The 57,358-nt window shown below is 69.9% G+C and carries 49 protein-coding genes and 5 pseudogenes (2 of these 54 cut by a window edge); 32 read left to right on the forward strand and 22 right to left on the reverse strand.

The window, feature by feature from the left end; genetic code table 11:
- Window positions 1–160: the 5' portion of a hypothetical protein gene (locus AB0I79_RS40265; RefSeq protein WP_357885034.1), read on the reverse strand. It extends 11 nt beyond the left edge of the window; the window shows 160 of its 171 coding nt (coding positions 1–160); its start codon is at window positions 158–160; its stop codon lies beyond the left edge, outside the window.
- A gap of 15 nt (window positions 161–175) precedes the next feature.
- Window positions 176–1,579, reverse strand: coding sequence for a HAMP domain-containing sensor histidine kinase (locus AB0I79_RS40270; protein ID WP_357885036.1), 1,404 nt, complete (start codon window positions 1,577–1,579; stop codon window positions 176–178).
- Window positions 1,580–1,779: 200 nt separating this feature from the next.
- Between AB0I79_RS40270 and AB0I79_RS40275 the strand changes: the two genes are divergently transcribed.
- The 6 genes and pseudogenes from AB0I79_RS40275 to AB0I79_RS40300 form a co-directional block, all read left to right on the forward strand.
- Complete coding sequence (locus AB0I79_RS40275) at window positions 1,780–2,169, forward strand: transposase (RefSeq protein WP_357885038.1); 390 nt, start codon at window positions 1,780–1,782, stop codon at window positions 2,167–2,169.
- Between the two features lie 63 nt (window positions 2,170–2,232).
- Window positions 2,233–3,066, forward strand: a complete 834-nt coding sequence (locus AB0I79_RS40280; protein WP_357885194.1) for an SDR family NAD(P)-dependent oxidoreductase — start codon at window positions 2,233–2,235, stop codon at window positions 3,064–3,066.
- Between the two features lie 358 nt (window positions 3,067–3,424).
- A complete protein-coding gene (locus AB0I79_RS40285) occupies window positions 3,425–3,604 on the forward strand; it encodes a hypothetical protein (RefSeq protein ID WP_357885040.1) in 180 nt (59 codons plus the stop codon).
- A 77-nt stretch (window positions 3,605–3,681) separates the two neighbouring features.
- Window positions 3,682–3,876: pseudogene (locus AB0I79_RS40290) on the forward strand (alpha/beta hydrolase fold domain-containing protein); the annotation flags it as partial.
- Window positions 3,877–3,901: 25 nt separating this feature from the next.
- A pseudogene (locus AB0I79_RS40295) lies at window positions 3,902–4,081 on the forward strand (IS21 family transposase); the annotation flags it as partial.
- Window positions 4,082–4,119: 38 nt separating this feature from the next.
- A pseudogene (locus AB0I79_RS40300) lies at window positions 4,120–4,668 on the forward strand (ATP-binding protein); the annotation flags it as partial.
- 105 nt (window positions 4,669–4,773) lie between these two features.
- Here the strand turns inward: AB0I79_RS40300 and AB0I79_RS40305 are convergent.
- Window positions 4,774–5,076: a hypothetical protein gene (locus AB0I79_RS40305; RefSeq protein ID WP_357885042.1), complete on the reverse strand. Its 303-nt coding sequence runs from the start codon at window positions 5,074–5,076 to the stop codon at window positions 4,774–4,776.
- A 1,291-nt stretch (window positions 5,077–6,367) separates the two neighbouring features.
- Complete coding sequence (locus AB0I79_RS40310) at window positions 6,368–7,219, reverse strand: helix-turn-helix domain-containing protein (protein WP_357885044.1); 852 nt, start codon at window positions 7,217–7,219, stop codon at window positions 6,368–6,370.
- Here AB0I79_RS40310 and AB0I79_RS40315 point away from each other — a divergent pair.
- Window positions 7,160–7,531, forward strand: a complete 372-nt coding sequence (locus tag AB0I79_RS40315) for a hypothetical protein (protein ID WP_357885046.1) — start codon at window positions 7,160–7,162, stop codon at window positions 7,529–7,531. The genes AB0I79_RS40310 and AB0I79_RS40315 overlap by 60 nt on opposite strands.
- A gap of 147 nt (window positions 7,532–7,678) precedes the next feature.
- On the opposite strand, the gene AB0I79_RS40320 is transcribed toward AB0I79_RS40315, so the two are convergent.
- Both AB0I79_RS40320 and AB0I79_RS40325 read right to left on the reverse strand, forming a co-directional pair.
- Window positions 7,679–8,095: a Tn3 family transposase gene (locus AB0I79_RS40320; protein WP_357885048.1), complete on the reverse strand. Its 417-nt coding sequence runs from the start codon at window positions 8,093–8,095 to the stop codon at window positions 7,679–7,681.
- A gap of 55 nt (window positions 8,096–8,150) precedes the next feature.
- Entirely contained in the window at window positions 8,151–8,414 is a 264-nt protein-coding gene (locus tag AB0I79_RS40325; protein ID WP_357885050.1) for a hypothetical protein, read from the reverse strand.
- A 270-nt stretch (window positions 8,415–8,684) separates the two neighbouring features.
- On the opposite strand from AB0I79_RS40325, the gene AB0I79_RS40330 reads away from it, so the two are divergent.
- The gene (locus AB0I79_RS40330) at window positions 8,685–8,810 is read left to right on the forward strand and encodes a hypothetical protein (protein WP_357885052.1); all 126 of its coding nucleotides are present in this window, start codon (window positions 8,685–8,687) and stop codon (window positions 8,808–8,810) included.
- Window positions 8,811–8,856: 46 nt separating this feature from the next.
- Here AB0I79_RS40330 and AB0I79_RS40335 read toward each other — a convergent pair whose 3' ends face one another.
- From AB0I79_RS40335 to AB0I79_RS40350, 4 genes are all read right to left on the reverse strand, one after another.
- A complete protein-coding gene (locus AB0I79_RS40335; RefSeq protein ID WP_357885054.1) occupies window positions 8,857–10,311 on the reverse strand; it encodes a lanthionine synthetase C family protein in 1,455 nt (484 codons plus the stop codon).
- Window positions 10,308–13,412, reverse strand: coding sequence for a lantibiotic dehydratase (locus AB0I79_RS40340; protein WP_357885056.1), 3,105 nt, complete (start codon window positions 13,410–13,412; stop codon window positions 10,308–10,310). The genes AB0I79_RS40335 and AB0I79_RS40340 overlap by 4 nt, the downstream gene beginning before the upstream one ends.
- A 103-nt stretch (window positions 13,413–13,515) precedes the next feature.
- Window positions 13,516–14,766 (reverse strand): lanthionine synthetase C family protein, encoded by a 1,251-nt coding sequence (locus tag AB0I79_RS40345; protein ID WP_357885058.1) that lies wholly within the window; start codon window positions 14,764–14,766, stop codon window positions 13,516–13,518.
- A 19-nt stretch (window positions 14,767–14,785) separates the two neighbouring features.
- Complete coding sequence (locus AB0I79_RS40350) at window positions 14,786–14,977, reverse strand: hypothetical protein (RefSeq protein WP_357885060.1); 192 nt, start codon at window positions 14,975–14,977, stop codon at window positions 14,786–14,788.
- A 225-nt stretch (window positions 14,978–15,202) separates the two neighbouring features.
- Here AB0I79_RS40350 and AB0I79_RS40355 point away from each other — a divergent pair, with 225 nt between their 5' ends.
- The 3 genes from AB0I79_RS40355 (at window position 15,203) to AB0I79_RS40365 (ending at window position 17,780) form a co-directional block, all read left to right on the forward strand.
- Complete coding sequence (locus tag AB0I79_RS40355) at window positions 15,203–15,343, forward strand: hypothetical protein (RefSeq protein WP_357885062.1); 141 nt, start codon at window positions 15,203–15,205, stop codon at window positions 15,341–15,343.
- Window positions 15,344–15,429: 86 nt separating this feature from the next.
- Entirely contained in the window at window positions 15,430–17,292 is a 1,863-nt protein-coding gene (locus tag AB0I79_RS40360) for a RiPP maturation radical SAM C-methyltransferase (RefSeq protein WP_357885064.1), read from the forward strand.
- Window positions 17,289–17,780, forward strand: coding sequence for a DUF5825 family protein (locus tag AB0I79_RS40365; RefSeq protein ID WP_357885066.1), 492 nt, complete (start codon window positions 17,289–17,291; stop codon window positions 17,778–17,780). The genes AB0I79_RS40360 and AB0I79_RS40365 overlap by 4 nt, the downstream gene beginning before the upstream one ends.
- A 54-nt stretch (window positions 17,781–17,834) precedes the next feature.
- Here AB0I79_RS40365 and AB0I79_RS40370 read toward each other — a convergent pair whose 3' ends face one another.
- Window positions 17,835–19,718, reverse strand: a complete 1,884-nt coding sequence (locus tag AB0I79_RS40370; protein ID WP_357885068.1) for an ABC transporter ATP-binding protein — start codon at window positions 19,716–19,718, stop codon at window positions 17,835–17,837.
- Complete coding sequence (locus AB0I79_RS40375) at window positions 19,715–20,212, reverse strand: helix-turn-helix transcriptional regulator (RefSeq protein ID WP_357885070.1); 498 nt, start codon at window positions 20,210–20,212, stop codon at window positions 19,715–19,717. Before AB0I79_RS40375 ends, AB0I79_RS40370 begins: the two co-directional genes overlap by 4 nt.
- A gap of 345 nt (window positions 20,213–20,557) precedes the next feature.
- Between AB0I79_RS40375 and AB0I79_RS40380 the strand changes: the two genes are divergently transcribed.
- The 4 genes from AB0I79_RS40380 (at window position 20,558) to AB0I79_RS40395 (ending at window position 23,254) form a co-directional block, all read left to right on the forward strand.
- Complete coding sequence (locus AB0I79_RS40380; RefSeq protein ID WP_357885072.1) at window positions 20,558–21,583, forward strand: winged helix-turn-helix domain-containing protein; 1,026 nt, start codon at window positions 20,558–20,560, stop codon at window positions 21,581–21,583.
- Between the two features lie 264 nt (window positions 21,584–21,847).
- Window positions 21,848–22,210, forward strand: coding sequence for a hypothetical protein (locus tag AB0I79_RS40385; RefSeq protein WP_357885074.1), 363 nt, complete (start codon window positions 21,848–21,850; stop codon window positions 22,208–22,210).
- A gap of 87 nt (window positions 22,211–22,297) precedes the next feature.
- The gene (locus tag AB0I79_RS40390) at window positions 22,298–22,462 is read left to right on the forward strand and encodes a hypothetical protein (RefSeq protein ID WP_357885076.1); all 165 of its coding nucleotides are present in this window, start codon (window positions 22,298–22,300) and stop codon (window positions 22,460–22,462) included.
- A 324-nt stretch (window positions 22,463–22,786) separates the two neighbouring features.
- Complete coding sequence (locus AB0I79_RS40395) at window positions 22,787–23,254, forward strand: hemerythrin domain-containing protein (RefSeq protein ID WP_357885078.1); 468 nt, start codon at window positions 22,787–22,789, stop codon at window positions 23,252–23,254.
- Window positions 23,255–23,391: 137 nt separating this feature from the next.
- On the opposite strand, the gene AB0I79_RS40400 is transcribed toward AB0I79_RS40395, so the two are convergent.
- Both AB0I79_RS40400 and AB0I79_RS40405 read right to left on the reverse strand, forming a co-directional pair.
- Window positions 23,392–23,697 (reverse strand): hypothetical protein, encoded by a 306-nt coding sequence (locus tag AB0I79_RS40400; RefSeq protein WP_357885080.1) that lies wholly within the window; start codon window positions 23,695–23,697, stop codon window positions 23,392–23,394.
- A 1,033-nt stretch (window positions 23,698–24,730) separates the two neighbouring features.
- On the reverse strand, window positions 24,731–26,749 hold the full coding sequence (locus AB0I79_RS40405) for an ATP-binding protein (RefSeq protein ID WP_357885082.1): 2,019 nt from the start codon (window positions 26,747–26,749) through the stop codon (window positions 24,731–24,733).
- Window positions 26,750–27,067: 318 nt separating this feature from the next.
- Between AB0I79_RS40405 and AB0I79_RS40410 the strand changes: the two genes are divergently transcribed.
- Window positions 27,068–27,247 (forward strand): hypothetical protein, encoded by a 180-nt coding sequence (locus tag AB0I79_RS40410; protein WP_357885084.1) that lies wholly within the window; start codon window positions 27,068–27,070, stop codon window positions 27,245–27,247.
- 80 nt (window positions 27,248–27,327) lie between these two features.
- On the opposite strand, the gene AB0I79_RS40415 is transcribed toward AB0I79_RS40410, so the two are convergent.
- On the reverse strand, window positions 27,328–27,933 hold the full coding sequence (locus AB0I79_RS40415) for a helix-turn-helix domain-containing protein (RefSeq protein WP_357885086.1): 606 nt from the start codon (window positions 27,931–27,933) through the stop codon (window positions 27,328–27,330).
- A gap of 185 nt (window positions 27,934–28,118) precedes the next feature.
- Here AB0I79_RS40415 and AB0I79_RS40420 point away from each other — a divergent pair, with 185 nt between their 5' ends.
- The 4 genes from AB0I79_RS40420 (at window position 28,119) to AB0I79_RS40435 (ending at window position 29,939) form a co-directional block, all read left to right on the forward strand.
- Entirely contained in the window at window positions 28,119–28,817 is a 699-nt protein-coding gene (locus AB0I79_RS40420; RefSeq protein WP_357885196.1) for an alcohol dehydrogenase catalytic domain-containing protein, read from the forward strand.
- Window positions 28,808–29,125, forward strand: a complete 318-nt coding sequence (locus AB0I79_RS40425) for a zinc-binding dehydrogenase (RefSeq protein WP_357885088.1) — start codon at window positions 28,808–28,810, stop codon at window positions 29,123–29,125. Before AB0I79_RS40420 ends, AB0I79_RS40425 begins: the two co-directional genes overlap by 10 nt.
- A gap of 11 nt (window positions 29,126–29,136) precedes the next feature.
- Window positions 29,137–29,541, forward strand: a complete 405-nt coding sequence (locus AB0I79_RS40430) for a DUF4440 domain-containing protein (protein WP_357885090.1) — start codon at window positions 29,137–29,139, stop codon at window positions 29,539–29,541.
- A 239-nt stretch (window positions 29,542–29,780) separates the two neighbouring features.
- Window positions 29,781–29,939 carry a hypothetical protein gene (locus tag AB0I79_RS40435; protein WP_357885198.1) on the forward strand — a complete coding sequence of 53 codons (159 nt, stop codon included), beginning with the start codon at window positions 29,781–29,783 and terminating at the stop codon, window positions 29,937–29,939.
- 10 nt (window positions 29,940–29,949) lie between these two features.
- Here AB0I79_RS40435 and AB0I79_RS40440 read toward each other — a convergent pair whose 3' ends face one another.
- The gene (locus AB0I79_RS40440; RefSeq protein ID WP_357885092.1) at window positions 29,950–30,735 is read right to left on the reverse strand and encodes a LuxR C-terminal-related transcriptional regulator; all 786 of its coding nucleotides are present in this window, start codon (window positions 30,733–30,735) and stop codon (window positions 29,950–29,952) included.
- On the opposite strand from AB0I79_RS40440, the gene AB0I79_RS40445 reads away from it, so the two are divergent.
- Window positions 30,644–30,991, forward strand: a complete 348-nt coding sequence (locus AB0I79_RS40445) for an SAM-dependent methyltransferase (protein WP_357885094.1) — start codon at window positions 30,644–30,646, stop codon at window positions 30,989–30,991. The two genes, AB0I79_RS40440 and AB0I79_RS40445, sit on opposite strands and share 92 nt — an antisense overlap.
- 340 nt (window positions 30,992–31,331) lie before the next feature.
- On the opposite strand, the gene AB0I79_RS40450 is transcribed toward AB0I79_RS40445, so the two are convergent.
- Window positions 31,332–32,072 (reverse strand): SDR family oxidoreductase, encoded by a 741-nt coding sequence (locus AB0I79_RS40450; protein ID WP_357885096.1) that lies wholly within the window; start codon window positions 32,070–32,072, stop codon window positions 31,332–31,334.
- Window positions 32,073–32,171: 99 nt separating this feature from the next.
- Here AB0I79_RS40450 and AB0I79_RS40455 point away from each other — a divergent pair, with 99 nt between their 5' ends.
- Window positions 32,172–32,723, forward strand: a complete 552-nt coding sequence (locus AB0I79_RS40455) for a TetR/AcrR family transcriptional regulator (protein WP_357885098.1) — start codon at window positions 32,172–32,174, stop codon at window positions 32,721–32,723.
- A 58-nt stretch (window positions 32,724–32,781) separates the two neighbouring features.
- Here AB0I79_RS40455 and AB0I79_RS40460 read toward each other — a convergent pair whose 3' ends face one another.
- Complete coding sequence (locus tag AB0I79_RS40460; protein WP_357885200.1) at window positions 32,782–33,678, reverse strand: aldehyde dehydrogenase family protein; 897 nt, start codon at window positions 33,676–33,678, stop codon at window positions 32,782–32,784.
- A gap of 24 nt (window positions 33,679–33,702) precedes the next feature.
- Between AB0I79_RS40460 and AB0I79_RS40465 the strand changes: the two genes are divergently transcribed.
- The 6 genes from AB0I79_RS40465 (at window position 33,703) to AB0I79_RS40490 (ending at window position 47,562) form a co-directional block, all read left to right on the forward strand.
- Window positions 33,703–36,456 carry a LuxR C-terminal-related transcriptional regulator gene (locus AB0I79_RS40465; protein ID WP_357885100.1) on the forward strand — a complete coding sequence of 918 codons (2,754 nt, stop codon included), beginning with the start codon at window positions 33,703–33,705 and terminating at the stop codon, window positions 36,454–36,456.
- Window positions 36,457–36,653: 197 nt separating this feature from the next.
- On the forward strand, window positions 36,654–37,673 hold the full coding sequence (locus AB0I79_RS40470) for an alcohol dehydrogenase catalytic domain-containing protein (protein WP_357885102.1): 1,020 nt from the start codon (window positions 36,654–36,656) through the stop codon (window positions 37,671–37,673).
- Window positions 37,674–37,966: 293 nt separating this feature from the next.
- Window positions 37,967–39,082 carry a chlorophyllase gene (locus AB0I79_RS40475; protein ID WP_357885104.1) on the forward strand — a complete coding sequence of 372 codons (1,116 nt, stop codon included), beginning with the start codon at window positions 37,967–37,969 and terminating at the stop codon, window positions 39,080–39,082.
- 516 nt (window positions 39,083–39,598) lie between these two features.
- Complete coding sequence (locus AB0I79_RS40480; protein WP_357885106.1) at window positions 39,599–46,249, forward strand: DNRLRE domain-containing protein; 6,651 nt, start codon at window positions 39,599–39,601, stop codon at window positions 46,247–46,249.
- A 90-nt stretch (window positions 46,250–46,339) separates the two neighbouring features.
- A complete protein-coding gene (locus AB0I79_RS40485) occupies window positions 46,340–46,885 on the forward strand; it encodes a hypothetical protein (RefSeq protein ID WP_357885108.1) in 546 nt (181 codons plus the stop codon).
- A gap of 92 nt (window positions 46,886–46,977) precedes the next feature.
- Complete coding sequence (locus AB0I79_RS40490) at window positions 46,978–47,562, forward strand: MFS transporter (RefSeq protein WP_357885110.1); 585 nt, start codon at window positions 46,978–46,980, stop codon at window positions 47,560–47,562.
- Here the strand turns inward: AB0I79_RS40490 and AB0I79_RS40495 are convergent.
- On the reverse strand, window positions 47,552–47,890 hold the full coding sequence (locus AB0I79_RS40495) for a hypothetical protein (protein WP_357885112.1): 339 nt from the start codon (window positions 47,888–47,890) through the stop codon (window positions 47,552–47,554). The genes AB0I79_RS40490 and AB0I79_RS40495 overlap by 11 nt on opposite strands.
- A 407-nt stretch (window positions 47,891–48,297) precedes the next feature.
- Here AB0I79_RS40495 and AB0I79_RS40500 point away from each other — a divergent pair, with 407 nt between their 5' ends.
- Complete coding sequence (locus AB0I79_RS40500; RefSeq protein ID WP_357885114.1) at window positions 48,298–50,232, forward strand: glycoside hydrolase family 3 N-terminal domain-containing protein; 1,935 nt, start codon at window positions 48,298–48,300, stop codon at window positions 50,230–50,232.
- Between the two features lie 71 nt (window positions 50,233–50,303).
- A complete protein-coding gene (locus tag AB0I79_RS40505; protein WP_357885116.1) occupies window positions 50,304–51,086 on the forward strand; it encodes a nucleotidyltransferase domain-containing protein in 783 nt (260 codons plus the stop codon).
- Between the two features lie 137 nt (window positions 51,087–51,223).
- Here AB0I79_RS40505 and AB0I79_RS40510 read toward each other — a convergent pair whose 3' ends face one another.
- Window positions 51,224–52,171, reverse strand: coding sequence for a LacI family DNA-binding transcriptional regulator (locus AB0I79_RS40510; protein ID WP_357885118.1), 948 nt, complete (start codon window positions 52,169–52,171; stop codon window positions 51,224–51,226).
- Window positions 52,172–52,280: 109 nt separating this feature from the next.
- On the opposite strand from AB0I79_RS40510, the gene AB0I79_RS40515 reads away from it, so the two are divergent.
- Window positions 52,281–54,737 carry a glycoside hydrolase family 2 TIM barrel-domain containing protein gene (locus AB0I79_RS40515; protein WP_357885120.1) on the forward strand — a complete coding sequence of 819 codons (2,457 nt, stop codon included), beginning with the start codon at window positions 52,281–52,283 and terminating at the stop codon, window positions 54,735–54,737.
- 29 nt (window positions 54,738–54,766) lie between these two features.
- Window positions 54,767–55,342: pseudogene (locus AB0I79_RS40520) on the forward strand (alpha-L-rhamnosidase N-terminal domain-containing protein); the annotation flags it as partial.
- Window positions 55,343–55,558: 216 nt separating this feature from the next.
- Here the strand turns inward: AB0I79_RS40520 and AB0I79_RS40525 are convergent.
- A pseudogene (locus AB0I79_RS40525) lies at window positions 55,559–56,398 on the reverse strand (tyrosine-type recombinase/integrase); the annotation flags it as partial.
- Window positions 56,399–56,613: 215 nt separating this feature from the next.
- On the reverse strand, window positions 56,614–57,358 hold the 3' portion of the coding sequence (locus AB0I79_RS40530; protein WP_357885122.1) for an MFS transporter. 734 nt of this gene lie beyond the right edge of the window; the window shows 745 of its 1,479 coding nt (coding positions 735–1,479); its start codon lies off the right edge, out of view; the stop codon is at window positions 56,614–56,616.

The following is a 57,358-nucleotide window of genomic DNA, read 5'->3' on the forward strand; positions in this document are numbered from 1 at the left end:
GGGGTGGCGGAGATCGGCGTGCCGTGGGATCGGCGGTCCGCGTCTTGCCGTCGTCGGACTCGTAGCCGGTGATGGTATCGCCCGACCTGGTCAGCCGCTGCCACGGCGCGCTGTTGTGCGGGCCGCCGGCCACATCGTGGATGTAGTTGTGCACGTCCATCTGGCTGCTTGTCGGTCATCCGGCAGTGGGCGAGGTTCCGGGGGCATCCCGCGAGTTGCGTGGGAGCCGAAGCACGAAGCGGGCGCCCCGGTCGCTGTCCTCGATCCGCAGAGTGCCCCCGGCTTCCTCGGCGATCTGCCGGGCGATCGGCAGGCCAAGGCCACTGCCTCCGGTGTCCTTGTTCCGGGCGGGGTCCAGCCGGGTGAAGCGCCCGAACACCTGCTCACGCTTGTCCGGATCGATGCCCGGGCCGTCATCCAGCACCTCCAGCACCGCAACTCCGCCCGGGTGGCGCTCATCGTCCTCAAGCTGCACCTTGATCGTGATCGTGCTTGCTGCGTGCCTGTCGGCATTGTCGAGAAGATTGGTGAGCAGGCGGCCCAGGTGCTGCCGGTCAGCACGTACCGTCACGCCGGGTTCCACGTGGCAGAGCAGACGCTTGGTCGTGTGAAGACGGGTGCGCATCTGACACGCCTCGTCCACCAGTTCGGCCAGGTCGAACAGGGTGGGCGCGGTGGGAGCGCCCGCGTCGAGTTTGGTGAGCGTCAGCAGGTCGACGACGATCGACTCCAGCCGTTTCAGGCTGACCAGAAGGGTGTTGCACAATCTGGTCAGCGTGGTCGTCTCGGGCGCCAGCAGGGCGTCCTCCACTTCCGCGCGCATCGCGGCGATGGGGGTTCTCAGGTCGTGGGAGGCGTCGGAGGCGAACTGGCGCTGCTGGGTCATCGCGGTGTCGAGGCGGGCCAGGGTGTGGTTGATGCTGTCGGCCAGGTCGCTGATCTCGTCGCGGTTGGGCGGCATCGGCACCCGGCGGGAGGGGCAGGTGGCGTTGATCTCGTCCAGCTCGCTGCGGATGGCACTCACCGGACGCAGCGACGCGGTGACGATCCGGTTGCCGAGGCCGGTGATGGCAGCCGACAGCACAACCGCGGAGCCGATCACCAGGGAGGCCAGCCAGGGCTCGACCCACCAGGGCACCACCGGGGAGGAGGCGTAGACCGTCCAGTTCCCCTCCGGCCGGTCGGCCGACTGGGCGATCACGATGTCGCACCGGCCATGCCCGAAGACGCCGCCGCACACCACATCTTCCCTGGTGTTCTCGCCGTCCGGGATGAACGTCGCCATCGGCGGTTTGCCACGCAGCGCCGCGGTCGACTCAACGACGCGCCCCTGGTTATCGACCACCTGGACGTTGCGGCCCGGGTACTGCGCAAGGGGGCCGCCCACCCTGCCCAGATCTTCCACGGTGATGGCGACACGGCCGCCGGCCGCGCGAATCTCCTCGCTGAGCGCGCCGGTGGCGTAGTGATGGATGGCGATCATCAGGACGACGGCCAGCAGCGTGCACAGCAAGGCCGATACCACGCCGGTGAATGCGGTGATGCGCCCGGTGATCGAGATGTTGCTGTGTACGGTCATCCTCTGCCCCCTCGGCTGGTTCGCACCGTGCTCTTGTGATGTGTGGGGGAGATTCTGATCTGGGCCCGGGGATGAACGGGAACGACGAGTGACCCCGATCGCGACACTATTGATCATATCTACAAGCCAGAAATGGCACACGGGGCGTTGCCAGCGGGGGCGGGCACGGTGATCGTGGACGTCAGGGCCGAGAGGACACCGTGCTGCTAGGGCGATCAAAGCTGTTCTGCCACGTCTACGGCCGGGCCAAGAGTGCCTCGCCGTTCATTCCGGGCTGGCCGTACTCGTTCGCCGTGGCGTTGGAGACGGGGCGCAGTTCGTGGACGGCGCCGCTGGATGTGGTGCGGCTGGGGCCGGTCGACGACGCCACCGCCGTCACCGCCGCCCAGCTGCGCGCCGTGATCGAGCGGCTGATCGCCGCAGGCCAGTGGCGCAGCGGAGACCCGGACGTGCTCATCGTGGCTGACGCCGGCTACAACATCACCCGCCTGGCGGTGGCGCTTACCAGCCGCATGCCGCTTGACCTGCACAGATGGAATTATCGGCAGGCGCGGCGCTACGCCCTTCCGCTGAGCACGGTTTCGTCGTGATCATCGTAATGAACGTTCATTTGACAATGCCGGCCTGCACCGCAATGCTGCGGCAACAGCGGCATCGGCCTGGAAACCGCCCGCGTCCTCGCCGGTCATGGCGCCCGGGTCATCCTGGCCGGCCGCAGTCAGACCAAGCTCGATGAGGCCTTCGCCGATCTGCGCGCCGACCGGCCCGACGCGCGACTGGACACGCTGGTGCTGGACCTCGGGTCGCTGGCCTCGATCGCCGCGGCGGCCTCCCGGCTGGCGGCTACCGAGACGATCGACCTGTTGTTCAACAACGCCGGTGTGATGAACGTGCCCGACCGCCATACCACCGCGGACGGGTTCGAGCTGACCGTCGGCACCAACCATCTTGGGCACTTCGCACTCACCGCGGGCCTGCTGCCCGCGCTGCGTCGTGCGGAGGCCGCGCGGGTTGTCACGGTCAGCGCGATCGCGGCGACGTGGCGCGGCGGGCGGCTGGACGACCTGATGAGCGAGCAGCGCTACGGCGCGATGAGCGCCTACGCCAAGTCCAAGCGCGCCAGCGTCGTGTTCACCCAAGAGCTCGCCCGACGGCTGGCGGGCACCACCATCACCGCTGTGGTCGTGCACCCCGGCTCGGCGCTGACCAACCTGCAACGGCACAGCCAGGGCCTGATGGCCCGGATCGTGATCGCGATGACCCGGAACATCGTCATGGGCTCACCGGAAGGCGCGGCGTGGCCCTCGCTCTACGCGGCGACCAGCCGCGACGTGGCCAGCGGTGGCTTCTACGGTCCGGCCGGACGCGACCAGACCTCCGGTACCCCGAAATCGGTGGCGCTGCCGCGCGGAGCCGACGATCCCGCCACGGGGGTTCGCCTGTGGACGGAGAGCGAGCGGCTGACCGGCGTCCGGTTCGCGATCTGACCGCCCACCGACCTCATCCACGAACAGGAGCAGTGCACCAACCACGTCCACCCGATCATTCGCAGGGAAGATCGCCCTCGCGACTGGCACTGGCGCCGGGATCGGCCGCGCCATCGCCGAGCAGCCCGCCCGCGAAGGACCACCGTCCTCCTCGTCGGACGCCGCGTCCGCTGTCCCGGACCGACCCGGCCGCGACAGCGGAAGCGAAAGTCCCGATGGCGCGGCCGGGCCGCCTCGCCGAGACCGCCGAGGCCATCTGCTTCCTGCTCTTCGACCGCGCTTCCTGCATCACCGGAGCCCGCCTCGCCGTCAACGACGGCTTCCTCAGCCGACCCACACCGAAAGGACAGGGTCCATCATGACCACCTACCCGGCCCTCGACCTCCGCGTCCGGGACATCGACCCCGCCGTTCTCGATGCGCAGCGCACCGTCAACGCCGCGATCGCGCAGATGCCGCACCCGGACGTCCGCACCGCCGACGGGCTCGCTGTGCTGCGCGCGCGGGCACCGCGAACAATCCCGGCGCCCCGCGACTGACCCCGACCGAGCGCGTCGTCGACGGGCCCGGCGGCCCGATCCGGCTGCGCGTGTTGACCCCGGACCAGCCGCGCGCGGTGCTGTACCGCATCCACGGCGGTGGTTGGGCCGCGGGCACCCCGGAGGACGACGACACACTCAACGACCGCATCGCACGCGCCGCCGGCGTAGTCGTGGCCAGCCCGGACTACCGGCTGGTCCCCGAAGTCACGGTCGTCGACCAGATCCAGGACACCGTGGCCGTGGCCCGCTGGCTCGCACGGCAGGCTGGCCGGCGACCTGACCGAGCTGGCCGCGCTGCAAGCCGCGCACGGCGCGCAGGCGCTCATCGCGGCGCTGGAGCGGGCGGTGAGTTCCCGCCGCCGGCGGGCCGAGGACGTGCGCTCGATCCTGGCCGCCGGGGCCGGGACGCCGCAGCCGGCACCGGCCGGCGAGGCGCTGGTGCTGGAGTTGCCACCGGTCCCGACCCGGTCGCTGACGGAGTACACCCTGGACAAGATCGGATGCTCAAGACCATCGAGGAGTTCGACGTCGCCGCCTCCTCCATCCCGAAGACAACCTTCGACTACCTCGCCTCGCTGGAGTGGGTGCGGGCGGCGGAGAACTACTGCGCGGTCGGACCGGCCGGCACCGGCAAGTCCCACAGCCTCATCGCGCTGGGCGTCGCCGCCATCCAGGCCGGGCACAAGGTTCGCTACTTCACCGCCGCCGAACTGGTCGAAACGCTCTATCGAGGGCTGGCCGACAACTCCGTCGGCCGGGTGATCGAGAACCTGCTGCGCGCCGACCTGATCATCATCGACGAAGTAGGGTTCGCCCCGCTCGATGACACCGGCGCCCAGTTGCTGTTCCGCCTCGTCGCCGCCGCTTACGAACGCCGCGCGCTCGGCATCGGCTCGCACTGGCCCTTCGACCAGTGGGGACGCTTCCTGCCCGAACACACCACCGCCGTCAGCCTGCTGGACCGGCTTCTGCACCACAGCATCGTCGTGGTCACCGAGGGCGAGTCCTTCCTGATGAAACAGGCACGAACCAGGACACCAGCACGCCTGATCAAGAAGTAGTCAACTACGAAGAGGTGGGGACTTCTACATAGCCACCAGCGGCGACACGCACTTGGCCGTTGACAAGGCGTCATGGCGTCAACTATTCCGGTCTGCTGAACTTGATTAGTCGACGCACATCGCCTCGTGGGTGGACTGGAAGACCCATGTACCGCCACCCGGAGAGGTGTAGATGCCGGAAGTGTGATAGGTCCCAGGGGTGCAGTCGTGGCCGACCGCGAGGACGGCCTGCCGGGCCCGCCGTTCGGCCGCCGCCACCCCCTCCGCGTAGGTGTTGCCTGCCCCCACGACGGTGGCGTTGCGAGGAGTGTCGTAGCCGTCGGCGTGCGCGGCCGCGGGCATGGTTGCCAGGCCGGCCGCCACCGCTGAGACGAGGCCGAACCGGCGGAGCCAAGTGACTTTTCGCATGATTCTCCTTACAGGGACGGGCATTCGATCGATCAATGTGAATTCAGCGCAGAACGATATGGCGGTGGCGTTGACCACTTGGTCACAAGAATCTGGCGGCCGTTGTCCTCATGGTGGAGAACATGGCTGAGGGCACTCAGGGCATTACTCATTCAGTTGATTTTCGAGTTGTCGGGTCGTGCGCTTCACCCTCGCCCGCCGGTCACCGCCCGCCTCCACTCCGCCTCGGGGTCAGCCGGCCCGAATACCGGCGGTCCGGTCATGCGACCGTGCTGCCGAGTCGCCCCCGAGTGTCGCTTCGAGATCTACAAACATGCATACTTTGATCGCTGCCAGGGCCACTGTCAACGGTTGGGACGAAGCCCTTTCCGCTGCGAGTTTTCGGGCTCGGGGGAGGTAGAGTTCGTTCTGGCCCATATTCAGAACGCTGCGCCCGAGTCAGAGCTGAAACGCCATTGTCGCCGTATCCCTGCTTGGCGAACTTGTGCGCGCCATGCTGCACCTTTTCGGTCGCATGTGCGGGTTCTGAGACGGCCGGTTCGGCCACTTCGCACCGGCATTGATGAAAGTTTCATCAGCGTACGGTCGTGCCGCCTTGTCGGCGACCGGCCAGAGCACACCGCCGTATCCCCCAGCTGACCGATATCGGGCATGAGCCCGTGCGCCGCCCCTGACAATCTCTCTTAGTCACCTCTTCACGAAGGCACGGCTTCGCATCTCTGCAAATACTGGGCATTCCGGCTGGATGGCCCTTTGCCCCCGGCGAAGGATGCGAATGCGCAAACGACCAAGGCCGGCCGGGTTCGGCCTCCTGTAAAAAAGGAGGCCATGGCTCGTGGTGACCTGACGGATGGCGAGTGGGAGCTGATCAAGCCGTTCTTGCCACTGGCAGAGACGGGACCGATCCCGGGGGCGAGGACGCGGGGACAGCCATGAGCGGTACGGGCTGTTCGAGCGGGTCAGGGCGGTGCCCTACCAACAGCGTTGAGTCAGTTTTCGGCCCATGGCGGAATGGTCCGGCGAGATAACACATGATCTTGAGCGTTTCCGCAGGTTGCGGTGACCATCTGCACCATGAGCCATCTCACCGCCAATGGCTGTCCCCGCGTTTCCTCGCCCCCGATCTTCTCCAACAGCGTCTCCAGTCCCATCGGGCCCGGGTCGGCCTTCAACTGGGCCGGCAGTCGTGGCTGGGCCGGCAGTTCCTCCCAGCCGGCCGCACGCCATCGGTCCGAGCCGATGCGTGATCTCCTCGGCGAAGGACTGCCAGGCCTCCTGCGTTCCCCGCTGGCTACTTCGGCCCTTCGCCGGAGCTTCGGGAGTCCTGGGCTGTCACCGAGCATCGTATGGAGGCCGGCGTGCGCCCCATGAGGTCGCGCGCGGTACGGGTGAGGTGAGCCTGGTCGGCGAAGCCCGCGGTGGCGGCGGCCATGGCCACCGTCGTAGCCGGGAGGTCAGCGATCGCGGCGCGAAGCCGCCCCCATTGGCGTAGGCGGGTGAGCGGAATGCCCACGCCCTGCCGGACGAGCGCGCGCAGCCGCGGGGCCGACAGACCGACCTCAGCGGCGACGGAGGCGACGGAACCGGCTGGATCGGGATACGAACACAGCCGGACGGCATGGGCCACTCTCGGGTCGAGGGCCGGCGGGGCCCCGGTGAGAGCGCGCAGCTCGATGTATCCGGCGGCCAGGTCCGCGGCAGTACTGGGGCCATCGGAGTCGCCTGCGCCGAGTGCGGAGAGCAGACGACGGACCTCGGTGGCGTCGAGCCGGGTCGGTTCGCTGCCGGGGGGCAGCAGCCACGAGTCGATGAACAGGGCGACATAGGACGAGGTCGCCGCGCAGGTGTGGGCGAGCTGGGGCGGGACGATCAGCCCGGCCGCCGTCATCATGGGCCGCCCCGGCTGGAGGAGTTCGGCCTGGCCGCCGACCGGCAGCACGACCTTCCACACGGGCAACCGATGCTGGGCGACGCCGAACGCGTGAGACTCGGCGAACATCGTCGCCTTGGCGCCGGAGGCGTAGACGAGCCGGCGATCGTTTTGTTCAAGCGCCCAGGCATGGAGTGGCTGAATCATCGCGCCATGCACACTATCGCTGCCGTCGGTCTGGCGGTTTTCCTGGTCGTCACGGGGGTCGCGCATTTTGTGATCCCTGGATACTTTCGCACGCTGGTGCCCGCGTGGCTCGGCCGGGCGCGTCTGCTGGTGGCCGCCAGCGGAGCGGCAGAGATCGTGGTAGGTGCGCTGGTGCTGCTTCCACCCAGCAGGTCTGCCGGGAGCTGGGCCGCCGCCGCCCTCATCACCGGCTACCTGGTGTCCCACGTGGACGCGCTGTGGCACGCGCGGGCGGACCGCCCACGGATGCTGGAGCGGCCGGTCGGCGCGGTGGCGCGGCTGGTGGTGAATGTCGTGTACATCACCTGGGCGGTCACGGTGGCCCGGTATGCGGCCTGATCTGGAACGCGTGGCGGTCGTCCCCCCGAGGCGGCGCCGGAGCTTGCCCGTAACCGCAGAGGAGCCGTGTCATGAGTCATCGCCTCGTCGTGGTGGGCGCCGGTTACGCCGGTCTGCTGGCGGCCCAAGCTGGCCGCGCGGTGGTTGTCAGTCAGACGGCTCCCACGCTGACGGGCCCGCGCCCTGCTCGGGCGGGCGGGCCGTCAGAACGGGTCGCCGGTGTGGAAGGGCCGCAGCCCGTCTCCGGCTTCGGCGCGGGTGAAGGCCGTAGCGGCCCAGGAAGTTGATGTGGTCGTAGGCGATCGGCGACAGCCGGGCGCACGTCTCGTCGGTGACAGGGAAGCCCTGCCGGCGCAACCGGGTGACGGCGGCGTCGAGGGAGTGGCGGCTTTCCTGGAGGTTGCGGATGTCCTTGATGTCGCGGCGGTAGGTCTCGTCGACGTCGATGAACTGGAGGATGTCCTCCCAGTTGCGGCGGATCTTCTGAAGGTCGATTTTGCCGAATAAGGGAGCGGTGCGCCCCGCCCGGCGGGGACGGGAGCCCGCACCCGACGCCGATCGCACCGAGAGCAACACCCGCACAGGCGGGCGCGGGTGGGATCGGCGTGCCGGGGGCCGCTCAGTTCCTCGGGCTGAAGTCGAAGTACCACCACGGATAGGGAGAGGTGTAGCAGTCGCCGACGTGGTAGTAGCGCACGTAGTCACCGCGCTCGCCCAGGCAGGATTCCTCACTCCTGAACGGGCCTGCGGTATTCCAGTACGCCGCACCGAGCCCGTCCGGCGCGGTCGTCGCGGCCGAGACCGGCTGGGTGGCGGCTCCGATCGACAGAGCCATGGCCGTCGCCGCCAGGGCGCCCATCAGTTTCCGGGGGGCGATTCTCATCAGGACTCCTTTCTCCTAACAGATGAACAAGGGCACAGAAAACGGCCTTCTCGCGGCCGGGGGCGTAAGCCCGTTGTCGCCGGATTTCGGCTGACAATTCGACGTTATCGCTTCCTGGCCGGCTGCGACCATAACTCGGAAGTGGAAATGCAGTGGGCCGGAAATCTTCTACTTTCGAGTTATGGCCGTTCCGGGACAAGGCTCGGAGAATTGCCGTGAAAGCACCATGCAGGTTAGCGGAAAGGGCGTACCATGAATAATCTTCGGCGTTTGAGCGCCAGGGTCGTCGTCGCGGCCGTGCTGGCGGCCGCGGCTGCCATCGGGGGCCTCGCGCTCGCCGGCTCCGCTTCGGCGGACCCGATGGAGCACCAGTCGGTTCCCGCGGCGACCCGCTGACGCGCCGGAAAGAGCCTCTCCCTGCCAGGGAGGGGCTCTTTCCGTGTCAGGCGATCAGCAGGGCGGCGTCCCAGCCGGTACGGGGCGCCTGGCCGGTGGCATAACCGTGCAGGGCCAGCGCGACGCCGGCGGCCCCCTCCAGAAGGCCGGGCCCTTCCTGAAGGACGCCGGAGATCGGGAACCGGTAGCCGAAGGCCGCGCCGGAGTCGAAGAAGCGCAGCGTGCGTTCGGCCGCCAGCTCCGCGACCCGGGCGGCGGGACCCCCGCGGTCAGGGCTGTCGGCGTCGATGCGCATCGCCACCTGCAGCAGGCCCGCCCATCCGTGGCACAGCGCGGCCGAGCGCAGTTGCAGTTGCCTGGCGGGGCGGCCCAGGAGCGAGGCCATGGCCTGGTCCGCGACCCGGGTCCAGTCGGGCCGGTCGAGGGCGACCCCGGCGAGCTGGATCGCGCGGCCGATACCGGGCAGGCCATAGCACCAGCTCGCCACAGTGCCCGCATGCCCCGGGTGGCCGGCGTGGCCCGCGGCGCGATCCCGGTGCTGGTCCATGGTCACCGTCGTCGGCCAGCGGATGCCGTGCTCGTCGCTGCTCGACCAGCCGAGCAGCCACTCCACGATGCCTTCCATCGCCTCGCGCTGGCCCGGGACGGTCAGCCCGGCCTTCCAGGACAGCGCCAGCAGGGCGAGCGGGCCGGGGATGCCGTGGGAGATGCCCAGGTTGCCGTGCCCGTGCCGGTACCTCTCGGCGGTGTCCTCGGACATGCTCGTCCAGGGGAGAGCCATGACCCACCACCCGGGCACCTCGGTTCCCTCGACCTCGACGGGGTCGGTCAGCGCGACGAGGTGACGCAGGATCGCCCGCATGGCATCGGGTGGGGTGGCCGGGCTCATGAGCAGGTAGCGGCCCAGTCCGGCGAGCCCGGTGATGACGTCGTGGCGCCAGTCGCGCACGTTCGAGGGGGCCGACAGCAGGCGGGCGGCCTCGGAAAGGTGATCGTCGAGCTGGCCGAGCAGCGTGCCGTAGTCGCCGGCGTCACGGGCGTTGGCACGGGCGGCGAAGGCGAGAGAGGCCAGCCCGGAGTGCAGCGACACGTCGCCGTCCCCGGGCTCCTTGACCGCCCGCTCGAGCATGGTGTGGGCGGTGTGGCGGTGGCCCGGGTCCGTCGTGCCCAGCTCCGCGAAGAGCAGCGCCACCGAAGGGAAGCCGTTGGCCAGCGAGGCGGCGTGGTTGGTGCGCGGATCGCGGGCCATGACGGCGGCGACGGTCTCGGGATCCGACAGGCGCTCGGCGACGGTGGCGACGATCCCGGCGGCGCGCGAGCGGCGGGCGGCCTCGTCGGCGTGGGCTCTCGTCTCGGCGGCGTGCACGCCCGTCTCCTCGGCGTGCACGCCCGTCTCCTCGGCGCGGGCGCCCGTCTCGGCGGCGCGGGTGCCCGTCTCGGCGGCGCGGGTGCCCGTCTCGGCGGCGCGGGTGCTCGTCTCGTCGGTGCGGCGGGCGTTCACCGGGCGAACCTGGCGTGGTTGCGGGCGGCGTCCACCACTCCCCTGGCGATGGCGTAGGTGGCGTCCTCGCGCTGCGGGTTGATGCCCAGCAGGCGGTTGACGTGCATGTGCAGGAGGCCGGAGGTGGCGGTGCCGATCCGGTCCGCCTCCGCGGGGGCGGCGAAGCGGGAGCGGAGCGCCCGCCCGTACGCGGCGACCGCCGGGGCCCTGTCCGCCCAGGCCGCGAGGAGGCGGTCGCCTCCGGGCTCACGCGAGAGTCTCTGCCAACCGCCGGCCGGGTTCAGCGCCCGGGCGGCCTGGCGGTGGGCCTGGAAGGCGCCGTGGGCGCGGCTGTCCTTGGGATAGAGGCTCAAGAGGTGTTCGCCGTGGGCGTCGCCGTACAGGTTGCGGAACAACTCGATGTGGTTGGCGGCGGCGACCAGGACGGGATCGAGCGTCAGCGCGCCGCCGGCCAGCAGGCTGAGCTGGGCGAGCACCGCACGGCTGTCCGCGGCGAACACCCGTTCGGCGAGCCCGATCAGGTCTTCTCCGCCGTATCTGACGTACTCCGGCTCGTAGGTGTCCAGTGTCACCCGCTGGACGAGACCGGCCTCCTGGGCGGCGGCCGTCCACTCGTGCAAGCGACCCAGTACCTTGCCCGACAGCGTCGCGGGGTCGCCGTGGAGGCGCAGCCTCACATGGGCGTGCGGGTCGCGGTAGCGCAGGAAGAACCAGTGGTCCACCAGGCCGTCAACGTCGCCGAGCAGGTGAGGAAGGTGCTCGGTGAGCAGCTCGTCGTGGAGTTCGGCGGGCAGGTAGATCTTCGCGTACAGCCACGGCCCGCCGGGATGGTGGTGCGCCTGGACGGGCCCCGGGGCGACCGTCCGATGGGCCCGGGGCGGGCGGGCACGCGGGATCAGCGTGACGACGACCTCATTGGCGTGGCCGCCGCACCAGCCGGAGCCGGGCGGCCGGCCCATGGGCGGCTCGGTCACCGTCATGTGGGGGACCTTACGGAGCTCGTGCCGGAACAACCGCTGGTGGAGCGTGGAGCCGAGGTCCACCGGCAGGCGCTGGTCGCCGTTGCTGAGCTCGACCAGCTCCGGCACCTCCCAGCGGGCGCGCCACTCGCGCAGCGCCGCCAGCCACGACGGCCACGACAGGGTGGGATCCTTGAGCGCGCGCGAGGGCAGCCAGCGGGCGGGAGAGAGCGCGGTGCGGCTGTGGCGCACCCGGGGCAGGTACGGCAGGCGGGCGGCCTCTCCCCATTGCCAGCCCCGCAGAGGCCATCGCCGCACCTGCGCGATCTCGCTCAGCAGCCGGACCGCGTTCGGCATGCCGGTCAGAGGGTTGAGCATGTGGAGGAACATCGGCGCGACCTCGCGGCCCAAGGAACGCGACACCACCCGCAACCGGCGGCGGTCGGCGGCGATCAGCAGGTCGTCCAGAGGCAGCGCCGACAGGGCGTCCCGCTCGTCGTACGCGCCGGCGACAACGCGGTGCCCGAGGACGAGGGGCACGTGCGACACATTGCCCTGGCGGAACTGCGCGGGCTGGAAGAAGACCTGGACGGGCACCACGGCGTCGGTGACTGGGCCGGCTCTCAGCGCCGCCTCGAGGCGCGCCGCCTGGCCGGAAAGCATGTGGAGGAATCTGCCGGAGTAGCCGCCCGGCTCCGCCGCGCCCGCGCCGTCGCTCAGGGCGAGGCGGAAGTCACCCTCGCCCATCGCCTCGATCGAGTCGGCCAGGACGCTGAAGCACAGGTCCAGGGCCTGCGGCTGGTCACGGTCCGGGTCGAGCCGGGTCAGCTCCCCGATGACGGCATCGTTCAGGACGATCTCGCGGGCGCCGGTGAGCAGGGCCTCCTGCGCGAGGCCGGTGAGGAGCAGGCCGCGCTCGGAGTCCTGGCGGGGCTGCGCGTCGGCGGCTCGTGAGGACGGCGGCCAGCGGTATCCGGCGGGCGCGCCAAGCCCGCGGACCGGGTCCAGCAGTTCCTTGAGCGGCACGCCATGGTGGTAGCCGTATCGTTCGGCGAAGGCGTCATGGTAGTCGCGAAGGTGCGGATACACCGGGTCGGGCGTGGTCCGCCACAGCACGTCGGCTGCCCTGGCGATCTCCTCGGCGATGGCGGCGGGCAGGGCGGCTTGCGCCCCTGTCCCCATGTCGACCTGGAGCGGCCGGTCGGCGGGGCTCAGGGCGGCCATCGCCGTGTGCGCCCGATGCAGGGCGGCGCGGCCCGCTCCGGGGGGCGAGGCGGTGAAGTCGGTGATGGCGGCGCGGACGGCGGCCAGGTCGCGTTGGTGCGGATGACCGGCGGCGCTCATCCGCTCCAGCACGTGGCCCAGCGGATCGCCGGTGTGCTGCGCCGGCCGCAGGTCCGTGAGCAGCAGCTCCTGCTCCACGAGCTGGCCCAGCATCGTGGTGATGTGCCGGTCCGGAGTTCCTGGGAAGGCGTCGGAGAGTTCGGCGACCAGGTCCTGGAAGGGGACGGGGGTGGCCGCCAGGCGCATCGCGTGCCGTACGGCCGCGGTGTTCCTGACGGAGATCTCGTGGTGGCCGGGGTTGTGGTCGCCGCCGTCTCGCGTGCCGGGCAGAACGAGGCGCTCACCGCGTTCAAAGGCCAGGTCGTTGCGGACCAGGCGCAGGCCGGTCAGGACGCCGGGGTGGCGTTCCCACTGGCGGACCAGGCTCATCAGCCAGCCGGTGTCCGGCCGCGCCGCCTTGACGATCTCCGTGCCCGGCCGGAACGACGCCCGGCCGCCCAGCTCGGCGGGCGCCACCCCGGCCATCAGCCCGAACGGCGTGGGCCGGCTGGACATGCGCAGCAGGTACTTCGTGACCGTGTAGGCGGCCTTCCGCAGCCGCGCGATCGGCAGGTCCCGGCCCGCGTCGATCGCCGCGAGCGTCCGGGTCAACGAGGCGCTGGAGACTTCGAGCGCTTCTCGTACGACGGGGTCGGCGACGACCTGGCGGACGTAGTCACGCAGTTCGTCGCGCCGGGAGGGGTCTTCGGGGTCCAGGTCCCGCACGGTGTCGCGGGCGCGCGTGGCCGGCAGCAGGGGTGTGCGCAGCAGGCCGGACGGCGCGATGGTGAACGCCGGGCTACCGGGTTCCTCCGTCACCGATGCTCCCTTCGAGGTGATCGGGAAAGTGCCCATGAGAGGTTCAGGATCGCCCGCGCCCGGCGGGCGGGAAATTACCCGGAGGTGGAAGCCGCCCCCGCGGCTACCACAGGAGCAGCAGCCGCCCCCAGCGGGGCGGGCGCCCCAGGTGGGCGGCGAGCAGGGTCAGGGCGATCCCCTGCGCGCCGCGCAGCAGCCCCGGGTGGTCCACCTCGGCGCCGCCGTCGCCCTCCACCTCGCGAAAGCCCAGGGGGAAGCCGTCACGGTAGCGGTGGTACAGCCGTTCGGCCAGTCGTCCGGCGGCCGTCACGAAGACCGGCTCGCGGGTGTCGTACGCGAAGGCCAGCGCCAGCAGCACCTGACCGGCCAGTCCGTGGCACACGCTGGGCGAGGCGAGCTCCGGGTACCGGCGGCAGTGGCCGCGCATGGCATCGACGGCGAGGTCGCGCAGGCCGGCCTCATCGGCGGCCACCCCCGCCAGGTACACGGCGCGGGCCACGCCCGAGGAGCCATGGCACCACGACCCGGCGTGCAGCGGCCGCTCATCGGTGGGCGCCGGGCCCCGCGCGACCGCGTCGGGCCAGAGGATCTGGCCGTCCACGGTGCGGGCCTGGGCGGCGAGCCAGTGCCCGCCTCGGCGGATGGCGCACGCGATCTCGCCGTCGCCGAACCCGAAGTGGGTTTCCAGCAGGGACAGCGCGGCCAGAACCCCGCCCGCGCCGTGCGCCAGGCCGCAGTCCACGACAGTCTCGGCGGCCTGGCCAGGACGGGTACGGCGACGGCTCATCCGGTGCGGTTCCCCGTCGCCGAGCACGCGCGCGAGCGCGTGGGCCACGGCGCGGGCTGCACCCTCGACCTCCGGCGACCTCGGGCGCGTGCGCAGGTATCCCGCCCACCCCGCCATGCCGTGCACCACGTCGTAGGTGTGGGGACCCGGTGGCGCGTCCTCGGCCAGGCGCCGCATCGCGGGCAGCATCAGAGCGTCGAGGTCCCCCGACAGGCCTTGGTACCGGGTGCCGTCTGCGCTGGACAGCGACACCGCCGCGGCGGCGCCGACCATGCCGGTGAACAGGGAGGCGTCCAGGTGGGACGACCCGATCTCGGCGACGACGTCGGTCAGCTGGCGGTGCCCGGTGACCTCCCACTCCTGACCGGGGAAGACCTCGCCGAAAGCGGCGCACATGACGGCCAGTCCGGCCCCTCCCAGGGAGAGACCGGACGGGCGCCAGACGTTGACGGCGGGCTTGGACGTGGCGGCGGCCAGCGACCGCATCAGCCGCTCCCGCCGCCCGTCGTCGGTCAACCGGTCCGTCACCCGGCGCGCCACCTGCTCGGCGCGCGCCAGGAGCGACACGGAGCTCATGGTGCCGGGGTCAGCAGTACCGCGAGTCGTAGCAGCAGGTGTCCGCGCAGGTGTCGGTGCAGGTGTCCTTGAGCGTGTTGCAGTTGCGGCAGCTGAAGATCGTGAAGGAGTCCGGTCCCGTGCCCGCGGCCTGGGCGGGGGCGTGCACGGGCAGGGCCCTGAGCTGCAGGTCGAACGCTCCGGCGGGGCTGGAAAATTCCATTGTCGCTCCTCGTTGTTTTGAAGTTCGGCTGTTTCATGGTGCCGTTCACCGGACCGTGCCGCCATGGCCCGGAAGTGGAATCCCGCTGCGCCGGTCCGAACTACCACTTCGGTGGAATAGGAATGCCACGACAGGCCGGTCAGTATGCGAAACGGTGCCAAGATGCGGGCGCGTCCGACAGCGGTCGCCCGCACCTCGAGAATGTCCGGAGAGGAGTTGCGAACAATGGCCGTTCCCATCATCAAGAAGACCCCCATCCGACAGCCCGTTTCCCATTGGCCGGACCGGGCCACGCGTATTCAGGCCGGCAAGGTCAGTCGCGAGCCGCAGGACGCCGTCACGCCGCCCGCCCTCCGGGCCGAATAGGCGGCGGCCGGATTGCGCCCGCGCCACCGGGCGCAATCCGGCGCGTTTCCGCTCGGCGACCGACATGAGGAAAGAAGGAACGGAACATGAGGCTTGTGCTCGCGGCGATGCCGTGGCAGGCGATACACCGTCCGTCGTTGCCCGTCGGGCTGTTGCACAGCCTGGTCCGGCAGCAGTGCCCCGGCGTCGAGGTCGTGGAGTACCACGGGGGCATCCGGTGGGCGGAGTACATGATGTCCGTCGGGGACCTGACCCCCTCGGACTACACGAGAGTCGCCGACAACGGCGTCTTCCAGGGGCTCGGTGACCTGGTGTTCTCCGGGGCGCTCTATGACGATCCGCAGTGGCGGGCCGCGGAGCTGCGGGCGACCGCGAAGAGTTTCGGCTTCGACACCGCGACAGTGCTGCGGATGCGCGCCTTGACGGCCGGCTTTGTCGAGTCCGCGGCCGCTGAGGTGCTCCTGCCGGAACCGGACGTGGTCGGGTTCACCTCGACTTTCATGCAGAACGTGCCGAGTCTCGCGCTCGCCCGCCGGCTCAAGGAGCTGCGCCCTGACCTTCAGGTGGTCTTCGGCGGGGCCAACTGCGACGGCCCGATGGGGCACGCGCTGCACCGCAACCACCGCTACGTCGATTTCGTCGTACGAGGCGAGGGAGAAGAGGTCTTCCCCGCGCTCCTCGACCGGATCCACTCCGGCGCCGGCGTCGCCGACGTGCCGGGCGTGTGCTGGTGGGACGGCGAACGTTCGGTGGCCAACCCTCAGCCGACCCGCAGCGTCGCGCCGGGCAAGATCCCCATCCCCGATTTCGACGGCTGGCGGGACACGCTGGAAGGCTCTCCCACGCGCGAGCACATCTCCCCCGAGCTCGTCGTCGAAAGCTCGCGGGGCTGCTGGTGGGGAGAGAAACACCATTGCACATTCTGCGGCCTCAACGGGTCGCTGATGGCCTTCCGCAGCAAGTCCGCCGAGCAGTTCTGGACGGAGCTGCGCACGCTGGTCGAGCGTTACCGGATCCTCGACGTCGCGATGGTCGACAACATCTTCGACATGGCCTATCTCAAGACGCTGCTGCCCCGGCTGGCGGCCGCCGACTGGGATCTGCGCATCCACTACGAGATCAAGTCGAACATGCGCGCCGACCAGCTCGCGGCGTTGCGCGAGGCGGGCATCGTGCTCGTGCAGCCCGGTATAGAAAGCCTGAACGGCCGGGTGCTGAAGATCATGGACAAGGGTGTGGACGGGGCGAGCAACGTCCGGGTCCTGCGCGACTGCGAGGACCTGCACATGACCGTCGACTGGAACTACCTCTACGGCTTTCCCGGCGAACGGCCAGAGGACTACCGGGGCGTCATCGCCCAGATCCCGGCGCTGGTGCACCTCCAGCCCCCGCAGGGTGAGAGCCGTATCCTCCTGGAACGCTTCAGCCCGAACTTCGACCGTCCCGAACTGGGCTTCGCCCGCCGCGAGCCGGCCGCCTTCAGCCGGTACGTCTACAACCTGCCCGACTCGGAGCTGGAAGACCTGGTGTACTTCTTCGACTGCGACGACGGCGGCATCACCGGTGACGTGGTGGACGCCCTGTGCGCGGCGCTCGACCGGTGGCGGCGCGACTACCCCGGCTCCTTCCTGATCATGGACGACCGGGGCGGCGAGATCGTCGTCGACGACCGGCGCGCCGGATGGGCCGGTGCCCGACACCGGCTGAGCGGCTGGCACGCCGACGCCTACCGCGCCTTGTCACGGCGGCGGACCGTGCCGGGGCTGCGTACCCGGCTGGAGGGGAACGGCCACACTGTCGCCGAGTCCGAACTGCGGGAATGGCTGCGGGAGCTCCTCGCCAACGGCCTGGTCTTCGCGGACGGCGACGGCTGGGTGGCGCTGGCCACCACCGGGGCGCCGACGAAGCTCGTCGAGGGCGCCGGGGACAGCGAGAAGGTGATGGCGTGAGCGGCCCTGCCACCGCCGGCCGTTTCGTCCGGCTCGGAGCCGAGCATGCGGAGCAGACGCTGGCGTTCATCAGCCGGTTACGGGACGGCCTGGCGGAGCACACCGTCCCCGAGTGGCACGGGGAGCTGCTGCCGACGCTGAGCTGGACGCTGCTCTGCCATCTCCCCCCTCCTTCGGAAGGGGAGGGGGACGTGCTCCGCTGGCGCCGGCGCTTCCGGATCGGCCTGTGTCACTACCGCCAGGGGCCGGGGTTCGTCCAGGTCAAGGACCTCCGGGAAGAGCCCGTCTCCCTGCTGCTCGACGATCCCGTCGTGGTCGCCGTCTTCCTCCGCTGCCTACGGCCGACACCACTGCGGCTGCTCACCTCCGGCGAGCTGGAGGCCGTGCACGCGCTGACGGCCGAACGCCTGCTGGTGCGGCTCGGCCACTCCGTCGTCACGCTGCCGCATCGGATGAAACGGTGGCCGGTGCCCGCGTACGCCGTGTGACCGCGACGAGGCCGCTCCCCCTGGGGAGCGGCCTCGTCGCGTGGTGGTGGTCCGCTACGGCCGGTCCGTGTAGGCGGCGGCCTGAGCCTCGTACATCGAGCGGTAGCGGCCCGGGCGCGCGAGGAGTTCGTCGTGCGTCCCGTGTTCGACGATGCGGCCTCGGTCCAGGACGTAGATGTGGTCGGCGGCGCGGATGTTGGCCAGGCGATGCGTGACGATGATGACGACCCGGCCGTCGTCGGCGCGTACGTGCTCGAAGACCCGCGCCTCGGCGTGGGCGTCCAGCGCCGAGGTCGGCTCGTCCAGCAGCAGCACCGCCGCGTCCCGGTAGAGGGCCCGGGCCACCCCCAGCCGCTGCCACTGGCCGCCGGACAGCTCCTGCCCGTCCCTGAAGTGGCGGGACAACACGGTGTCGGCGCCCTTGGGCAGGCTCGCGATCACCTCGCCGGCGCCCGAGGCCCGCATCGCCGCCGTCCAGCCGCGCTCCGGGTCGTCCCTCCCGAGGCGGCCGATCCGCACGTTGAGCCGGGCGGTCATCGGCCAGGTCGCCGGGGACTGCGCGACGACGGCGATCCGGTCGTGGATCGAGGCGGGATCGGCCTCGCCCAGGTCCAGCCCGTCCCACAGCACCGTCCCCCGGGTGGGCGGGTACAGGCCCGTCAGGAGCCTGCCCAGGGTGGACTTGCCGGAGCCGTTCTGGCCCACGAGGGCGATCGTCTGTCCGCGCCGTACGCTCATGGTGATCTCCCGCAGCGCGGGGTCCCGCTGCCCCGGGTAGGTGAACCAGACGTCCTTCAGCCGGATCTCCTCCGGCGCCGGGGCCGGGACGGCGGACGGGGCGCGCGTGCGGGCCGCCGCCTCCGCGAGGAGCTGGTCGAACAGCTCGACGTAGAGACTGTGCTCGTAGATCGCGTTGACGGCGCGCATCGTGTCGGTCAGGGCCGCGGACGTGGTACGCATCGCCACGACAGCGGTGCCGGACAGGGCGAGTTCCATGGAACCGGCATAGAGCAGCAGGCCCAGCACCGCGTACGCGGCCCCGATGCCCAGCCCGCCGGCGGCCCGGCCGAGCAGGCTCGCGCCCACCACGCGGTGCTGCAGCCGGACCTCCTGGCGCACCAGGTCCCGGTTGACTCGTCTGTACTCGGCCAGGAGCCTGCTCTGCAGGGTGAACGCGTGGCGTTCGAGCGCGAAGTCGCGGTGGGTCGCCGCCTCCTCGATGACCGATTTGCGCGTCTTGAGGGTGACCGTACGGAGGAAGTGGGCGTAACGCAGGCGTGCGACCCACGTGGTCGCCAGGCCCTCGGCGACGGCGGCCAGCAGGAGCACGGGGGTCAGCCAAGGGTTGAGCGCGCCGACGGTGAGACACGCGGCGAGTATGGCGATGGTGTCCGCCGCGAGGCCGGTCAGCTCGCGGACGGTCGCCTCTATGGCCCGCCGTCCGTTCTGGCCGCCCTGCCGCAGCAGCTCGCGGAAGTCGGCGTCGTCGAAGGCCCGCAGCTCCACACCGACGACCGCGGCGATCACGCGGTCGTCGGCGACCTGCGACACCCGCGGCGCCAGCGCCGCCTGCGCCGCGGAGACCCCGGTCTCGACGAGCGCCCGCAGCGCCAGCGCGCCGACGAACGCGGCGATCGCCGGCAACGACTGCACCACCCGCTCCGGCGTCGGCCCCCGGCCCAGCAGGACGGTGAACACGTCGGCCGTGGCCAGCAGCCCGAACGCGGTGGCGAGCCCGGACAGCGCCTGCAGGCCCGCGACGAGCGTCAGGAGGAGCGGAGAGGCACTCCATCCGAGCCGGGCGACGGTGGTGACGGCGCGGAGCAGAGGCTTGACCGACCCCCGTCGCCGGCCCGCCGTCCGGTCGGCCACCCACTCCGGCGGGGCGACATCCTCCACCCCTATCAGCGGCTCGACCGGGGCTACCCAGCCCTTCACGCACTGAGCCGTTCACTGCCGATGGCCTGCCAGGTGATCGCGAGCTGGGTACGGGTCCGGCACCCGGTCTTCGACAGCGCGTGCGTCAGATGTTTCTTCACCGTGTCGATGCTGATGAACAGCTGCTCGGCGATCTCATCGTTGGTCAGCCCGGCAGCGACCAGCTCGGCCACGTCGTGCTCGCGCGGCGTCAGCGACCACAGCCGCCGGGCGTCCACCTCGGGCGTGCCCGTGGCCGCTCTCATGGCGAGGTGATGGCTCATCTTGCACAGGATCGCCGCCTCCCGCGGTCCGGGCGGGGCATGGTGCGGGTACCACACGGTCAGCCGCAGGTCGCCCGGCGGCGGGCCGCCCAGCCTGGCGACGATGCCGTGCCCGCCGCGCACGGGGCCTGCGATCGTGGCGAGCCCATGCTGCACGGCGGTCAGCGGCGGATGCGCACAGGCGATGGCGTTGGCCAGGTAGAGGCACCCGTCCTCTCCACCGTCGGTCACGGTGACCCGGCTCCAATGGAAATGCCTAGCCAGGGATATGGGGAGGATGTCACCGAGCCCTTCTGCGGTCACCGTCGTGCCTACGTCTTCAAGGACCTCCAGGAGGAGCCGGTAATCCGATGACCGGAGTGGATCCGAAGGACTTACCCGCATCTATTCAACCTTCTTTGTGATGTGTCGCGGAATTACGGCCTAATCACGAGAGGGGAGGTCCACACTGTCGCAGGAACAAACCACGCGCCGCGAGGCTTGTAAGTTCTGGCTTAACTGTGCTGCTCAGCGTGGTCCATGACCGGCTGACGGCATGCTCCGACTGCGATGCCGAGGCGTATGTGGGGGAAGCGAATGCACAGAATTCACCTGACCACCGACGATTTGGCGCGGGTGCGGATGGCGCCGACGCTGGGCCCCATGGCCGAGACCATGTTCAGCCTGTACACGCTGCGCGGCGGGCGGGCGAGCGGGCGGGCGGAGGAGGCGGTGTTCGGCGCGTGGAGGCGTCGTGTGCGCGGCGGCCTCGACGCGCGGTCCGCGGTCCTGGCCGCCATCACGCCGGCCCGGAGGCCGAGTTTCGACATGGTCCTCCTCTCCGGGCCGGGCCGCGACCTGACCGAGAGCGCCGAGACCTTCCTGGCAAGCCCCCGGCAGGCCGTCCGGGCGGAGCTGGACTTCTACGCCTTCTACCATCGCCGGGTGCCGGGCACGCTGGCCGGGCTCGTCGACACCCTCGCCGTCCGGCGGGAGGTGCTGTCCACGGTGCAGGCGTACCACGGCGCCGCCGTCGGCCCGCATTGGAGGCGCATCCGGGCGCACCTCGACGCCGAACGCGCCCAGCGCGGCACGATCCTGCTCGACCACGGTGTCGACGGTCTCCTGTCCAGTCTGCACCCGGACATCCGGTGGACGCCGCCGACCCTCCAGGTCCATGTCGGCGACCAGTTCGACGCCGACTTCGCCCTCGAAGGGCGAGGGCTGCTGCTGGTGCCGTCGTTCTTCCTGCGCGCCCCCTCGGTGATGTACGACCCGCTCGAGCCCTCCAACTGCATCCTGATCTACCCGGCCGGGGTCGGCATCGACCACGCCGCGGACATCTGGACGGCCGGCACCTCGACGCGGGCGCTGGCCAACCTCCTCGGGCACACCCGCGCGTCGGTGCTCACCGCCATCGCCGACGGTGTGGCCACCACCGGCACCCTGGCTCGCCGCCTGGACATCTCCTCGGCCGCGATCAGTCAGCACACCGCCGTTCTGCGCGAGGCGGGCCTGATCACCACGCGCAGGCATCGCAGCAGCGTCCTGCACAACCTCACCCAGACGGGCCTGACCCTCCTCGACCGGCCCCACACACCTCTCGCAGAGGACGGTGAGTGAGCTGACCAGGCCGTCCGGAACCGCATCCCTGTTCGCCACAGGCCAGAGGCAGCGCTCGCCCAACGTGACCGGTCACGTGGTGCATCGTGCCAGTCCCACGCCGGTCATGATCACCGTTGTCCAGCACATGACGGTCGGGTTGCACGCGCGTCCGAAGTCCAGGGCAGCCATTGTTGCTAAAAGTAGCAGTCATATTACTGAACGTTATTGACGCTGGTAGGCAGGGCAAAGCAAAAGTGTCCCACTCGACACGAAGGAGAAATCGTGCACCGACCTGCCAAGGCCGTCGCTGTCGCCGCCGCAGCCACCACCGTCTTCACCGGCATCGCCTTTCAACCCGCGGCCGCGGCGCCCTACTCCTGGGCATGCCAGGAATACCCTTCCCGGCTGCCGCGGAACGCCACCATCGGCGGCATCATCGGCACCAACTGCTGGACAACCTCAGGTGATGCTTCTCAATACTTCTTCTTCTACCACCCCTCTCGAACCCTCCCGGTCTACTACTGCAGCGAGGCGTATCGGGAGAACGACTATGCCCCCAACGCCGTCGTAGGCAATGGATGCCATCATTACGACCCCAGCAATCCATGGAACCCTCCTCGTCCTCGGCCGTGGCCCTTCCCTTAGTCCAGCCGGCCAGGCGGTTCTCTCACTGTGGCCGGGTTCCGGTCATCGGCCGTCCACCAGTTCGTACAGGCACCAGCGCCACCCGTCGTGCTGAAGCCCGGTGTCGCCGCGCAGCACCGCGTCGCCGGGCAGTTCCTGCTGCTGCCCGAGCAGGCCGGCATGGTAGGGGCAGATCTGGAAGGTGCCATCGGTATCTGGGGTTATTGGCGTCTTCTCGCAGGTCAGAGTGAGCTGATCTTGTCAGCCACGTAAGATACGTTGGCTTGCCCAAGGGAACGTTGCATCGCGTGCGTGTCCAGGTGCTTCGCCCGAACCCGCGATGCCGGACAGAGGTTGAAGTCGGTGCGATGGCGAAGCCGAATCCGTCCAGCAACGCGGTGGTGACTGCGGCCGGGACCTGGGCGGCGGCGGTGAAGGTGAACACTGGTGTTGTGGGACGGCCGGCCTGAGTTGATCGTCTGGGGGCCGTCGGTCTAGAGTTCCAGGCAGCGTCGCGTGTCGGTGGCGGACTGCGTCAGGCATGGAGGCGTCGGATCCGGAAGGTGGTCATGATGACCCTTTCCCCGTTCCCCACCCGTGGGTGAGAGCGAGAAGAACAGGCTCATAGCCTGGAACCTTGAACTGCAGGCGGCGCATCAACGCTTGCACCGAGCACTGCGCCTCGTGCGCGAGTCCCTCGAAGCCGGAGACACCGCCTCGGCACGAGCAGACCTCCTGCTGTACTGCAAGGGATTCTGTGCCGCCCTCGACGGGCATCACGTACGCGAGGACGTCGCGCTCTTTCCCGAACTGACCGCGCGCCATCCGTCGCTGCGGCCCACGATCGCCAAGCTCCAACAGGACCACGAGATGATCGCGATGCTGCTCGGGCGGTTCGACCGCGCCATCACCTCGGACGCCACGCCGAGCGAGCTGGCCATGCACCTGGACGGCCTCTCCGCGATCATGGAGTCCCATTTCCGGTACGAGGAGCGTGAACTCCTGGGCGTCCTGTCAACGCTGGATCTCGACACCGATCCGCAGGACCTCCTCGGACCGCTCTGATCGCGGCTGCGCCGAGATCACTGCAGGTTTAGATCGAGGCCAGCGCCCACCTGGATGCGGCCCTTCACCTCCGGCCTTCAGGTCGAACCCGGCCTGCGTGAAACCCATGGCGTCACGCCGTGCTGTCCGCCGTCGGCTCACAGCAGCCCGCCGTTCTCGTCCAGGAACGCCGCCGGCGCTGCGTCGTCCAGGGCGGAGCCGGTGGCCAGGTCCCGGACGGCGGTGATGGCCTGGGCGCGATCGGTGGTGAACCTGATCTGCTGCGTCGAGACGCGGACCGCGCGGATGGCGCTGACCTGGCGGGCGGACCGAATCGACGCCCGCGAGCGCTCTCTGACCTGCCAGATCGAGCAGACCCAGGCGGAGATCGGCACTCTTACCGCGCGTCCGAACGACCTCAGCCAGGCGATCGAGCACCTGCGGATCAGCCGCAAGACCCTCATCTCCCTCGTTGAAGAGGACCTCCCCCGATCGAGCCCGTCGCGCCGCCGCCACCTGTCCCCGACCACCCCGCCTACCAGCAGATTCTCACCGTCTTCGGCGAGGTCGGCGGCTCCCTGCGCGCCCGTGGCCTGGCCCCGGCCATGGACCTGCCCCAACCCCACCGACGAAGGGACACCAGCTCGCGGAACGCGCTCTGAGATGTCAACGTCCTCCCGATCTTGGGGCGCTCGCAGCGTGCGGGCAGCATGGCATCGCACATCACCGAAGAGGAGTTGCGCCAGGAACGCGCCGATCAGCGCGGGCCGGCCGTAGCCGGCCCCGATCCTGACGGTCAACCGCGGGGATCAATCGGGCCACGAAACTGAAGGGCGCTCGATCGCGGACCATACGGCCGGTGCCGGGATGGCGCCGCAGCAGCTCCTCCAGCTCGGCGCCGACTGAGCCGCCCGCCCTCACCGTTCGGCCATGGCCGGCACAGGGCTGCCGCCGGGGCGTTTCGCCTTGTCAGGCCACCTCGGAGGAGGGCGCTGATCAGGTGTTGCACGAGCCGGGATCTCCCGCGGCGAACCCGCGCTTGACCCAGGCACGGACGGTGGACGTCTTGCCCCACCAGCTGTATTGCCGTCGCTATCGCCGACGACCAAGGCTACGAAGTAGCTCCAGTCCTTAGCGGAGCGGCCCTCCATCGGCCACACGCTCTTCATGAAAGCGGTGGCCAGGCAGCCGGACGGAGTGCAAGGAGCTGCTGGCACACCTCGAGGGTGACGTCGTCGGCCAGGAATGGGGCATCGCCGAGCCGGCAGAACGCGCTTTTTCGAGGGCGCAACCAACCCGATACTCCAGTGACACATCGCGATCATGGATCGGATCTGCGCTGGAAGTGGCGGTGCCGAGCCATGGCTTGGTGGCGTCGGCGCCAGTGTGACCAGCGCAGAACGTCCGTGAGGGAGCGGTGCCGGATCAGCACGAGGGCGGCGAGCAGCCGGCGGATCTCAGGCAGGGTCAGGGGGATGCCCTACGGCAACAATGGCCTCAGCTCTCATTGGTCCCGTAGAGCTCACGATGCCAGAGGTCGGCGCAGATGCGTTCGATGCCGGTGGTCAGATGGCGGCGGTAAGTGGTGAAGGGCAGGCCAAGGCGTGTGGCGGCAGCCTCCTGTGTGGGCACGCCGCGCAGGTAGGTGGTGTCGAGGGCGCGGCGGATCTTGCTCGCGCGCGGGTCCTGGCCCAGGTTTTCAATGCTCTGTTCGAGGAGCCGGCGCAGGGCCTGGGCGGGGTCGGCGTGGCCGGCGACGAGCCTGCTGCGGACGAGGGGATTGGCGGCCAGCTCGGAGGCCCGTGACAGGTGCCGCAGGGCTTTGCGGACAGCGTCGGTGAACTCCGCCTCCGACAGCACCCTGAGTTCAGGCTCCCGTCCGGGAGAGGGGTTTGTCGGCAGGTCGGCCGACAGCAACCGGTCGAGCCACACCTGGGCGGGCAAGGCGCGCCAGTCGTGGGCGAACAGGGTGTACTCGCGGTCTCCCAGCCAGGTGTGCTCATCCACTTCGTACGGACTGTCACGCCGGTAGTAGCCGCATCTGGGGTCATCGACGGGCAGGCCCATGAACGACCAGGCCATGCGCTCGGAGCGCAGGGAGTGGCCCACGCCGCGCCACTCCATCACCGATGACAGGCCCTGGTTCGGCTCGCGCACCCAGATTCGCCCGACACCCAGGTGCTCACCTTGCCGCAGTGGGGCGACCGCGCGGGCGTAGGCCCAGGCGGCGGCGACGATCGGGTCCGCGGCGGCCTCCTCGTCATCAGGCCGTTCCAGGCGAGGCCAGGTGCAGACACCGACCAGCTCACCGGTTGATATGTGCCGATAAAGGTGGAATGCCGCCGGTTGCCGGGCGGCCCAGAAGGCGACAGCGGCTGCCGACTCCTCGCAGTCGACCTCGGCGACCATGCCCACCACAGTCTCGATGTCCTCGGGCCGGAAGGCGTCTTCATATACATTGTCCTCTTGACGCCAAAAGTCCCGCCCTGACGGAGATCTGCGGTGGCGGCGCAGATAGAACATCGAGCCGACGACTCGCAGCACGTCGGTGTCGGCGACGGTGCGGATCTGGGCCATGAGATGGGTGTTGACGCGCTGCTGCAATTCGGTGTGGCGCTGCAGGTCGCGCCAGCTCAGATCCGCCTCGAGGATCTCGCGTACGACATCGTGCGGGTACAGCCCCAGCGGGCCGGACTCCATGAAGGGCAGCCGCCGCAACCACGCGAACAGGGTTGCCGCGTCGTCGTCGGGCAGGACCGCGCGCAACAACTCCTCTGTGGTGACGTAGGTGTGCGCGCACACCTCCAGCGCGTGCCGGTGCGCCAGGCTCGGCACCTCACCGACCAACTGATCGATCAGAGTGGCGACCACATCCCGGGTCGGCGTCCAACGGGAACTCGCTCCCCCGTCCTTGACCGCCACCGCAGCGCCCAGCGACAGGGCCAGCGGATGCCCGCCGGCGAAACCCAGCAGCGGCTCACGCACCTCCTCGGCCACGCCACGGGCTTCCAGCAGCGCCGCCGCGTCCACGGGACTCAGGTCACGCAGGGGCATGACCTGCAGCGTGTCCGACCAGGCCGGATCGGCCTGCCACACCAGGTCCGGAGGAAAACGCCCGGCCACCACGACCAGCGCACCGACCGGGATGCGGGGCAGGAACCGCTCGCGCAACCAGCCTTCCAGACTCTGGACGTGCTCGAACGTGTCGACGATCAGCACCGCGCGCTCATCGCCGAACACCGAGTCGGCGGCGGACTCGAAGGCCGCCGGAGACGGGCCCAGCGTGCGCCCGTCCAGCATCGTCACGGGCCGCCCGGCCGCCGACGCCTCCTGCGCGAACCGTCGCAGCAACGCCGACTTCCCGACACCGCCCGCACCGTGCACGAACAGCACCCGGCCACCGGTACGCAGCGCCGTCTCGAAGGCGGCGAACTCCTCCTCCCGCCCGACGAAGGACCGCTCCCTCGCCGCAAGCAGACGCAGCCCCAGCGGCTCAGAACTCTGGCGCTTCCCCACAGACATATCGGTTAGCGTAACGTTCCGCCCGAGGCCGGTGGCGGGATCTTCCTTTCGCTGTTTCAGCGTTCAAGCGGGTTTGTACCGACGGCTGCTGCCACACCACTCGTGACCAGGACAGACACCATCAGATCATGAACCGGAGCCACCAAACTCAGAGTCGTACAGGGCGTCAAACTTGCGCACGCAGGTTGATCTGGGTGGCAGGTGGGGCATCGGCCTGTCCAGGTGGCCAATTACACGCCGCGCTTCGCCCACCTGGGCGACCAGCGGTTCTGGCGGGCCGGCATGCCCGACGGCACGACCAGCGCGTAGGGGGTGCTGGAGGCGATCGCCCGGAACAAGGTGAACACCAAGAAGGTGCTCACGCAGTGGCCGGACATGCTCCGGGTCGCCGGATCGCTGGTGACCGACGCGCTGGGTGCCGAATCACGCTTCCAGGCCGGCGTACGGGCCTGCGAGCTCGGCCTGGTCCAGAGGGTCGTTCACGTGAAGTGACGCTCCCCGCTTCCCGCTGGATCGCGAAGGGCCGTTCTGCTCTGCCACGAGGGCGCGCTCAGGGTTTCACGGCATCGGGCTCAGGGGGTCGTGGACTCTATCATGCGGGTCAGGAGGGTGACGGCGACCTCCGGTTGAAGGCCCTGGCGGTGGATCAGGGATTGCCAGGTGGGGAATTCCACGGCGTGGTGGACGGCCGCTTTCAGCAGGACGGGCTCGGTGGCCTGGGGGGCGTAGGCGTCGATGAGGATGGCGGCCACGTCGTCCAGGTATCCGGTGAAGGGTTGCAGGCTCCGTTCGACCAGGGGGACCGTGGCCGCGTCCCTCAGCGCGTTCGTGAGCATCTGCTCGACGGTCTCGTAGTAGCCGTAGAGGGCGGTCAGGGCCGTGGTGAGCCGGTCAGAAGGGGAGCCGATCTCTTTCCAGGGCATGACGTCGGGCCACGGATGGTCGCCCCAGTATTCGCTGGAGCAGGCGGCGAACAGCTCCTCCTCCGTGGGGAAGTGCCGGTAGACCGTGTGGCGCTGCACCCCGGCCAGCTCGGCGATGCCCGCGATGGTCGTTTGGGCAGGCCCGATGCGGCCGTGCAGTTCGACGGCCGCCTGGGTGATCCGCCGGCGGGTCGTCTCCATCGCGTCGGCGCGTCGCCGCAACTCGTATTTGCGTGGTGTCCTCGTCTCGGCCATGCGGTCGCCCCGAACTCCTGACGCTCCCCCGCAGGCCCTCCGCCTGCGGGAACCCGATGTTACAGCGCCGAACACCGAATTTCATAGTACGTACGTGTGCATCTATTGACACGCCCGGCGCCGCGGACCTACTTTCATTGAACAGCTCCGTTCTATGAAATGGCTGGAGTGCACCCGTGACGAAGATGCGAACAGTCGTCGTACCCGCCCTCGACACCGCCTGGGAGACCCGAGACGTCCCCGAGGTAACGGCAGGTCAGGTGCTCGTGAGAGTGCACGCCTCCGGCATCTGCGGGACGGACGTCCTGATCACCCAGGGCAGGCTCTCCTTCGGAGCCGGCTTCCCCATGGCGCTCGGGCACGAAGGCGCGGGCGAGGTGGTGGCGGTCGGTGACGGTGTGAGCTCCCGCGAGGTCGGTGACCGGGTCGGCATCGTCACCCTGCAGAAGGCGTGCGGGGTGTGCGCGTGGTGCCGGCGGGGCGAGCCGCTCGACTTCGTCACCGCCGCCAACTGCGAGAGCCCCGTGCTGACCGGGATGAACGTGCCGGGGACGCACGCCGGCTACGTCGCCGTCCCCGCCGAGGCCACGGTGCCGCTGCCCGACGGGCTGTCGTACGAGCACGCCGCGCCCATCATGTGCGTCGGCTACACCGCGTGGGCGGGCCTGCGGCGCGCCAGCCCGCAGCCCGGCGACCGCGTCGCCGTCTCCGGCATCGGCGGCCTCGGTCACCTGGCCGTCCAGTACGCCAAGTCCGCCGGTTTCACCACCATCGCCGTCACCCGCTCACCCGACAAGCAGGAGCTGGCCCGCGAACTCGGCGCCGACGTCGTCGTCTCCGACGGCGCCCAGCTGCGCGAAGCAGGCACGCCGACGTGCTGCTGAACACCCACGGCTCCAACCAGGCCGTCTCCGACGCCCTGCAGGGGCTGGCGCCCCGAGGACGCCTGGTGCTCATGGGCATCGCGTTCGACGCCCTCTCCCTGACCAACATGCAGATGGTCATGAACAGCGTCCAGATCCTGGGCTCCGCACACAACGGCACCCGGTACCTCGTCGAGGCGCTGCGCATCGCCGGCGAAGGAAAGGTGACCCCGATGGTGGACGTCTTCGACAAGGAGCACGCCGCCGACGCCTACCGGCACACCGCAGCAGGCAAGTCCCGCTTCCGTACCGTCATCTCCTTCGCCTGAAAGGAAGACCGATGTCCAGCGCTTTCAAACGTCCGACCGAGCCCGAAGGCCTCACCGCTTCGCTTCTCGAGCGCTTCAACACCGGGGAGGTCAGCGCGATGATGGGGCTCTACGAGGAGGGCGCGGTGTTCGTCACCAACTCGGGGGAGCCGGTGACCGACCCCGCCGAGATCGAGCGGCACCTGGAGGGCTTCATGTCGTTCGGCCTGCCGATGAAGGCCAACGCCCGGCACTTGTACGTGGCGGGGGACGTCGCCCTGTTCGTCCTCGACTGGGAGGTCGAGGGCACCGGCCCCGACGGTTCCCACGTGCACCTGAAGGGCTCCGCGACCGACGTGGCGCACCGCGGCGCCGACGGCTTCTGGCGCTACGCGATCGACAACCCCTACGGCACGCGGTTCCGCGAGCAGGCCTGAGCCGAGAGGGTTCCAGGCGGTTTCCGCCGGGAACAGCCAAGGCCCGGTGGCCATCCGTTCCAGGACGCGGATGGCGCGGACGACCGGCAGGATGACGGTCCAGGGCAGGTCACGCGGCTTGCCGTCGGGGTATGCGTGCCTGCCCTCCTCGTCGCGGGCGCCTTTGATGACGTTCCCGTAGATCTCGTAGCGGACCGTTCCGGTGCCGTCGTCTTCGGGTTCTGGGCAGCAGCTACTACATCGACCGGTACACGCCGCAGGACGCCGCAAGAGTGGCTCCGCGCTGGCGCTTCCGGCACATCAGCGAGGACGTCCTGCCGGCGCTGAAGGCGCGCGGGCTGTTCGACGATGACGTGGACACGCTTCTCGTCGCGAACCCGCGGCGGCTGTTCGAGTAGGGCCGCTCGACTACGAGAGGCGCACGGACCTGAGCTCGCGGCGGGAGGCGATACCGAGCTTGCCGAAGATGTTGCGCAGGTGCGCGTCGATGGCGCGCGGGCTCAGGAAGAGTTGCGCCGCGACCTCCCTGGAGGTCGCGGCGGCGGCCACGAGCCGCGCGATGCGCAGTTCCTGGGGCGTCAGGGCATCGGCCGGCTGCGCCGCCCGCTTGCGTGGCTGCTCGCCGGTGGCCCGCAGCTCGCGGGCCGCGCGGCCGGCGAATGCCACGCCCATGCCCGACAACATCTCGTATGCGGCGCGGAGCTGTTCCCGGGCGTCCTGGCGCCGGCCCTCACGGCGCAGCCACTCGCCGTAGAGCAGGTGGGCGCGGCCGAGAAAGGTCGCGTACCGGCAGCTGGACAGATGATCGATCGCCTCGCGGTACAGGTCCTCGGCGGCGGGTCCGGTGGTGGTCAGCGCGCGTGAGCGTGCCTCCACCCCGAGCGCCGCCAGCAGTGCGGCGCGGTAGTCGCTCAACCCGTTGTGCAGAACGGACAGCGAGGAGTTGGCGAGAGTGACCACCGTGCCCTCGCCTCGCCGGGTCGCCTCCTGGACCATGACGTCGAGCAGCTCCACCGCTTCGGCCCGCCGGCCGACATACGCACGGAGGACGCTGTCGTGCGGCAGCGGCGGGGCGGTCGCCCACAGCCTGAAGTGCCCGCCGATGGACGAGGCCGCCGCCCGCTGGAACGCCTCCGGCGCGACCCCGCTCACCCTCCGTACGGAGGAGGAGCTGCTCGCCTTCTTCGACGGCATGGAGCTCGTGGAGCCCGGTCTGGTGTCGCTGCCGAAGTGGCGGCCCGAGCCCGGCACCAGCTTCACCGATCGCGAGGTGTTCCAGTACGGTCCGGTCGACTGCGAGATCGCGGCCACGTCGGCGACCAGGCCGGCGGCCTGGGCCAGGTCGCCGATCTGCACCAGGATGGTCGAGTGGAAGTTGAGCGCTGTGGCGAGCGTGGACAGCGTCCCGGCGTCGCGGGCGAGCCGGATGAAGCGGGTGGTCAGCTCGTAGAGGGCCTCGTCGTCCCACAGCATGTACGCGGCTCGGCAGGCCGCCCACAACCCCCGGCCGGCTGGCGTCGTCGGTGCCCAGGTGGTCGCGGTACGCCTGCAGTGCCCGCCGCAGGCCCGGCACGCTCGCCTCGTACCCGCGGGTGAACCTGGTCACCAGCCCGTCGAGCAGGAGATCGGCCGGGCTCGGCGGTCCGGCCGGCGGGGGAGCGTCGCGCGCCGCCTCGGCGACCTCCACCACGCCGCGGCCGTGCCCGAGCGGGCCCTGCTGGACTCGCGCCTCGCACCGGTCTGTGCGGGTTGTGCGCAAGGCTCGCCTCGGGACGGACGGGGCGGCCGGCTCAGTTCTGGGTCGTCGGGCGGATGACGATCTCGCCGATCTCCACGTCACGCGGCTGTTCGATGGCGAAGGCGACGGCGCGGGCGACGGCTTCCGGCGCGATGGCGTACCGGTCCATGTTGCGCTGGATCTCCTCGCGGAGCTCGGGGTTGTCGATGGAGCCGGCGAGTTCCGTACGCACGTAGCCCGGCGAGACCGCCGTCGTCCGCAGCACGCCGTCGGTCGACTCCTGTCGCAGCCCTTCCAGGAGGGTACGCACGGCGTTCTTGGTCGCGGCGTAGACCGCCATCGTGGGCGTGATCTTCAGGCCGGCCGTCGACAGGGTGGTCACGAGGTGGCCCTGCCCCTGCGCGCGGAACACCGGCAGCGCGGCGGCGATGCCGTGCAGCACGCCGCGCAGGTTGACGTCGATCATCGCCGACCAGCCGGCCACGTCGAGGTCGGCCACGGAGCCGATCTTGCTGATGCCGGCGTTGCCCACGAGCACGTCGAGCCGCCCGAACTCCGTCACGGCCAGGCCGACGAGTCGTTCGAGGTCGTCGCGGGCGGTGACGTCCACGGCGCGGGTGACGGCGCGCCCGCCGCGCTCGCGGATCTGCTGGGCGATCTCGTCGAGCCGCGCCGTTCGCCGCGCGCCGAGCACGACGGCGGCGCCCCGCTCAGCGAGCAGGCGGGCGGTGGCCTCGCCGATTCCGCTGCTCGCTCCGGTGATGGCCACGACCTTGCCGCTGATGGCTGACATGAGAATTTCCTCCGCGATAAAATGGACACGTGTCCGTTTAGATACTCTCATCGTACCGGACACTTGTCCGCTTAGCTGAACTCGTCATGCAGAGGACCGATGAACGCACCCCACCGCCGAGCCGACGCCGCCGAGAACCGCGCACGGATCCTCCAGGCCGCACGAGAGGTCGTCGCGAACGCGGACGAGGTGAGGCTCAATGAGATCGCGAAACGGGCCGGCGTCGGCCAAGGCACCCTCTACCGCCACTTCCCGACCCGGGAGGCCCTGCTCGCCGAGGTCTACCGCAAGGACGTGGACGACCTCGTGGCCGCCGCACCGGGACTGCTCGCCGAGCACGCGCCGCTGCCCGCCCTGGCCCGCTGGCTGGACCGGGTGGCCGAGTACGCGAAGGTCAAGCGCGGGGTGTTCGCGGCCGTCGAGGCGGGGCTGTGGCAGGACCTGTCCGCGCACAGCCTCGGCCCGATCGGCGAGACGCTGTCCACGTTCCTCGACGCGGGCAAAGCCGAGGGCACCATCCGCCCCGACATCGACGCCCGCGACGTCATCCTGCTCATCGGCTACCTGACCCGCCTGGAGCCCTCGGAGTGGGACGCCCGCGCCCACCGCCTCCTGCGCATCGTCCTTGACGGGCTGCGCCATCACGCCTGAGCAGGTTCACCGGCCGCCGGGCCGGGAAGGCCACCGATCAGGTGAGCGGAGTACGTGATCACAGGGCGACCAGGATCGCCTTGTGCTTGGTGAAGGCGTCCATCACCTCGGGTCCGCCCTCGCCGCCGATCCCGGACTGCTTGAAGCCGGCGAACGGCATGGGCCCCGTCGTCATCTCGTGGTGGGTGTTGACCCAGACCGTTCCCGCGTCGATGCCGTCGGCGACCCGGTGGGCGGTGTTAAGGTCCTTCGTCCACACCGAGGCCGCCAGGCCGTACTCGGTCTGGTTGGCCTTGACGATCGCGTCGTCGGCGTCGGTGAAGCCCATCAGCGCGCCGACCGGCCCGAAGATCTCCTCCCGCACCACCCGCATGTCCGGGGTGACCTCGTCCAGGAGGGTCGGGGCCACGAAGAAACCCCGGTCGCCACACCGGTTGCCGCCGGTACGGGTGCGCGCCCCATCCTGTGCGGCGAGGTCGAAGTAGCCCATCACGCGCTCGAAATGCGGGCGAGTGGCGAGCGGCCCCATCATCGTCGCCGGGTCGAAGGGGTCCCCGACCCTGAACGCGGCCATGGCCGCCGTCAGCCGCTCGGTGAACTCCTCGCGGATGCTCTCCTGAACGAGGATGCGGGTGCCGGCAACGCACGCCTGCCCGCTGCCGGCCAGGAGGGCGACGGCGACGCCGCGCGACGTGGCCTCCAGGTCGGCGTCGGCGAAGACCACGACGGGCGACTTGCCGCCCAGCTCCAGGGTGAGCCGTTTGAGGTCGGCGCTGGCCACCTCGTGGACGTGCCTGCCGACCCGGGTGGAGCCGGTGAAGGCGATCTTGGCGACTCCGGGGTGGCGGACCAGCGCCTCGCCGGCCACGCTTCCGGTGCCGGTGACCACGTTCACCACGCCGGCGGGCAGGTCGGTGTGCTGGTCCAGCAGCCCCGCGAAGCGGAGCGTGGTCAGCCATGACGCATTACGCTGCCTGGGGTGAGGGGTCGGCGGACTGAGCGCGAGGCACTTGAGCGGCTGGTCGCGGAGGCGCGGAACGCCCGCAGCGGCGTCCTGGTCGTGCGCGGCGAGGCCGGCATCGGCAAGACGGCGTTGCTGGCCCACGCCCGCGAGGCCGCGTCCGGGTTCAGGACGCTGCACGCCACGGGAGTCGAGGCGGAGATCGAGTTCGCGTTCGCGGGGCTGCACCAGCTGTGCGCCCCGCTCCTCGACCGCCTCGACACGCTGCCCGAGCCGCAGCAGATCGCCCTCGGAGTGGCGCTGGGACGCCGCACCGGCGACCGGCCCGACCCGTTCCTCGTGGGTCTGGCCACGCTCAGCCTCCTGGCTGAGGTTTCGGGGGAGCGACCGCTGCTGTGCCTGGTGGACGACGCGCAGTGGCTCGACGTGGTCTCCCTGCAGACGCTGGCGTTCGTGGCGCGGCGGCTGCACGCCGAGCCGCTGGCGCTTGTGTTCGGACTGCGCGACCCCGCACCCGGCAGTGACGCCGGGCGGCTGCTCGCCGGCCTGCCCGAGCTACGCCTCGAGAGCCTGGCCGACGACGACGCCCGGGCCCTGCTGACCGCGGCAGTCCGCGAGCCACTCGACGACGGTGTCCGCGACGGTATCCTCGCCGAGGCCCGGGGTAACCCGCTGGCGCTGCTGGAGCTGGGCCGGTACGCCGGGCCGACGGAGCTCGCCGGCGGCTTCGGCCTGCCGGGCGCCCTGAACGTCCCGGACGGGATCCAGGAGAGCTTCCGGCGTCGTACCGCCGCCCTGCCGGCGGCGACCCAGCTGTTACTGGTGGTGGCGGCGGCGGAACCGGTCGGCGACGCCGCGCTGTTGCTGCGTGCCGCCGACCACCTCGGCCTCGGACCGCAGGACGCCGAACCGGCGCAGGCCGCGGGGCTGCTGGCGATCGACTCCCGGGTGCGGTTCACGCACCCGCTGGCGCGCTCGGCGGTCTACCGGGCGGCCACACCGGCCGACCGCCGCCGGGCGCACGGCGCGATCGCCGCGGTGACCGACGCGCGGACCGACCCCGACCGCAGCACCTGGCATCAGTCGCGGTCGGTGCTCGGCACCGACGACGCGATCGCGGCGGAGCTGCAGCTCTCCGCCGACCGGGCACGGGCACGGGGCGGGCATGCCGCGGCGGCCGCGTTCCTGGAGCGGTCGGCGGAGCTGACCTCCGAGCCCGGCCTCCGGGCTCGGAGGTCGCTGGACGCCGCCCGCGCCAAGCACCAGGCGGGCGCGTCCGACGCCGCCCTGCACCTGCTCGCCGCCGCCACTGGTGGACCACTGGACGCGCTCCACCACGCCCGGGCGGAACTCCTGCGGGCACAGCTGATGTTCCACACGACCCGCGGCAACGACGTGCCCGCAATGCTGCTCGACGCGGCCAAGCTGCTCGGCCCGCTGGACGCCGCGCTGTCCCGGGAGACCTACCTGCACGCGCTCAAAGCGGCGATGCTCGCCGGTCCCCTTGCCTGCGGCCACGGGGTCGCCGAAGTGGCCGCGGCCGCTGGGGCCGCGCCCGCGCCATCCACGCCGCCGAGACCTCTGGACCTGCTGCTCGACGGCCTGGTGGCCTATTTCCTGCAAGGTTATGCCGAGAGCGTGCCCAAGCTGCGCCGGGCGGTGGAGTCCTTCGCGGCCCAGGCCCCGGCCGCCGAAGACGGCGAGCTACGGTGGGAGTGGCTGGCCAGCCACACGGCGATGGCGCTGTGGGACGACACCACGATCCGCGCCCTCGCCGACCGCTACGTGAGGCTCGCCCGGGAGACCGGCGCCTTGATGACGCTTCCGTTCGCGCTCAACCTCTCCGCGGTGGTGCTGACACACACCGGCGAGCTCGCCCGCGTGGCCGACCTCGTCGACGAGAGCGACGTGATCGCCCGGGCGACCGGAGCCGCGCCCATCCCCCACGGCAGGCTGCTGCTCGCGGCCTGGCGCGGCCACGAGGACGAGGCCGCCACGCTGCACCGCATGAGCGTGGACGACGCCACCCGGCGCGGCGAGGGCACCGCGCTCACGATCGCCGACTACGCGCTGGCCGTGCTGAGCAACGGGCTGGGCCGTTACGACGCCGCCCTTGCCGCCGCGGAACGCGTCCGGGAGTCCGGCGAGATGGTGCACGCCGGCATGGCCTTGCCGGAGCTGGTGGAAGCCGCGGTCCGCGCCGGCCGACCCGCGCCCGCGCCTGCGGCTGCGGCTGCGGCTGCGGCGCTGGAGCGGCTCGACGCTCAGGCACGCGCCACCGGTGCCCCGTGGGCGCTCGGGCTGGCGGCGCGATCACGAGCGCTGATCAGCACCGGCCCGGCGGCGGAGGAGCTGTACCGCGAGGCGATCGAGCGGCTTGGCGGCGGCCGGACGGTGCCCCACCTCGCCCGCGCCCATCTCGTCTACGGCGAGTGGCTGCGCCGCGAGGGCCGCCGCCAGGACGCCCGCGAACAGCTCCGCACCGCCCACACGCTGCTGTCCGACATCGGCGCGGACGGCTTCGCGTCCCGTGCCGCCGGTGAGCTGCGTGCCATGGGCGAGCACCCCCGCAAGCGGTCCGCCCAGCCCTTCGACGCGCTCACCCCCCAGGAGCTGCGCATCGCCAGGCTGGTGGCCTCGGGCGCGACCTCCAAGGAGGTCGCCGCACAGCTCTTCCTCAGCGCGCGCACCATCGACGCTCACCTGCGCAACATCTTCCGCAAGCTGAACATCACCTCACGCCGCCAGCTCAAGGACATGCGCCTGGCGTAGTCGCCGGTCACGACGGTGCGCCCGTAGTTCTGGGAAATGTAGGCGACGTTCCTAGGTGATGTTCGCCGATGCAACTGCGGTGGCGGGGCGGCGAGCATGAACGCGTATCCCAGGAGGGGCGTACAGCCGTAGAAGCCGAGCCGGGCGGGCCATGGTCGCCCGGCCCGCCGCTGAACCGATAAAAAGGAGTTTCGCCAATGACGAAGCAGATGAAGGCCGTCATCGTCCCTGATGTGAAGGCCGCTTGGGAGGTGCGGGAGCGGCCCGTGCCGGAGCCGGGGCCGGGCGAGGTTCTGGTGCGGATCCATGCGTGCGGGATCTGCGGCACCGATCTGTGGATGGCCCACGGGGTGCTGTCGTTCCGGGAGTTCCCGCTGCTGATGGGGCACGAGGGCGTCGGCGAGGTGGTGGCGCTGGGCGCGGGCGTCACCGAGCGCAAGGTCGGCGACCGTGTCGGGCTGCCGATGATGCAGAAGCGCTGCGGTGCCTGCGACTTCTGCCGCGAGGAGCACCCCAACAGCTTCGTCACCGCCGGCAACTGCGCGAACCCGACGCTGACCGGCGTCAACGTCGACGGCGCCCTGGCCGAGTACGCCGTCGCCGACGTCGGGGGGACGGTCCTGCTCCCGGACGGGATCTCCTACGAGGACGCCGCGCCCACCGTGTGCGCCGGCTACACGACCTGGGCCGGAATCCGCCGGGCCGGTGCCAGGCCGGGGGCCCGCGTCGCCGTCGTCGGCGTCGGCGGCATCGGCCACTTTGCGATCCAGTTCGCCAAGGCCGCCGGCTACCACGTCATCGCGGTGACCCGCAGCCCCGGCAAGCACGCGCTCGCCCGCGAGCTCGGCGCCGCGGACGTCGTCACCGACGGTGCGGCGCTCAAGGAGATCGGCGGCGCCGACGTCCTGCTGCACACCAGCAGCTCGCACGCCGCCGCCATCGACGCGATGACCGGCCTGCGGCCATGGGGCAAGCTCGTGCTGATGGGCCTGGCCGAGGACGAGATGATCCTGCCGGCACTGCCACTCACCACGCACAGCCACCAGATCATCGGCTCGGCCCACAACGGTCTGGAGTACCTCGCCGAAGCTCTCGACATCGTGGCGCGCGGCCAGGTCAAGCCGATGGTCGAGCTGTTCCCCCTCGAGCGCGTCAACGACGCCTACCAGAGGGCCGCGGCCGGCGAGGTGCGTTTCAAGGCCGTCGTCACGTTCTGACCGGGAGCCGGTGGCGAACAGCAGCCGTAATCGGAAGTCTGCCTGGGGTCCGCGATGCAAGCGGCCCGCAACGAGCGCAGCATCGCTCGATCACGACCTCAAAGAAGGAGCAGCTGATGCCTGTCGCTCTCGTCACCGGGGCTACAGCGATCGGCCTCACCACGGGGCCCTGGTCTGTGCCGGGCACCTCGCCGTTACCACCGCCAATGTGGCCAATGCGTTCGGTTAGCCGATCCGCTTAGTTGTGAGGGAGATCGTTTATGTGCGACACAGCGCCATGCACAGAGGAATGTTTGACGCCAAGGAATGGGGCGTTCACCCGGCGGGCGGCCCTGATCGGCACCGCGGCGATCGCGGCGAGCGCCGTCGCCGAGCCCTCGCAGGCGAGCCCCACGGGCCCGCACGGGCGCGGAATGGTCACCCCGACCTCGTACGCCGATGCGGGCAACATCCCGGTCAGCGAGCCGAACCAGGTCCTCACCTTCGGCCCGATCGCGTTCGAGGTGCCGGGCCGCCCGGTGCCGTTGGAGATCAAGGTCAACGTCCCCGCGGTCGGCGGGAACCTGCCGATCATCCTGATGTCGCACGGTCACGGCGCCTCGAACTTCCTGTCGTCGCTGCGCGGCTGCGGCCCGCTCGTCGACTTCTGGACCGCGCACGGTTTCGTGGTCATCCAGCCCACCCACCTCGACTCCACCGTGTTGGGGCTGCGCGAGAGCGACCACCCCGAGGCGCCACTGTTCTGGAAGACCCGTGCTCAGGACATGAGCTTCATCCTCGATCACCTCGACGAGATCGAGGCCGCCGTTCCCGGCCTGGGACGGTCGACATTCATGGCTGGCCGCGGTTCGTCGGGGCGCACTCGCCTCGACCGCAGGCGGGTGGCGGTCGTCGGGTTTTCGCTGGGCGGGCACACCGCCGCGATGCTGCTCGGTATGCGGACCGCCGACCCGACCGACGGCAGCCGCGTGCATCTGCCCGACGCCCGGATCAAGGCCGGTGTCATCCTCGCCGCGCCCGGTGTCGCCGACGAGCACACCAACCAGGAGATGCTCGACCGTTACCCGGTCAACAAGTACACCGATTTCAGCACGATGACCGCGCCAGCGCTGGTGGTCGCGGGGGACAGGGACCTCAACCCGATGTTCTCCGACCGGCTCAGCTACCGCTGGGACGCGTACACGTTGGCCCCCGGCCCCAAGACGTTGCTGATGATGCACGGCGCGGAGCACATCCTCGGCGGCATCTCCGGCTATGACGCGGCGGAGACCTCCGACGAGAACCCGGCGCGGGTCGCCGTGCTCCGCGCCATGGTCTGGGCGTATCTGCGTTCGCAGCTCTACCCGGCCGACCCGGCCTGGCAGCACGCGGTCGCGGCGCTCGATATCGGCTCTGTCGAATCCAAGTAGGCCACAGGAGCGGGCGGCCGGCAGTAGCGCGCCCCGGCCAGCCCGCGAGCGCGACCTCGACCTTTTGCCTGGGGCACTCGACCAGTCACCACGCGACACCCTTCGGGCTGCAGGTCCAGTATCTCGGAGCCGAGTTCTTCCGTTACCCATAAGGATCTTTACAGAAGATCACAACGCATGTGATGATCACTCCGTTTTGCCACAACTGTTCGAAAGGCTCGAGTGAACCCATCACGAACGCCGTCCGGCTTATCCAGCCGGACGCGCCGCCGCGCGGCCCTGATCGCGGCCCTGACCATGCCGCTCTCCCTCATGAGCGCACCCGCGGTCGCCCAAGGCCCCACGCCACCCCCCACCACTCCCGCTCCCCCTCCCACGACGCAGCCGAGCACCCCCGCCACACCCACCGGCAAGGCGCTGGCGCAGGCCAAGAAGGAAAACCGGCGCGTCGAGATCGAGTCCCTGCACTCCGAAACCACCACCTACTACGCCAACCCCGACGGCAAGACACTCCGCATGGAGCTGAACCTGGAGCCGATCCGGGTCAAGAACGCCGACGGCAACGGCTTCACCCCGATCGACACCACGCTCGTCGAAACCGGCGGCGCCATCAAACCCAAGGCGATCAAGGGTGACCTGACGCTGTCGGCAGGCGGCGACACCACGGCGATCACAACCAAGAACGCCAAGGCCACCGCCCGCGTCGAAGCCTCCGCCAAGCTGCCCAAGCCGGCCCTCAAGGGCAACACCGCCACCTACGTCTCGGCGTACGGCAAGGACACCGACCTGGTCGTCACCGCCACCCCGACCGGGTTCCGCCAGCAGATCGTCATCCGGCAGCGCCCGATCGGGCCGGTGTCCTTCCGCATCCCCATGCAACCGCCCAAAGGTCTGTCCCTGGGCAAGAGCGACAAGGGACAGCCGGCGCTGAAGACCGAGGACGGCAAGACGTTCCTCGACATCCGCCCGGCACCACTGCTGGACGCGGTCGCCGCCGACCCCAGCGGCGACCTGGAGACCGCCAAGGTCGGCAGGGCGGCCGTCGCACTGGACGGCTCGGACCTGGTGTACCGCCCGGACCCGGCCTTCCTCGCCGACCCGGCGACGACGTACCCGGTGACCATGGCCGCCGTCGACGACGACTGGTACGAGTGCGAGATCGACACGCCGTCCAGCACGTACTGCCCCGGCGGGGTGAGCGCGCCGTACGACGGCGAGCCGATGGACACCTTCGTCAACAACGCGGACTACCCCGACAGCTGGTCCAACTTCAACCTTGACCGGATCCTGGTCGGCAAGTCCAACAGCGGCAGCGTGCGCTGGCGCAGCTACATCCAGTTCCCGCTGCCCGCCAAGAGCGACCCGTTCTGGGGCTCGACGATCCAGAACGCGGACCTGACGCTGTGGAACCACCTGTCCAACGACTGCGGACTGTACGTCGGGTCAGGCATCACCGCCCGGCGCGTCATCTCCGACTGGGACGAGCTGGAGATGACCTGGTCCAACCAGCCGTCGGTCACCAGCGCGGGCGCCGACACCGAGTACGGCGGCTACAACAGCGCCAGCTGCTCCGGCTCGTACGACTACGAGTGGGATCTCATCCACTCGGTCAACGGCATCGTGCAGGAATGGGCCAACGGCGAGCCGAACTACGGCTTCCAGCTCACCGCGGGCAACGAATCCGACATCACGAACTGGCGTCGCTACCGCACCCGGGAGTCCACCTACCCGTACCCGGCACACGCGCCCAGGCTCAGCGTGGACTTCGAGCCGCCGGCGCCGCCACGACGCGAAACGGTGGTCATCACCTCCCGCGAACCGCTCACCACGATCCCTGAGTACGAGGAGGCACTCACCAAGTCGGTTCACGTGCCCGAGGTCATCGACTCGGTGGCGATGACCGACGAGCAAGTGGCCGCGATGGACGTGCATCGGGACGGTGAGGGCTCCCTCATCACCACCGACAAACTCCCTCCCCCTTTGCCGTACCCAGGCGACAGCGACGACACTGGGAATTCAGACAGCGAGGACACCTCAGCTCCACGGGTACTGGCGACAGAGCCGATCCATGAGGCGACGGACGTCCCTCTGGGCTCCCCGGTCCGGGTGACATTCAGTGAGGACGTCGACGGAACGAAGATCTCGGTGAAGAGTTCGCAGGGGAGTGAGGTCGAGGGCACCGTCGGTTCGGACAGTACCGGACGGATAGTTACCTTCACTCCTTCGCAGCCGCTCCGCCCAGGCACGACGTACACCGTCGACGTGTCGGAGGCGATCGACTCGTGGGAAAATGTGATGAGGCCCTACACCTGGTCCTTCACCACTTTGAAACAGGCCGCGGGTCACTGGACGTTCGACGAGGGGAACGGCCGCACGGCTGCCGACTCCTCAGGTAACGGTTACGACGCCGGCCTGAACGACACGGCGGCGTGGATCACCGGCAAGGACGGTCACGCGATCTCCAACCTGCCGTCGCAGGCGCGGAGCGCCGCGGTGCAGGCGGCAGTCAAGCAGGGCAAGGCGATCGAGGTCGCCGATGAGACGACCGCGACCAGCATCACCTACGCCCAGCCGGACGGGAAGACGTTCAAGATCGAGGTCACGGCCGGTCCGGTGCGGACCAGGCAGGGCGGCGGCTGGGTCCCGATCGACACCACGCTGGCCGAGCAGGATGGCAAGCTGCGGCCCAAGGCCATGGCCGACGGTGCGGTGGTGGAGATCTCCGCCGGTGGAAAGGACCCGTACGCGAAGATGTCCGCCGACGGGAAGTCGTACGCGCTGCGCTGGCCGACGCCGCTGCCGAAGCCGACCGTCAAGGGCGCTGTGGCCACCTACACCGACGCCGCCGGCGTGGGCGCGGACCTGGTGGTGACAGCGTTGCCGGCCGGGTTCCGTCATGAGGTGGTGCTGCGGCAGCGGCCCGCCAAGCAGGTGGAGCTGCGGATCGCCGTCGAAGACGAGGGGCTGACCTTGTCGGAGGGCAAGGGCGGCCGGCTGCTGCTGAAGGGCAAGGACAACAAGCTCGTCGCCGCCGGGACCCCGCCGGTCGTGTCGGACGGTGGCGTCAAGGACCGGCCCGCGTCGGTCAAGCGCGGTAAGACAGGCGCGGATGTGGTCACTAGGGACGGCCGCACGGAGCTGGTGGTCAAGCCGGACCAGAAGTTCCTGGCCGACGCCGCCACCACCTATCCGGTACGGGTGACCGCCGCGGTCGCGCTGCCGCTGGCCGCCGACGTGGACGTCACCACCTACGAGATCGACTACCCCGCCGACCCCAGCCTGGACTACCTGATGGCCGGCACCATGTCGGACGGATCAAAGTACCGCACTCACCTGCGGTTCGACACCACCGGCCTGCCGGGCAGCACGGTCACCGACGCCACCCTGTCGCTGAACAGCTTCGATGCCCACAACTGCGGCCCGGCGCTCGCACGTGGCATCCAGGTCGCCCGGCTGACCGGCGGCTGGGACCCGGAGAACCTGTACTGGGACACCAAGCCGGCCTTCACCACGGAGGACGCCTCCACCAACTTCAAGGGCGTCAACCTGGACTGCGAGGTCTGGCCGGACAGCATGGAGTGGAACGTCACCGGCATCGCCCAGGACTGGGCCGCCGGCGCCGCGAACCATGGCCTGGTGCTCAAGTCGCCCGGTGAGACGAACGTCGAGAACTACCGGATGTTCAACTCCTCCGAATACCTCGACACCGACGGCTACCCGCCCACGCTGACCGTCACCACCAGCGGGCCCGTCTCCCAGCCGGTCGTCTCCGACCCGGCCATCGCCCCGGCGCAGACGGTGGACGGCGTCACCGTGACCACCTCGCTCACCCCGCAACTGGCCGCGACCGTCGCCGACACCGCAGGCGGCAACCTGACCGGCCAGTTCGAGCTCGAGCACGACCCGGCCGCCACCGGACAGGGCACCGGCCAGATCTGGACCGGCGACTCACCGGCGGTCATCTCCGGCGGCCAGGCCGCCGTCAGCGTTCCCGCCGGGAAGCTGACCGACGGCTGGAAGATCCGCTGGCGGGCCCGCGCAGTCTCGTCGAGCACCGCCTCGGCGTGGACGGACTGGCAGAGCGCCACCGTCGACGTGCCCAACCCGACCGTCGACGCCCTCCAGGTCACCCCCTCCCAGATGATCGACGGTGCCACCGTGGCCACCAGCCTGACCCCGGCCCTGCACGCCACGGTCACCGGCCCGACCGCGCAACCGCTGCGCGCCGAGTACGAGCTCGAGCACGACCCGGCCGCCACCGGACAGGGCACCGGCCAGATCTGGACCGGCGCCGTGGACAACGTCGCCTCCGGCACCCAAGCCTCGGCCACCGTCCCCGGCGGCAAACTGGCCGATGGGTGGAAGGTGCGCTGGCGCGTCCGGGCCGTCAACACGGTGAGCTCGCCGTGGTCGGACTGGCAGAACCTGACCATCGACGTACCGGACCCGGTCTCCGAACCGGCCGTCGGCGCCCTGCAGGTCACCCCGTCGGAGCAGGTGGACGGCGCCACCGTCACCCCCACGCGCACCCCATCGCTGCTGGCGCAGGTCACCGATCCGGCCGGCAAGCCACTACGGGCCGAGGCCGAGATCGAGCACGACCCTGCTGCACCCGCCGATCAGGGCGCCGGCCAGATCTGGACCGGCGGCGTCGACGGCGTGCCGGCCGGCGCCCAGGCGACCATCACGGTTCCGGCGGACAAGCTGGCCGACGAGTGGAAGGTACGCTGGCGGGCCCGCGCCGTCTCAGACACCGCCGCCTCGGCCTGGTCAGACTGGCAGATCTTCACCGTCAGCCTGCCCAAGCCCACCGCCACCAGCTTGGCCATCACCCCGTCGAAGGTGGTGGACGGCGTCACGGTGACCACCAGGCTCACCCCGACGCTGCAGGCCACCCTCACCCACCCGACCGGCCAGGCCTTGCGCGCCGAGGCCGAGATCGAGCACGACCCGGCCGCACCCGATGGCCAGGGCACCGGCCAGATCTGGGCCGGTTCCGTGGACGACGTCGCTTCCGGCACCCAGACCGGCCTCACCGTTCCTGACGGAAAGCTGACCGATGGGTGGAAGGTGCGCTGGCGCCTGCGCGCCGTCAGCGAGCAAGCCCCCTCGACCTGGTCGGACTGGCAGCAGGTCACCGTCGACCTCACCCAGCCCGGCGAGGAGCCACTGGCGCAGACCGCGGGACCGGTGATCCGCACCGATCAGAGCTTCACCATCGCGGCCTGGTTGCGGTGGAACGACAAGGAGGGCGACTACGCCATCGTCGAACAGAGGGGCACCCATCGGGCGCCCTTCCGCCTCGGTAACACAGCCGACCACGGACTGGTCTTCACCTTCGCCGGCGCCGACACCGCCGACGCGCCGGTCGAGGGTGTGCTGTCCGGCGTTGAGCCACCGGTCAACGAGTGGTTCCACCTGACTGGTGTGTACGACGTGGCGACCGGGACCGTTTCCCTGTACCTCAACGGCACCGTCATCAAGACCGCATCCGTCAGCTTCCCGGCCTGGAACGCGGACACCGCCATGTCGCTGGGCAGCAAGATGAGGGGCGATCTTGATGACGTCCGCATCTACCAGCGGCCCTTCAGCGCCGACGATGTCACCAGCCTGTACGCATCGGCCACGGCCCCGCCACCCGCAGGAGCGCCTGCGGTGCAGAAAGAAGCCGGATCAGCCTCGGCCGTAACGCAGACGGGAAACTTCGACTACGAGCACCTCAGCTTGGAGAAGTGTCAGGTCAGCCCCGGGGAGACCGGCTATGCGGAGTACGACGCCCGTATCCGCGAGCTTCCCTACGCCTCGTGCTGGTCTTCCTACCTCTATGTTCAGGACTACGAAGAGAACGACTCCGACGGCGTCCGCAAGATGCTGAAGTCGAACCTCAAGAGCGCAATCATCAAACTCCTTATCAAGGAGCTTGCGGACGAGCTGACAGAGCCGTTCGACGACGATGACGTCCTCCGCTTTCGAGCCACCTGGGTCATCCACAGCTACCTGGGCGACCCGACAGGCAATGCGGTGGTGGGCGGTGCAGGAAGCGGCCTCAAGCCCACCGATATGAAGATGTTTCTACGCATCGATGAGCTCGCAGTCGTCGACGGCGTCGGCGGGCGTGTCAAAGTGGCGTCGAACAAACTGCGGGGCTTCAACATGAGCCCTCAAATCCTGACCGGCACCTGGAGCGGCGGTGAGGGTAGTTGCGAGATCGACGACGGCCGCAGGTCCAAGGACATCTCGGACTGGCACGCGAAGTCTGACGAGCTGTTTCTCGTCCGGGCATCGACCCAGCGCACGGTGATCTGCAGCTATTTACCATATCTTTTCATTTCCGCCGACGGCGTGCTGCTGACACTCCCCCTCTGGAGTCAGAAGGTCCAGAAAACAAGCGACGCCAAAACGAGGGGGGTGCTGCGCCACGGCAGCGACGAACCCAGCGACAGCTTCAAATGGAAGCCTAACTTCCGATGCGACCGGATACTCTTCGGCGCCAAGGATCCGGAGATCGAAGATCGTTTCGGCGGATGCATCAACACCCGGGCGAAGCGCGTACTAGTGATGTCCAAGACCGGAGACAAGGACTTCATCGAAGTCATCGAGCATATCGAGGATGCACTTAATCCCAGCAATTCCGGTACCTTCCCACCGCTGAGGCCCGGTGGACACACTCCGTCGTACCCGCCCACTCGAAAGATTCTCGGCAACGAGCAGAACAAGCTCATACCCGGAAACTGGGCCGCCCCGAGAGATACCTTCGCAGGTAATCCACTGACTCTCGGAAAACCAGGGGTTCAAAACGGTATAAACAGAAAGGCGTTCTCCTCCATTCCCATGTTCATGGATCTAGGGACGCCGGATGCCATGCAATGGCTTATTCCTCCCGACAACAGCACTCATGCACGTAACATCAACTACTGCAAGTACTACATGCAAGAGAAGTATCCGAAGCCCTTCAGGGCGGACAAACTGCCTATGGGTGGTGGACTGCATTGCGATGAATACCCGTTCGCGGCAACCGTGCAAGGCGCAGCGAATGCCAACGGACACTACTCCGTGCGCGCCGTCAACGGAGCCCAGAACAGCCTGCAGGGAAGCAGGGCAGGCTCGTTCTACACCCAGTACCGGGTCGGGGAAGGTAACAAATTCTGGGTGCTCATCACACCCTAGACCGGACTAGGCGCGGCGTTTCCACGAGGGCCAAGGAGTGCTATGATTCACTCCTTGGCCCTTTGCCTTATGGAATCTGGACTCCCTTACATGAGCGCCTTCCCCGCAGCAAGCCAGCGACAACTTCTGTCGCAACACGGACTCGACACCTGGTTCTGCGGACAATGGGTCGGCATCGAAGACCGTGACGAGGTCGTCCGGCGACTGGGAGTCGCAGCGGAAACAGTGGTGACATGCGACTTTCAGACCGCCATGAAATCGTTCTCGCCGGAAAACACAGCGAGATCTGTATGGATCACCTCGCTTTCTCCCGGCTGGTCCCATGTCCTTGTTCTCAGCGGTCGGCCGCCATCCCTGGAAGCGCTCAGCCTCGGTTACCATCGAGCAATTGAGATCACCTACCCCGGCGAGGCGGTCGGGATCGAACCACCGATTCACGCCTACGCCGGGGAAATCAATACGGACTTCTTCGGCATAGATGAATACCGGGTCTACTGGGATGATCTGTCCTACGATCCCCTGATGCCGCCGGCAGAAGATCTAGAGCATCAACTGGTCATCATGGGAAGAATCGCCGGCCGATTCCTCGACCACGATTGGGTTTCATCGCAAGGGCTACTGTGCAGATTGTCGTAGGTGATTGCTCCCGTCTCCCTGCAAGAGACGGCCGTAATGCGCTGACAAGCTGTCCAGGCTCATCGGTACCCCTTCAATGATTTGGGCCGAGAATGGGCGACCGGCCGCCGCAGACGACAATCATCGCCGTCCGCGGCGGCCGGATACGTCAGCCGCTAATCCTTCGGCTTGTCGGTCCAGTGCGCAAGATCGGCGCGATGAACTTCGTCCGCATGGGCCTTGTCGTCGCGGCGATCGGATACGGGCTCGCCGCGCTCTTCCCGCGTTCACTCGGCCTGGTGGTGGCCGGCCAGGTGCTCAGCTCCCTGACGACCATCGTCACCATGCTGGTCGGCTACTTCGCGATCCAGTGCATGGCGTACGGCGAGTGGCGCACCGGCGTCCGCAGCGACGCCGTCACCACCACGGTGGTCAGTCTGTCCTCGCAGGTGGGGCAGGGTGTGGCGTCGGGCCTCATCGGGTTGGTGATGGGTGCCGCCGGCTTCAACGGCATGGCCGCCACGCAGACCCCCCAGGCCGAGAGCGGGATCATCGGGCTGTACTCGCTGATGCCCCTCGTGCTGAGCCTGATCATGCTCGCCCTGACGTTCCTGTACCGGCTCGACGCCAAGAGCGACGCGGTCAAGGCCGATCTCGCCGCCGGCATCCACGCCGACACCAGCGACCTCAAGCTCTGACACATTGGCAAGGACCCTCATGGACTTCCTCTCGATGATCCCCCGCGGGCCGCAGGACCCGCCGATCCTGCTCCTGCGCGAGCCCGTGATCGAGTTCGACGTCGACGACGTGGACGGGCGCCTGTTCATGCTCGACCGCGACTTCGGCGGCTCGGTCACCGCGTCGTTCTCCAAGCCGATGGACGACACGGTCACCGGCTCCGTCACCCTGGACGGCCGGCCGCTCGGCTACGTGCTCAAGCCCGTCGCCGAGGCCATGGGGCTGTGGATGCTCGCCGTGCGGGTGTTCGGCAGGCTGGTCGAGCACGGCACCGAGCACGTCCTGCACGTGGAGGGGTTCACCGACACTGACGGTAACGTCATGGCGCCGGCCGACCTAACGATCCGCACCCGTGAACGGCGCGCGCCCGAGGCACGGTTCGCCACCCACGACGCCGTGGCCAGGCAGGTCGCCGAGGACGGCATCGTGCTCCTGGAGAACCGTGACCACACTCTCCCGCTCTCCGGCGGGCAGCTCAACGTCTTCGGCCACGCGCTGCACGCCTATCGGACCACCGTAGTCGGAGCAGGCAAGATCAACGCTCGCTACGTGATCGGCCTCCGCGAGGCCATCCGGCAGAGTGACACCTTCACCCTCAACGAGGAGCTGGCGACCTTCTACCAGACGGCCGGAGACGCCGTCCCACCCCCCGACGTGCTGGAACGGGCGCGGGCCGCCGGCGAGGTCGCGTCGTCGTGCTCACCCGCGCCTCGGGCGAGAACATGGACAACAGCTCAGACCCCGGGGAGTTCCGCCTCACCGACGACGAGGACAGGCTCATCGCCACGGTCGCCGGCACCTTCGCCCGCACCGTGGTCGTGCTCAACACCCCCTACCCCATGGAGACCTCGTTCGTCGAGCGGCACGGCGTGGACGCGCTCGTGCTGGCGGGCGTGGGCGGCATGCTCGCCGGGCCCGCGCTGCTACGGGTCCTCGACGGGACGGTCAACCCCTCCGGCCGGCTCCCGGACACCTGGGCCAGGACGCTCGACGACATCCCCGCAAGCCGCAACTTCTACGACTGCGCCGGCGGAAAGCCCCGCTACACCGCGAGCGACGAGGTGTGGATCGACACGGTCTACGAGGAGGGCATCTACGTCGGCTACCGCTACTTCTCCACCTTCGGCGTGGACGTCGCCTACCCGTTCGGCCACGGGCTCAGCTACACGACGTTCGACGTGCAGGCCGGCGAGCTGCACGCGCCGGCCGCCCGCGCGGAGGGAACGCGGCTGGAGGTGACGGTCAGGAACACCGGACAGGTCCCCGGCCGCCAGGTGGTCCAGGTGTACGTCTCCAAGCCCGACGGCCGGATCGAGCAGCCGGCCCTCGAACTCGCCGACTTCGCCAAGACGCGCACGCTCGCCCCCGGCGAGGCGCAGACCCTCGCGTTCGAGCTCCCCGCCTCGGCACTGAGCAGCTACGACGAGGACGCCGCCGCCTTCGTGGCCCTGGAGGGCCAGTACGTGGTGCGGGCCGGCACCTCCGTCGCCGAGACAGTAGAGGCCGGCCGCTTCACGCTCGACGAGCCCGTGGTGGTACGCCGGGCGCCGCACCGGATGCTGCCGGTCGAGCCGATCGCGACGCTGTCGAAGCACGACCCGGAGGGCACGTACCCGTCCGGGGCCCGCTCGGGCGTCAAGCCTGGAGCCACCGGCTTCGCCCCGGCCAGACTCCTCCCGCCCCCGGCCGTGCCCGAGCCTGCTACTGACGCGCCGACCAACACGTTCGCTGAAGTCCAGGCGGATCCTTCACGCGCCAGCGCCTTCGTCGCGGGACTGTCGGTCGAGGAACTGGCGCGGCTCGCCGTGTGCGCCCAGGACGGATGGGGCATGGATGGCACCGGAGTGGCGGGCATCGCCCACCGGCTCGAAGGCCGGGACCTGCCGCTCTTCCAGGTGGCCGACGGCAACTCCGGCGTCAACGTGTACACCCCGAACATCGGCATGCCGACGACCGTCGTGCTCGCCTCGACCTTCGACCGGGAGCTGGCACGCGAAGTCGGACGCGTCATCGGCGCCGAGGCGCGGGAGTTCGACGTGCACGTCATCCTGGCGCCCGCGCTCAACCTGCACCGTCATCCGCTGGCCGGCCGCCACCCCGAGTACTTCTCCGAGGACCCGCTCCTGGCGGGGACGCTGGCGGGCTGTTACGCCGAGGGCCTGGAGTCGACCGGTGTGGGGGCGTGCTACAAGCACGTGGCCGCCAACAACGCCGAGGCATCGCGCAAACGCAACCAGTCGATCATCCCGGAGCGGGCACTGCGCGAGCTCTACCTGCGCGCCTTCGAGATCGCGATGAACACCCACCGGCCGAAGACGATCATGACGGGCTACAACGCGGTCAACGGCGTGCACACGGCCGCCGACCCCGAGCTCATCGACGGAGTCTGCCGCTCCGAGTTCGGCTTCGACGGCATGGTCATGACCGACTGGGGCTCGTACGACACCTGCGACGTCGTCGACATGATGCTCGGCGGCAACACCTGGATCACTCCCGGCGGCGGCGACGACACCTACACCAAGCCGATCGTCGAGGCCGTCGCGTCCGGGCGGCTGCCCGAGGCCCGGCTGCGCCAGAACGTGACCTACCTGGTGCGCACCATCGCGGAGCTGACGCGGCCGGATCGCTGATCGAGTCATCGACGTCCGCGCGGCCGAGATCACCCTTCTGTATCTTGCCCCAGGCAAAACGAGGAGTTGCGATGAAGCACCACGATGAGACGCTCGAGAAATACCTTGCTGACGTTCACCGCCGATCGGACGCCATCGCGGTGATTCTCAGCGGGTCGGTCGCGCGAGGTGACGAGCGGGAGGACTCCGACGTCGACGTCTATCTGGTGGTGACCGACGACGCGTTCAACGAGGCGCGGGCTGCCGGCGCGTTGAGCACCGTACGCCACGACCTGGCAACCTACCCCGACGGCTACATCGACGAGAAGGTCGTGCCCCTGGGCTATCTCGACGCAGCCGTCGAGCGGGCGGAGGAACCGGCCCGGGCGCCGTTCCAGTACGCGCGAGTGGCGTGGTCACGCGTCGAGGGGCTTCAGGAACGGATCGCCCGAATCCCAGTCCTTGCCGAGCCGGAGTGGCAGCGGCGGGAGCAAGCCCACATCGCGGCCGCGCGCCTGTATGCCGGCTACTTCCTGCCCCAGGGTGAGAAGGCCGACGACCCGCTCCTTCGCCAATGGGCGGCGCTCCATCTGGTGACCGCCGCCGGACGGGCGCTCCTGGCCCGGCAGCGGGTGCTGTTCGAGGGACCGAAGTACCTGTCCCGCGCCGTCGGGAGGGTCGACCGTCCGGACGAGTACGACGCGCTGGTGGCGGAGCTGCTGACCGCGCCGCGTTCGGACGCGGGCTTCGCGCTCCTCGACGCTCTGGAACGACACCGGCCCGCCGGGCTCGGCTGGGAGGAGACACTCGGGCGGTTCGTGCAGGACGACGAGCTCGCCTGGTTCTTCGGCACGACACCGCCTGAGCGGTACTGACCCGTACGCGCCAGTCGAGCCGCAAAGGCACAGCCGGTGCCAGGTGAGCGGAGACAAGCTGCACGCGCCGGGCCAGGAACCCATCAGCCAAGCCTGCGTTCAGGTTCGTCGTGGGGCGGGTGCGAGACGTTCGAGCGTCAGGCGGACTCGCCCTCGATCACCTGTGGATCGACCTGTTTGATGTCGGCGAGCCCCGCCGGGATGAGCAGGCCCTCGAGCAACTGCCGCGTCGCCCTGAGTGCCGCAGCCGAGACGTCGACGCTCACCGTGGTCAGCCGGGGGTGCGTCACGGCGGCGAGGGGCGTGTCGTCCATGCCGATGATCCCGAGGTCGTCCGGGATGGCGATGCGCCGGACAGCCGCGGCCTGCATCAGCGCGATGGCGATGTCGTCGTTGTAGCAGGCCACCCCGCTCCCCCGCGACAGGGCGCCGAGCGCGTCCAGCACCTCGTGGGGGTCCAGCCGCGGGCGGAGCACCACCGGATCGGGCAGCCCGCGCTCGGCGCAGACTTCGGCGAGGCCGTGCTCACGCGGCGGACCCCAGATGCGGAAGCGATCGTCTTCAAGGTGAACGTAGGCGAGGCGGCGATATCCCTTCGCCACCAGGTGCTCGGCCTGCGCCCGCCCGATCTTGCGGTCGAACCCGTCGTCCAGCTCGGCAGGGCTGATCGCGCTGACACCCTGCCGTTCGAGCACCGCACGCTCGTCGGCGGTAAAGGGCCACAGGGCGAAGACCGCCCGCGGGCGGAGCTGCGCCACCAGCTGTTCCAAGGAGGTCGGATTCTTGGTCGTCAAGCGCAGGAGCAGGGTCAGGCCATGGCGGGCGAGCTCCTCGGTGGCCTGTTCGAGCACGGCCTGCAGGTTGCCGCTCAGGTGGGTGTAGGGCAGCAGGGCGACGACGATGTCGCTGGCGCCCTTGGCGAGCGCCCGGCCGGCGATGGACGGACGGTAGTCCAGCTCCGCGGCGACCTGCAGCACCCGGGTACGGGTCTCCTCGGAGAAACGGGCGCCTCTGCCATTGAGTATCTGGCTCACCGTGGCACGGCTGACGCCGGCGGCACGGGCGACGTCCTCGCTCCTGGTCATCAACCTGGCTCCCCTCGTTACAGATCCACTCTAGTTGACGCGCGTTACAAGGCCTCCCTAAGGTTCGGATGGTAACGCGCGATACCATTGCATTTAGGAGGATGGGTCCATGGACACGGGTCGCAGCACGTGGAATGACGGGTGGGCCTTCCGGCGCCGGGTGTCGGTGTTCCAGGAGCTCGGCGGTTCGAGCGGTGAGTGGCGGCCCGTGATTCTGCCCCACGACGCGCTGATCGGCGAGCGGCGCGACGCCGGGGCGCCGGGCGGGCACACCAACGGCTACTTCCCCGGCGGCGCGTTCGAGTACCGCAAGACGTTCACCGTGCCCGAGCAGGACGCGGGCAAGCACGTGCTGCTGGAGCTGGGCGGCGTCTACCGCGACGCGGCCGTGTTCGTGAACGGCGCGCTGGCCGGCCAGTGGCCGTTCGGCTACTCGCGCTTCACCGTACGCCTCGACCCGTTCCTGCGTTTCGGCGCCGAGAACGAGGTGCGCGTCGAGTGCCGCACCCACCTCGACAGCCGCTGGTACGCCGGGGCGGGCATCCATCGGGACGTGTACCTCGTGGTCAAGCCGCAGGTGCATCTCACGCACGACGGTGTCACCGTCACGACGCCCGACGTGGACGACGAGCTGGCGCTGGTCGAGGTGGCCGTCGGCGTCACCAACGGCTCGGCCGTCACCGTGACGCCGCGCGCCGCCGTCACGCTGCTCGGCCCGGGCGGCGCCGAGGTGGCCCGGGGCTCGAACCCGATCACGCTGCGCCCGGGAGAGTCCGGCACGACCAGGCTGCGGCTGCCCGTCGCGGCGCCGGCCCGCTGGAGCGTGGACTCCCCCGCCCTGTACACGGCCCGGATCGAGCTGGACGATCGCGATGCCGAGGAGGTCGTGTTCGGCATCCGCACGATCCAGGTGGATGCCGTGCGGGGGCTGCGCGTCAACGGCGAGCGGGTGCTGCTGCGGGGCGCGTGCGTGCACGCCGACAACGGCCCGCTCGGCGCGGTGTCGGTCGCGCGTGCCGAGGAGCGGCGGGTTGAGCTGCTCAAGGCCGCGGGGTTCAACGCGATCCGCATGTCCCACCACCCGGCGAGCCCGGCGCTGCTGGACGCGTGCGACCGGCTCGGCATGCTCGTCATGGACGAGACCTGGGACATGTGGACAACCGGCAAGACCGACTTCGACGCCTCCGCCGCGTTCGCCGAGTGGTGGGAGCGCGACGTCGAGGCGCTGGTGGCCAAGGACCGCAACCACCCGAGCGTGATCATGTACTCGATCGGCAACGAGATCCACGAGCTGGGCGGCCCGGACGGTGGCCGGTGGAGCCGCCTGATCGCCGAGAAGGTACGCGAGCTGGACCCGACACGGCTGGTGACCAACGGCGTCAACGGGTTCGTCGCCGCCATCGACCTGGTCCTGGCCGGAATGGCGGAGCGCCGCGCGGCGCTGGCCGACGCCGCCTCTCAGCAGCAGGACGGCGCCGGCGTCAACGGGATGATGGCGCAGATCGCCGACCAGATGAACCTCATCTCCGCGGCGCCGCCGGTCACCGCCCGCATCGAGGAGTCGCTCGCCGCGCTCGACGTCGCGGGCTTCAACTACGGCGACGGCCGCTACGAGCTCGACGCCCGGCAGTTTCCCCACCGGGCCATCGTCGGGACCGAGACGTTCCCGACCCGCATCGCGCACAACTGGGCGCTCGTGAAGCGGCTGCCGCACGTGATCGGCGACTTCACCTGGACGGGCTGGGACTACCTCGGCGAGGTCGGGATCGGCATGGTGGCCTACGCGGGCGCGGACGGCACGGTCGCGCCCAGCGTGTCCCAGCCCTACCCCGCGCTGGTGGCCTACACCGGCGACCACGACATCACCGGCGTGCGCAGGCCCGTGTCGTACTACCGCGAGATCGTCTTCGGGCTGCGCGCCGCGCCGTACCTCGCGGTGCTGCGCCCCGAGCACCACGGGAAGGCGCAGCTGCGCACCCCGTGGGCGTGGAGCGACTCGGTGGCGTCCTGGAGCTGGGCGGGGCACGAGGGCCGGCCGGTCACTGTCGAGGTGTACGCCCACGCCGAGCAGGTGGAACTGCTGCTGGACGGCCGGCCGATCGGCCGGGCGAAGGTCGGCGAGGAGCTGCCGTTCCTGGCCTCCTTCGAGGTGACCTACCAGCCGGGCGAGCTGGTCGCCGTCGCCACCCGGCAGGGCGTGGAGGTGGGCCGCGCCGCCCTGCGCACCGCCTCAGGGGAGATGCTGCTCGGGGCCGTCGCCGACCGGGAGGTGCTGCGGGCCGGTGGCGGCGACCTGGCGTACGTGGCCGTCACGCTGGCCGACGGTGAGGGCGTCGTGCACACCGGCCGGGACCGGGCCGTGACGGTCACGGTCGAGGGCGCCGGCGAGCTGGCGGCGCTCGGCAGCGGCCGGCCCGTCACCGAGGAGCCGTTCACCGGCCCTTCCCTGCGGACCTTCGACGGCCGCGCCCTGGCGATCGTGCGCCCGACCGGCCCCGGCGCCATCACCGTGACCGTCACCGCCGACGGCTGCGCCCCCGCGTCGCTGCGGCTGACCGCGTCCTGAGCACCCCACGTCCTCACGAGGAGAGCACCATGACCCGCGCCCAGTTCATCAGCGGCCCGGCGCCGTCGAACGGCGACCCCGCCGTGTACTTCCGCAAGGACCTCACCGTCGCCGCCGGCCTGCGCCGCGCCACCCTGCGCGTCACCGCGCTCGGCATCGTCGTGCCGTACGTCAACGGCACCCGGGTGGGCGACGACATGCTCGCCCCCACCTGGACGTCCTACCGGCACCGGATCAACGTCTCCCGCCACGACGTCACCGGCCTGCTGACCACCGGAGAGAACACGCTCGGCGCGGTCGTCGGCGAGGGCTGGGCCGCCGGGCCGCTGTCCTGGGAGCTGACGAGGCACCACTACAGCGACAGGCCCGCCCTGTACGCCGAGCTGGAGCTGGAGTACGACGACCGCACCGAGGTCATCGGCACCGACGAGACGTTCCGCGTCGGGGACGGCCCGGTACGCGAGAACGGCATCTACGCCGGCGAGACGTACGACGCCCGCCGCGAGAGCACCTGGGCATGGCCGGGCTTCGACGACGGCGCGTGGACGGCGGCCCAGCCGTTCCCCTGGGATCTCGCCACCTTGCGGGATGGCGCCGCACCGCCGATCCGGCGTATCGAGGAGCTGGCGCCCCAGGAGATCCGCCGCTTCAACGACGGGCGGGTGATGGCCGACTTCGGCCAGAACATCTCCGGCTGGGTACGGCTGACCGTCGCGGGCGCGACGGGGTGCCAGAACCTCGGTGACCTTGGCGATGGCTTCGGCGCTGGGTTTGACGTAGCGCATGGCGGTGCGGGGGTTCTTGTGGCGGGTCTTGCCCATGATGAGCTGCGGGACTTCGGCGTCGCCGAGGTGGGTGGCGGTGCTGTGGCGCAGCTGGTGCAGGTCGAGGCTGGCATAGGTGTCGAGCATGACGCGGGCGCGGTCGTAGCCGAGGCGGGCGCGGCCGGTGTGCGGACAGATGTCGCCGGCGGCCGGTCGGCGGGCGGGGACGGGACGACGCTGGGCCAGGAACAGCGGTCCGTGCGTGCGGGACGTGCCGTCGGGCAAGCGCAGCAGCCGGGGCAGCAGGTGGGCGGTGCCGGAGTCCCAGTACACCCATTGGGTGGCGCCACCCTTGGGGTGGACTGGGGCGCGCCGGTTCTCCAGGTCGAGGTCCTCGACGTTGAGGGCGAGCATTTCGGCGGCTCTGGCCGCGGTCTCGTAGAGCATCCGCCAGAGGGTCTTCTCCCGGAGCGGGACGTCGCGGCGCGACAGCAGCCGGTGGATGGTGGTCTTGGCCACGGCCCGGGTTTCGTCGGGGGTTTCCTTGCGGCGTTCTGCCTCGGCGGGGACAAAGGGGGCGGGCCAGTGCTTCTTGGTGCGGCACCAGGTGAGCCAGGAGGCGACGGCGGCGCGGTTGCGGTTCCAGGTGGCCGGTGCGCGGCTGCCCCACAGCTCGGTCAGGCCCTGGCCGATCTCGCTGTCGGTGACGTCGGCCAGGTGTCGATCGGCGCCCAGCAGGGTGATGATGCGGTCGATGGCCGAGGCGTAGGCGCGGTGGGTGTTGGGGTTGTCGACGCGGGTGGTGGACAGGTAGGCGTCGGCGGCCGCGGTGAGATCGACGTGCTCGCCGCACAGAGTGGTGACCTTTCGGGAAGCGGCCCGCGCCGCGGTGCTCATGCCGGCCGCCGCGCCGGTGCGAGACCGGGCGCGGCGATGTACCGGATAACGTGCCGGAGTCGCGCGGCGGTCCGGCGGGCCGATGCCCTACTCGCCGCCGTCTCGTGATCGCACAGGTACGTGATATAGACCCTTATCACGTACATGGAGGAGGATTCTACGTACGGGCTTGCCGACCCGGTCAGCCGCTCGTGACGTAGAGCGGCACGGGTTCTCTACTCGGCGTGCTCGACCACGGCTTTCGGCAGTGCGAGCATCACGAGCGCCGTGATCAGGTAGAGGGCGGCGGAGACGATCAGAACAATGCTGAGCGCGTGACCGTAGTCGGGCAGCGCCGGCGCCCCGGCGGCCGAATCGGTGACGGAGGTGAAGAAGATCGTGCCGAGAACGGCGATGCCGGCCGCGCCGCCGATCTGGTTGACCGTGGACAGTACCCCGCCCGCGGCGCCGGCGTTGCGTCCGGGCACGCCTGCGAGGACGACGTTGACGAGAATCGGTGCGGCGAGACCGAGCCCGAGACCGCCGATGAAGAGGGCGAGGGCGAGGAGCCAGTATCCGGGATCGTTGCCGTCCTTGACGACGTACCACAGGACGAGCTGGGACGCCGCGATGGTGAGCGAGCCGGCGACCAGGAGCGTTCTGCCCGCCTTGGCGGCCAGTGCGACGCCGAGGCCGGAGGTGATGATCGAGCCGAGCGCGTACGGGAGGATCACCAGACCGGTCTCCCACGCGGTTCGGCCGGTTCCGTTCTGGAGGTAGACCGAGAGGGTGAGGAAGTACGACCCGATGCCGCCGAAGAAGAGCACCGAAGCGCTCAGGCCGACCGCGAAGGCGCGGATTCTCAGCAGAGCCGGGTCGAAGACGGGTTCGCTTCCGCGTCCGGTGAGGCGGCGCTCATAGGCGAGGAAGATCGCGAGCACGATGACTCCGGCCGCGAGGAGGGCGTAGCTGGCCCAGGTC

Origin of the sequence: Nonomuraea sp. NPDC050202, assembly GCF_040656115.1 — a bacterium.
Classification (GTDB): Bacteria; Actinomycetota; Actinomycetes; order Streptosporangiales; family Streptosporangiaceae; genus Nonomuraea.

Excerpts from the sequence above, each read along its gene's own strand:
- AB0I79_RS40270 (WP_357885036.1), bottom strand. The coding sequence starts at position 1,579 with ATGACCGTACACAGCAACATCTCGATCACCGGGCGCATCACCGCATTC.
- AB0I79_RS40285 (WP_357885040.1), top strand. The coding sequence starts at position 3,425 with ATGACCACCTACCCGGCCCTCGACCTCCGCGTCCGGGACATCGACCCC.
- AB0I79_RS40305 (WP_357885042.1), bottom strand. The coding sequence starts at position 5,076 with ATGCGAAAAGTCACTTGGCTCCGCCGGTTCGGCCTCGTCTCAGCGGTG.
- AB0I79_RS40315 (WP_357885046.1), top strand. The coding sequence starts at position 7,160 with ATGCACACTATCGCTGCCGTCGGTCTGGCGGTTTTCCTGGTCGTCACG.
- AB0I79_RS40310 (WP_357885044.1), bottom strand. The coding sequence starts at position 7,219 with ATGCGCGACCCCCGTGACGACCAGGAAAACCGCCAGACCGACGGCAGC.
- AB0I79_RS40325 (WP_357885050.1), bottom strand. The coding sequence starts at position 8,414 with ATGAGAATCGCCCCCCGGAAACTGATGGGCGCCCTGGCGGCGACGGCC.
- AB0I79_RS40350 (WP_357885060.1), bottom strand. The coding sequence starts at position 14,977 with ATGGAATTTTCCAGCCCCGCCGGAGCGTTCGACCTGCAGCTCAGGGCC.
- AB0I79_RS40355 (WP_357885062.1), top strand. The coding sequence starts at position 15,203 with ATGGCCGTTCCCATCATCAAGAAGACCCCCATCCGACAGCCCGTTTCC.
- AB0I79_RS40360 (WP_357885064.1), top strand. The coding sequence starts at position 15,430 with ATGAGGCTTGTGCTCGCGGCGATGCCGTGGCAGGCGATACACCGTCCG.
- AB0I79_RS40380 (WP_357885072.1), top strand. The coding sequence starts at position 20,558 with ATGCACAGAATTCACCTGACCACCGACGATTTGGCGCGGGTGCGGATG.
- AB0I79_RS40400 (WP_357885080.1), bottom strand. The coding sequence starts at position 23,697 with ATGAGGGTCTTGCGGCTGATCCGCAGGTGCTCGATCGCCTGGCTGAGG.
- AB0I79_RS40415 (WP_357885086.1), bottom strand. The coding sequence starts at position 27,933 with ATGGCCGAGACGAGGACACCACGCAAATACGAGTTGCGGCGACGCGCC.
- AB0I79_RS40420 (WP_357885196.1), top strand. The coding sequence starts at position 28,119 with ATGCGAACAGTCGTCGTACCCGCCCTCGACACCGCCTGGGAGACCCGA.
- AB0I79_RS40430 (WP_357885090.1), top strand. The coding sequence starts at position 29,137 with ATGTCCAGCGCTTTCAAACGTCCGACCGAGCCCGAAGGCCTCACCGCT.
- AB0I79_RS40445 (WP_357885094.1), top strand. The coding sequence starts at position 30,644 with ATGGACGAGGCCGCCGCCCGCTGGAACGCCTCCGGCGCGACCCCGCTC.
- AB0I79_RS40440 (WP_357885092.1), bottom strand. The coding sequence starts at position 30,735 with ATGCCGTCGAAGAAGGCGAGCAGCTCCTCCTCCGTACGGAGGGTGAGC.
- AB0I79_RS40450 (WP_357885096.1), bottom strand. The coding sequence starts at position 32,072 with ATGTCAGCCATCAGCGGCAAGGTCGTGGCCATCACCGGAGCGAGCAGC.
- AB0I79_RS40455 (WP_357885098.1), top strand. The coding sequence starts at position 32,172 with ATGAACGCACCCCACCGCCGAGCCGACGCCGCCGAGAACCGCGCACGG.
- AB0I79_RS40470 (WP_357885102.1), top strand. The coding sequence starts at position 36,654 with ATGACGAAGCAGATGAAGGCCGTCATCGTCCCTGATGTGAAGGCCGCT.
- AB0I79_RS40480 (WP_357885106.1), top strand. The coding sequence starts at position 39,599 with ATGGAGCTGAACCTGGAGCCGATCCGGGTCAAGAACGCCGACGGCAAC.
- AB0I79_RS40485 (WP_357885108.1), top strand. The coding sequence starts at position 46,340 with ATGAGCGCCTTCCCCGCAGCAAGCCAGCGACAACTTCTGTCGCAACAC.
- AB0I79_RS40490 (WP_357885110.1), top strand. The coding sequence starts at position 46,978 with ATGGGCGACCGGCCGCCGCAGACGACAATCATCGCCGTCCGCGGCGGC.
- AB0I79_RS40505 (WP_357885116.1), top strand. The coding sequence starts at position 50,304 with ATGAAGCACCACGATGAGACGCTCGAGAAATACCTTGCTGACGTTCAC.
- AB0I79_RS40510 (WP_357885118.1), bottom strand. The coding sequence starts at position 52,171 with ATGACCAGGAGCGAGGACGTCGCCCGTGCCGCCGGCGTCAGCCGTGCC.
- AB0I79_RS40515 (WP_357885120.1), top strand. The coding sequence starts at position 52,281 with ATGGACACGGGTCGCAGCACGTGGAATGACGGGTGGGCCTTCCGGCGC.